The organism is Kitasatospora sp. NPDC041988, assembly GCF_055588525.1.
The window spans coordinates 24542-81801 of sequence record NZ_JBVJCO010000025.1 but is presented as its reverse complement, the minus strand read 5'-3'; the positions used below and the strand labels follow the sequence as shown (position 1 = coordinate 81801).

General features: G+C 71.7%; 46 protein-coding genes, 4 tRNA genes and 1 pseudogene (1 of these 51 cut by a window edge). 16 read left to right on the top strand and 35 right to left on the bottom strand.

Features of this window, described 5'->3' with window-relative positions; all coding sequences use genetic code 11:
- The 12 genes from ACZ6NC_RS24205 to ACZ6NC_RS24150 form a co-directional block, all read right to left on the bottom strand.
- A protein-coding gene (locus tag ACZ6NC_RS24205) for a DNA-directed RNA polymerase subunit beta' (RefSeq protein WP_465548940.1) crosses the window boundary here: on the bottom strand, positions 1–3660 show its 5' portion. 231 nt of this gene lie to the left of the window's left edge; the window shows 3660 of its 3891 coding nt (coding positions 1–3660); its start codon is at positions 3658–3660; its stop codon lies beyond the left edge, outside the window.
- 102 nt (positions 3661–3762) lie between these two features.
- The gene (gene rpoB / locus ACZ6NC_RS24200) at positions 3763–7239 is read right to left on the bottom strand and encodes a DNA-directed RNA polymerase subunit beta (RefSeq protein ID WP_465735860.1); all 3477 of its coding nucleotides are present in this window, start codon (positions 7237–7239) and stop codon (positions 3763–3765) included.
- Between the two features lie 738 nt (positions 7240–7977).
- Positions 7978–8358 carry a 50S ribosomal protein L7/L12 gene (gene rplL / locus ACZ6NC_RS24195; protein ID WP_465735859.1) on the bottom strand — a complete coding sequence of 127 codons (381 nt, stop codon included), beginning with the start codon at positions 8356–8358 and terminating at the stop codon, positions 7978–7980.
- Between the two features lie 90 nt (positions 8359–8448).
- A complete protein-coding gene (gene rplJ / locus ACZ6NC_RS24190; RefSeq protein ID WP_148644361.1) occupies positions 8449–9012 on the bottom strand; it encodes a 50S ribosomal protein L10 in 564 nt (187 codons plus the stop codon).
- 375 nt (positions 9013–9387) lie between these two features.
- Positions 9388–10248, bottom strand: a complete 861-nt coding sequence (locus ACZ6NC_RS24185) for an SCO4651 family lipoprotein (RefSeq protein ID WP_465735858.1) — start codon at positions 10246–10248, stop codon at positions 9388–9390.
- A gap of 165 nt (positions 10249–10413) precedes the next feature.
- Positions 10414–11238, bottom strand: coding sequence for an SCO4651 family lipoprotein (locus ACZ6NC_RS24180; RefSeq protein ID WP_465735857.1), 825 nt, complete (start codon positions 11236–11238; stop codon positions 10414–10416).
- Between the two features lie 97 nt (positions 11239–11335).
- Entirely contained in the window at positions 11336–12121 is a 786-nt protein-coding gene (locus ACZ6NC_RS24175) for an SCO4651 family lipoprotein (protein WP_465735856.1), read from the bottom strand.
- Positions 12122–12379: 258 nt separating this feature from the next.
- A complete protein-coding gene (gene rplA / locus ACZ6NC_RS24170; protein WP_396321495.1) occupies positions 12380–13102 on the bottom strand; it encodes a 50S ribosomal protein L1 in 723 nt (240 codons plus the stop codon).
- Positions 13103–13178: 76 nt separating this feature from the next.
- The gene (rplK, locus tag ACZ6NC_RS24165) at positions 13179–13613 is read right to left on the bottom strand and encodes a 50S ribosomal protein L11 (RefSeq protein WP_376155943.1); all 435 of its coding nucleotides are present in this window, start codon (positions 13611–13613) and stop codon (positions 13179–13181) included.
- 162 nt (positions 13614–13775) lie between these two features.
- Positions 13776–14693: a transcription termination/antitermination protein NusG gene (gene nusG / locus ACZ6NC_RS24160; RefSeq protein WP_465735855.1), complete on the bottom strand. Its 918-nt coding sequence runs from the start codon at positions 14691–14693 to the stop codon at positions 13776–13778.
- Positions 14694–14905: 212 nt separating this feature from the next.
- On the bottom strand, positions 14906–15253 hold the full coding sequence (secE, locus tag ACZ6NC_RS24155) for a preprotein translocase subunit SecE (RefSeq protein WP_465735854.1): 348 nt from the start codon (positions 15251–15253) through the stop codon (positions 14906–14908).
- A 149-nt stretch (positions 15254–15402) separates the two neighbouring features.
- Positions 15403–15475, bottom strand: a tRNA-Trp gene (locus tag ACZ6NC_RS24150).
- A gap of 378 nt (positions 15476–15853) precedes the next feature.
- On the opposite strand from ACZ6NC_RS24150, the gene ACZ6NC_RS24145 reads away from it, so the two are divergent.
- Positions 15854–17101 carry a pyridoxal phosphate-dependent aminotransferase gene (locus ACZ6NC_RS24145; RefSeq protein WP_465735853.1) on the top strand — a complete coding sequence of 416 codons (1248 nt, stop codon included), beginning with the start codon at positions 15854–15856 and terminating at the stop codon, positions 17099–17101.
- 95 nt (positions 17102–17196) lie between these two features.
- The gene (locus tag ACZ6NC_RS24140) at positions 17197–18231 is read left to right on the top strand and encodes an adenosine deaminase (RefSeq protein WP_465735852.1); all 1035 of its coding nucleotides are present in this window, start codon (positions 17197–17199) and stop codon (positions 18229–18231) included.
- Here ACZ6NC_RS24140 and ACZ6NC_RS24135 read toward each other — a convergent pair.
- From ACZ6NC_RS24135 to ACZ6NC_RS24110, 6 genes are all read right to left on the bottom strand, one after another.
- Positions 18228–19271, bottom strand: coding sequence for a UDP-N-acetylmuramate dehydrogenase (locus ACZ6NC_RS24135; RefSeq protein ID WP_465735902.1), 1044 nt, complete (start codon positions 19269–19271; stop codon positions 18228–18230). The genes ACZ6NC_RS24140 and ACZ6NC_RS24135 overlap by 4 nt on opposite strands.
- Before the next feature lie 58 nt (positions 19272–19329).
- A complete protein-coding gene (locus ACZ6NC_RS24130) occupies positions 19330–19752 on the bottom strand; it encodes a MaoC family dehydratase (RefSeq protein ID WP_405360177.1) in 423 nt (140 codons plus the stop codon).
- Between the two features lie 4 nt (positions 19753–19756).
- A complete protein-coding gene (locus tag ACZ6NC_RS24125) occupies positions 19757–20215 on the bottom strand; it encodes a MaoC family dehydratase N-terminal domain-containing protein (RefSeq protein ID WP_148644350.1) in 459 nt (152 codons plus the stop codon).
- Between the two features lie 115 nt (positions 20216–20330).
- Positions 20331–20495, bottom strand: coding sequence for a 50S ribosomal protein L33 (gene rpmG / locus ACZ6NC_RS24120; protein ID WP_006604855.1), 165 nt, complete (start codon positions 20493–20495; stop codon positions 20331–20333).
- A gap of 83 nt (positions 20496–20578) precedes the next feature.
- Positions 20579–20651, bottom strand: a tRNA-Met gene (locus ACZ6NC_RS24115).
- 43 nt (positions 20652–20694) lie between these two features.
- Positions 20695–20767: transfer RNA gene (locus ACZ6NC_RS24110), tRNA-Thr, on the bottom strand.
- A 253-nt stretch (positions 20768–21020) separates the two neighbouring features.
- Here ACZ6NC_RS24110 and ACZ6NC_RS24105 point away from each other — a divergent pair.
- Complete coding sequence (locus ACZ6NC_RS24105) at positions 21021–22292, top strand: amidohydrolase family protein (RefSeq protein ID WP_465735851.1); 1272 nt, start codon at positions 21021–21023, stop codon at positions 22290–22292.
- 230 nt (positions 22293–22522) lie between these two features.
- Here the strand turns inward: ACZ6NC_RS24105 and ACZ6NC_RS24100 are convergent, their stop codons facing one another.
- From ACZ6NC_RS24100 to ACZ6NC_RS24070, 7 genes are all read right to left on the bottom strand, one after another.
- Positions 22523–23197, bottom strand: coding sequence for a response regulator (locus tag ACZ6NC_RS24100; protein ID WP_465735850.1), 675 nt, complete (start codon positions 23195–23197; stop codon positions 22523–22525).
- Positions 23190–25877, bottom strand: a complete 2688-nt coding sequence (locus tag ACZ6NC_RS24095; RefSeq protein WP_465735849.1) for an ATP-binding protein — start codon at positions 25875–25877, stop codon at positions 23190–23192. Before ACZ6NC_RS24095 ends, ACZ6NC_RS24100 begins: the two co-directional genes overlap by 8 nt.
- Before the next feature lie 131 nt (positions 25878–26008).
- Positions 26009–26656 (bottom strand): K(+)-transporting ATPase subunit C, encoded by a 648-nt coding sequence (kdpC, locus tag ACZ6NC_RS24090; RefSeq protein ID WP_465735848.1) that lies wholly within the window; start codon positions 26654–26656, stop codon positions 26009–26011.
- A 23-nt stretch (positions 26657–26679) separates the two neighbouring features.
- Positions 26680–28797 (bottom strand): potassium-transporting ATPase subunit KdpB, encoded by a 2118-nt coding sequence (gene kdpB, locus ACZ6NC_RS24085; protein WP_465735847.1) that lies wholly within the window; start codon positions 28795–28797, stop codon positions 26680–26682.
- A complete protein-coding gene (kdpA, locus tag ACZ6NC_RS24080; protein ID WP_465735846.1) occupies positions 28797–30458 on the bottom strand; it encodes a potassium-transporting ATPase subunit KdpA in 1662 nt (553 codons plus the stop codon). The genes kdpB and kdpA overlap by 1 nt, the downstream gene beginning before the upstream one ends.
- A gap of 75 nt (positions 30459–30533) precedes the next feature.
- A complete protein-coding gene (kdpF, locus tag ACZ6NC_RS24075; RefSeq protein WP_045305809.1) occupies positions 30534–30623 on the bottom strand; it encodes a K(+)-transporting ATPase subunit F in 90 nt (29 codons plus the stop codon).
- Positions 30624–30957: 334 nt separating this feature from the next.
- Positions 30958–32952 carry an APC family permease gene (locus ACZ6NC_RS24070; protein ID WP_465735901.1) on the bottom strand — a complete coding sequence of 665 codons (1995 nt, stop codon included), beginning with the start codon at positions 32950–32952 and terminating at the stop codon, positions 30958–30960.
- A 584-nt stretch (positions 32953–33536) separates the two neighbouring features.
- Between ACZ6NC_RS24070 and ACZ6NC_RS24065 the strand changes: the two genes are divergently transcribed.
- Positions 33537–34202 carry an HAD family hydrolase gene (locus ACZ6NC_RS24065; protein ID WP_465735845.1) on the top strand — a complete coding sequence of 222 codons (666 nt, stop codon included), beginning with the start codon at positions 33537–33539 and terminating at the stop codon, positions 34200–34202.
- An 81-nt stretch (positions 34203–34283) separates the two neighbouring features.
- On the opposite strand, the gene ACZ6NC_RS24060 is transcribed toward ACZ6NC_RS24065, so the two are convergent.
- Positions 34284–34364: transfer RNA gene (locus ACZ6NC_RS24060), tRNA-Tyr, on the bottom strand.
- Positions 34365–34580: 216 nt separating this feature from the next.
- Here ACZ6NC_RS24060 and ACZ6NC_RS24055 point away from each other — a divergent pair.
- Complete coding sequence (locus ACZ6NC_RS24055) at positions 34581–35069, top strand: YajQ family cyclic di-GMP-binding protein (protein ID WP_465735844.1); 489 nt, start codon at positions 34581–34583, stop codon at positions 35067–35069.
- A 67-nt stretch (positions 35070–35136) separates the two neighbouring features.
- On the opposite strand, the gene ACZ6NC_RS24050 is transcribed toward ACZ6NC_RS24055, so the two are convergent.
- Positions 35137–35754: a hypothetical protein gene (locus ACZ6NC_RS24050; RefSeq protein ID WP_465735843.1), complete on the bottom strand. Its 618-nt coding sequence runs from the start codon at positions 35752–35754 to the stop codon at positions 35137–35139.
- Positions 35755–35895: 141 nt separating this feature from the next.
- Complete coding sequence (locus tag ACZ6NC_RS24045; protein WP_465735842.1) at positions 35896–36387, bottom strand: hypothetical protein; 492 nt, start codon at positions 36385–36387, stop codon at positions 35896–35898.
- 194 nt (positions 36388–36581) lie between these two features.
- Here ACZ6NC_RS24045 and ACZ6NC_RS24040 point away from each other — a divergent pair, with 194 nt between their 5' ends.
- The 5 genes from ACZ6NC_RS24040 to mug all read left to right on the top strand — a co-directional run bounded on the left by ACZ6NC_RS24040 (position 36582) and on the right by mug (position 42210).
- Positions 36582–37631 carry an MFS transporter gene (locus tag ACZ6NC_RS24040; RefSeq protein ID WP_465735841.1) on the top strand — a complete coding sequence of 350 codons (1050 nt, stop codon included), beginning with the start codon at positions 36582–36584 and terminating at the stop codon, positions 37629–37631.
- A gap of 229 nt (positions 37632–37860) precedes the next feature.
- The gene (locus tag ACZ6NC_RS24035) at positions 37861–39213 is read left to right on the top strand and encodes a M20/M25/M40 family metallo-hydrolase (protein ID WP_465735840.1); all 1353 of its coding nucleotides are present in this window, start codon (positions 37861–37863) and stop codon (positions 39211–39213) included.
- A 96-nt stretch (positions 39214–39309) separates the two neighbouring features.
- Positions 39310–40428: an aminopeptidase P family protein gene (locus ACZ6NC_RS24030; RefSeq protein WP_465735839.1), complete on the top strand. Its 1119-nt coding sequence runs from the start codon at positions 39310–39312 to the stop codon at positions 40426–40428.
- A gap of 107 nt (positions 40429–40535) precedes the next feature.
- Positions 40536–41585 (top strand): phosphatase PAP2 family protein, encoded by a 1050-nt coding sequence (locus ACZ6NC_RS24025; protein WP_465735838.1) that lies wholly within the window; start codon positions 40536–40538, stop codon positions 41583–41585.
- A 55-nt stretch (positions 41586–41640) separates the two neighbouring features.
- Positions 41641–42210 carry a G/U mismatch-specific DNA glycosylase gene (mug, locus tag ACZ6NC_RS24020; protein ID WP_465735837.1) on the top strand — a complete coding sequence of 190 codons (570 nt, stop codon included), beginning with the start codon at positions 41641–41643 and terminating at the stop codon, positions 42208–42210.
- A 34-nt stretch (positions 42211–42244) separates the two neighbouring features.
- On the opposite strand, the gene ACZ6NC_RS24015 is transcribed toward mug, so the two are convergent.
- Complete coding sequence (locus ACZ6NC_RS24015; protein WP_465735900.1) at positions 42245–42880, bottom strand: response regulator; 636 nt, start codon at positions 42878–42880, stop codon at positions 42245–42247.
- Positions 42881–42957: 77 nt separating this feature from the next.
- Positions 42958–44232 (bottom strand): sensor histidine kinase, encoded by a 1275-nt coding sequence (locus ACZ6NC_RS24010; protein ID WP_465735836.1) that lies wholly within the window; start codon positions 44230–44232, stop codon positions 42958–42960.
- 296 nt (positions 44233–44528) lie between these two features.
- Between ACZ6NC_RS24010 and ACZ6NC_RS24005 the strand changes: the two genes are divergently transcribed.
- The gene (locus ACZ6NC_RS24005) at positions 44529–46430 is read left to right on the top strand and encodes an FtsX-like permease family protein (RefSeq protein ID WP_465735835.1); all 1902 of its coding nucleotides are present in this window, start codon (positions 44529–44531) and stop codon (positions 46428–46430) included.
- 25 nt (positions 46431–46455) lie between these two features.
- A pseudogene (locus ACZ6NC_RS24000) lies at positions 46456–46717 on the top strand (NADP-dependent oxidoreductase); the annotation flags it as partial.
- Positions 46718–46738: 21 nt separating this feature from the next.
- On the opposite strand, the gene ACZ6NC_RS23995 reads toward ACZ6NC_RS24000, so the two are convergent.
- Together ACZ6NC_RS23995 and ACZ6NC_RS23990 are read right to left on the bottom strand one after the other, a co-directional pair.
- Positions 46739–47140 carry a YccF domain-containing protein gene (locus ACZ6NC_RS23995; protein WP_465735834.1) on the bottom strand — a complete coding sequence of 134 codons (402 nt, stop codon included), beginning with the start codon at positions 47138–47140 and terminating at the stop codon, positions 46739–46741.
- A 130-nt stretch (positions 47141–47270) separates the two neighbouring features.
- On the bottom strand, positions 47271–47573 hold the full coding sequence (locus ACZ6NC_RS23990) for a hypothetical protein (protein ID WP_465735833.1): 303 nt from the start codon (positions 47571–47573) through the stop codon (positions 47271–47273).
- Positions 47574–48027: 454 nt separating this feature from the next.
- Here ACZ6NC_RS23990 and fxsT point away from each other — a divergent pair, with 454 nt between their 5' ends.
- From fxsT to ACZ6NC_RS23975, 3 genes are all read left to right on the top strand, one after another.
- Positions 48028–50805: an FxSxx-COOH system tetratricopeptide repeat protein gene (gene fxsT, locus ACZ6NC_RS23985; RefSeq protein ID WP_465735832.1), complete on the top strand. Its 2778-nt coding sequence runs from the start codon at positions 48028–48030 to the stop codon at positions 50803–50805.
- A gap of 201 nt (positions 50806–51006) precedes the next feature.
- Entirely contained in the window at positions 51007–51927 is a 921-nt protein-coding gene (locus ACZ6NC_RS23980) for an ATP-grasp domain-containing protein (protein ID WP_465735831.1), read from the top strand.
- Positions 51928–52083: 156 nt separating this feature from the next.
- Positions 52084–53229 carry a cytochrome P450 gene (locus tag ACZ6NC_RS23975; RefSeq protein ID WP_465735830.1) on the top strand — a complete coding sequence of 382 codons (1146 nt, stop codon included), beginning with the start codon at positions 52084–52086 and terminating at the stop codon, positions 53227–53229.
- A 44-nt stretch (positions 53230–53273) separates the two neighbouring features.
- Here the strand turns inward: ACZ6NC_RS23975 and ACZ6NC_RS23970 are convergent, their stop codons facing one another.
- The 3 genes from ACZ6NC_RS23970 to ctaD form a co-directional block, all read right to left on the bottom strand.
- On the bottom strand, positions 53274–54224 hold the full coding sequence (locus ACZ6NC_RS23970; protein ID WP_465735829.1) for a M56 family metallopeptidase: 951 nt from the start codon (positions 54222–54224) through the stop codon (positions 53274–53276).
- A gap of 16 nt (positions 54225–54240) precedes the next feature.
- Positions 54241–54666 (bottom strand): BlaI/MecI/CopY family transcriptional regulator, encoded by a 426-nt coding sequence (locus ACZ6NC_RS23965; protein WP_465735828.1) that lies wholly within the window; start codon positions 54664–54666, stop codon positions 54241–54243.
- 91 nt (positions 54667–54757) lie between these two features.
- Positions 54758–56788: an aa3-type cytochrome oxidase subunit I gene (gene ctaD / locus ACZ6NC_RS23960; protein ID WP_465735827.1), complete on the bottom strand. Its 2031-nt coding sequence runs from the start codon at positions 56786–56788 to the stop codon at positions 54758–54760.
- On the opposite strand from ctaD, the gene ACZ6NC_RS23955 reads away from it, so the two are divergent.
- The gene (locus ACZ6NC_RS23955) at positions 56713–57183 is read left to right on the top strand and encodes a DUF7144 family membrane protein (protein ID WP_465735826.1); all 471 of its coding nucleotides are present in this window, start codon (positions 56713–56715) and stop codon (positions 57181–57183) included. The two genes, ctaD and ACZ6NC_RS23955, sit on opposite strands and share 76 nt — an antisense overlap.
- Positions 57184–57260: the final 77 nt, after the last annotated feature.

Below are 57260 nucleotides of genomic sequence, written 5' to 3'. Positions count from 1 at the left end.
GGCGTGGATCGCCGCGTCGGTGAGGACCCGGGTCGTCTCCTGGAAGGAGGCGGCCGACAGCCAGGACTCGGTGGCCAGCGAGGCCTTGGTGATACCCATCAGCTGCGGACGGCCGGAGGCGGGGTGACCGCCCTCGGAGACCACGCGACGGTTCTCGGTCTCGAAGCGCCCGCGCTCGACGAGCTCGCCCGGGAGCAGCTCGGCGTCGCCCGACTCGATGATCGTCACGCGGCGGAGCATCTGCCGGATGATGATCTCGATGTGCTTGTCGTGGATCGACACACCCTGCGAGTTGTAGACCTTCTGGACCTCGGCGACCAGGTGGATCTGGACGGCACGCTGGCCCATGATCCGCAGCACGTCGTGCGGGTTGGTGGCACCCATGGTCAGCTTCTGGCCGACCTCGACCGCCTCGCCCTCGCTGACGAGCAGCTTCACACGCTTCGAGACCGGGTAGGCGATCTCGTCGGTGCCGTCGTCCGGCGTGACGACCAGCTTGCGGGTCTTCTCGGTGTCCTCGATGCGGACCCGGCCCTGCGCCTCCGAGATCGGGGCCACACCCTTGGGGGTACGGGCCTCGAAGAGCTCGACGACACGGGGCAGACCCTGGGTGATGTCGTCACCGGCCACACCACCGGTGTGGAAGGTACGCATGGTCAGCTGGGTACCGGGCTCACCGATGGACTGGGCGGCGATGATGCCGACCGCCTCACCGATGTCGACCAGCTTGCCGGTGGCCAGCGAGCGCCCGTAGCACATGGCGCAGGTGCCGACGGCCGACTCACAGGTCAGGATCGAGCGGGTCTTGACCTCGCCGATGCCGTGGCGGATCAGCTCGTCGATCAGCACGTCACCGAGGTCGGTGTTGGCGGTGGCAAGGAGCTTGCCGTCCACCGTGATGTCCTCGGCGAGCATGCGGGCGTAGACGCTGGTCTCGACGTCGTCCGTCTTGCGCAGGACGCCGTTCTCGACCGTGCCGATCGCCAGCTTGAGGCCGCGCTCGGTGCCGCAGTCCTCCTCGCGGATGATGACGTCCTGCGAGACGTCGACCAGACGACGGGTGAGGTAGCCCGAGTCGGCGGTACGCAGGGCGGTGTCGGCCAGACCCTTACGGGCACCGTGGGTCGAGATGAAGTACTCGAGAACGGTGAGGCCCTCACGGAACGACGCCTTGATGGGACGGGGAATCGTCTCGTTCTTGGCGTTGGACACCAGACCACGCATACCGGCGATCTGACGCATCTGCATCATGTTTCCACGAGCACCCGAGTCGACCATCATGAAGATGGGGTTCGTCTTCGGGAAGTTCGCGTTCATGGCCTCGGCGACCTCGTTGGTCGCCTGGGTCCAGATGCCGATGAGCTCCTGCTTGCGCTCGTCGTTGGTGATCAGGCCGCGCTCGTACTGACGCTGGACCTTCTCCGCCTTCGCCTCGTAGCCCTCGAGGATCTGGGGCTTGGTCGGCGGGACGACGACGTCGGAGATCGAGACGGTGACACCCGAGCGGGTGGCCCAGTGGAAGCCGGCCGCCTTCAGGTTGTCCAGGGTCGCCGCGACGACGACCTTGGGGTAGCGCTCCGCCAGGTCGTTGACGATCGCGGAGAGCTGCTTCTTGCCCACCTCGTAGTCGACGAACGGGTAGTCCTCGGGCAGCAGCTCGTTGAAGAGCGCGCGGCCCAGGGTGGTCTTCAGGCGGAAGGACTCGCCCTCGAACCAGCTCGACTGACCGTCCTCGTCGACCGGCGGGGTCCAGCCACGGGGCGGGACGGTGCCGATCGGCAGACGGACGTCGATGACGGCCTGGACGTCCAGCTCCTTGGCGTCGAACGCCATGACGGCCTCGGCGGTGGAGGAGAAGGAACGGCCACCGCCCTTCACCTCCTCACGGTCCGAGGTGAGGAAGAACAGGCCGAGCACCATGTCCTGGGTCGGCATGGTGACGGGGCGACCGTCGGCCGGCTTCAGGATGTTGTTCGAGGACAGCATCAGGATGCGGGCCTCGGCCTGCGCCTCCGCGGAGAGCGGCAGGTGGACGGCCATCTGGTCACCGTCGAAGTCCGCGTTGAACGCGGTGCAGACGAGCGGGTGGATCTGGATGGCCTTGCCCTCGACCAGCTGAGGCTCGAAGGCCTGGATGCCGAGGCGGTGCAGGGTGGGTGCACGGTTCAGCAGCACCGGGTGCTCGGCGATGACCTCTTCGAGGACGTCCCACACGACCGGGCGAGCGCGCTCGACCATGCGCTTGGCCGACTTGATGTTCTGCGCGTGGTTCAGGTCGACCAGGCGCTTCATCACGAACGGCTTGAAGAGCTCCAGCGCCATGGCCTTGGGCAGACCACACTGGTGCAGCTTGAGCTGCGGGCCGACGACGATGACCGAACGGGCCGAGTAGTCGACTCGCTTGCCGAGCAGGTTCTGGCGGAAACGACCCTGCTTGCCCTTCAGCATGTCGCTGAGGGACTTCAGCGGACGGTTGCCGGGGCCCGTGACCGGGCGACCACGACGGCCGTTGTCGAACAGGGCGTCGACGGCCTCCTGCAGCATGCGCTTCTCGTTGTTCACGATGATCTCGGGAGCACCGAGGTCGAGAAGCCGCTTCAGGCGGTTGTTGCGGTTGATGACGCGGCGGTACAGGTCGTTCAGGTCGGAGGTCGCGAAGCGGCCACCGTCCAGCTGCACCATCGGACGCAGGTCCGGCGGGATGACCGGGACGCAGTCCAGCACCATGCCGTTGGGCTTGTTGGTGGTCTGCAGGAACGCGGAGACGACCTTGAGGCGCTTCAGCGCACGGGTCTTCTTCTGGCCCTTGCCGGTGCGGATGATCTCGCGCAGGCGCTCGGACTCCTCCGCCAGGTCGAAGGTCTCGAGGCGGTCCTTGAGGGCCGCCGCGCCCATCGAGCCGGAGAAGTAGGTGCCGAAGCGGTCGCGCAGCTCGCGGTAGAGCAGCTCGTCGCCCTCGAGGTCCTGGACCTTGAGGTTCTTGAAGCGGGCCCACACCTCGTCGAGGCGGTCGAGCTCGCGCTGCGCACGGTCGCGCAGCTGCTTCATCTCGCGCTCGGCACCCTCGCGCACCTTGCGGCGCACGTCGGCCTTGGCGCCCTCGGCCTCCAGCTCGGCCAGGTCGGTCTCGGCCTTCTTGGCACGGGCCTCGAGGTCGGAGTCGCGGCGGTTCTCGATCTGCTGGCGCTCGACCGAGACGTGCGCCTCCAGGGACGGCAGGTCGCGCTGGCGGCGCTCGTCGTCGACCCAGGTGATCATGTAGGCGGCGAAGTAGATGACCTTCTCGAGGTCCTTCGGCGCCAGGTCGAGCAGGTAGCCCAGGCGGGACGGGACACCCTTGAAGTACCAGATGTGGGTGACCGGGGCGGCCAGCTCGATGTGGCCCATCCGCTCACGGCGCACCTTGGCGCGGGTCACCTCGACGCCGCAGCGCTCACAGATGATGCCCTTGAAGCGGACGCGCTTGTACTTGCCGCAGTAGCACTCCCAGTCCCGGGTCGGACCGAAGATCTTCTCGCAGAAGAGTCCGTCCTTTTCGGGCTTCAGGGTGCGGTAGTTGATGGTCTCCGGCTTCTTGACCTCGCCGTGCGACCACTGGCGGATGTCGTCGGCGGTGGCCAGGCCGATGCGGAGCTCGTCGAAGAAGTTGACGTCAAGCACTGGTCGTCAAGCCCTCTTTCGTAAGTCGAGAGTCGTTCATGTGGTCTGAGGGGGGCCTGGGGGCGGGCCGGCTCTCAGTGGTAAGAGCCGGCCCAGCCTCCGTCAGACCTCTTCGACGCTGCTCGGCTCGCGCCGGGACAGGTCGATGCCGAGCTCCTCGGCGGCGCGGAACACGTCCTCGTCGGAGTCCCGCATCTCGATGGACTGGCCGTCCGAGGACAGCACCTCCACGTTGAGGCAGAGCGACTGCATTTCCTTGATGAGCACCTTGAAGGACTCGGGAATGCCGGGCTCGGGGATGTTCTCGCCCTTGACGATGGCCTCGTAGACCTTCACGCGGCCGAGAACGTCGTCGGACTTGATGGTGAGCAGCTCCTGCAGCGCGTAGGCCGCGCCGTACGCCTCAAGGGCCCACACCTCCATCTCACCGAAGCGCTGACCACCGAACTGCGCCTTACCACCGAGCGGCTGCTGGGTGATCATCGAGTACGGGCCGGTCGAACGGGCGTGCAGCTTGTCGTCGACCAGGTGGTGCAGCTTGAGGATGTACATGTAGCCGACCGAGACCGGCATCGGGAACGGCTCGCCGGAGCGGCCGTCGAACAGGCGGGCCTTGCCGGTGGAGTTCACCAGGCGCTCACCGTCACGGGTGAGGGTGGTGTTGTCCAGCAGACCGGTGATCTCGTCCTCGCGGGCGCCGTCGAAGACCGGGGTGGCGAGGTTGGTGCCGCCCTCGACCGTGTCGGCGCCGATCGCCTGCAGGCGCTGGGCCCACTCGTCGGCGAGGCCGGAGACGTCCCAGCCCTGCTTGGCGAGCCACCCGAGGTGAATCTCCAGGACCTGCCCGGGGTTCATTCGGGACGGGACGCCCAGCGGGTTGAGGATGATGTCGACCGGGGTGCCGTCCTCCAGGAACGGCATGTCCTCGACCGGCAGGATCTTGGAGATGACACCCTTGTTGCCGTGGCGGCCGGCGAGCTTGTCACCGTTGGTGATCTTGCGCTTCTGGGCCACGTAGACGCGGACCAGCTGGTTCACGCCCGGGGGCAGCTCGTCGCCCTCTTCACGGTCGAAGACGCGGACGCCGATGACCTTGCCGGACTCACCGTGCGGCACCTTCAGCGAGGTGTCGCGGACCTCACGGGCCTTCTCGCCGAAGATCGCGCGGAGCAGGCGCTCCTCCGGGGTCAGCTCGGTCTCACCCTTGGGCGTGACCTTGCCGACCAGGATGTCGCCGGTGACGACGTCGGCGCCGATGCGGATGATTCCGCGCTCGTCGAGGTCGGCGAGGACCTCCTCGGAGACGTTCGGGATGTCCCGGGTGATCTCCTCGGGGCCGAGCTTGGTGTCACGGGCGTCGACCTCGTGCTCCTCGATGTGGATCGAGGAGAGGACGTCGTCCTGGACGAGGCGCTGCGACAGGATGATCGCGTCCTCGTAGTTGTGACCCTCCCACGACATGAACGCCACGAGCAGGTTCTTGCCGAGGGCCATCTCGCCCTCGTCGGTGCAAGGACCGTCGGCCAGCACCTGGCCGGCCTCGACCCGGGCGCCCTCGTCCACGAGCACCTTCTGGTTGAAGGCGGTGCCCTGGTTGGAGCGGGTGAACTTGGCAGCGCGGTACGTGGTGTACGTGCCGTCGTCGTTGGCCACGGTGACGTAGTCGGCCGAGACCTCCTGGACGACACCGGCCTTCTCGGCGGTGATGACGTCCGCGGCGTCGACGGCGCAGCGGTACTCCATGCCGGTACCGACCAGCGGAGCCTCGCTCTTCAGCAGCGGCACCGCCTGGCGCATCATGTTCGAGCCCATGAGCGCGCGGTTGGCGTCGTCGTGCTCGAGGAACGGGATCATGGCGGTCGCGACCGACACCATCTGGCGCGGCGAGACGTCCATGTAGTCGATCTCGGTGCCCGGGATGTAGTCGATCTCGCCACCACGGCGGCGGACCAGGACACGCGGCTCCGCGAAGGTCAGCTCCGCCGTCAGCGGGGCGTTGGCCTGCGCGATGACGTAGCGGTCCTCCTCGTCGGCCGTGAGGTAGTCGACCTGCTCGGTGACGACACCCTCGATGACCTTGCGGTACGGGGTCTCGATGAAGCCGAACGCGTTGACCCGGCCGTACGAGGCCAGCGACCCGATCAGACCGATGTTCGGGCCTTCGGGGGTCTCGATCGGACACATGCGGCCGTAGTGCGAGGGGTGCACGTCACGGACCTCGAAGCCGGCGCGCTCACGGGAGAGACCGCCGGGGCCGAGCGCGGACAGACGACGCTTGTGGGTCAGGCCCGACAGCGGGTTCGTCTGGTCCATGAACTGCGACAGCTGGCTGGTGCCGAAGAACTCCTTGATGGAGGCGACGACCGGCCGGATGTTGATCAGGGTCTGCGGCGTGATCGCCTCGACGTCCTGGGTGGTCATGCGCTCGCGCACGACGCGCTCCATACGAGCCAGACCCGTACGGACCTGGTTCTGGATGAGCTCGCCGACGTTGCGCAGACGACGGTTGCCGAAGTGGTCGATGTCGTCGACCTCGACCACGATGTCGCGGCCCTCGTCGTCACGCCACTCGGTCTCGCCCGCGTGCAGCTTCACCAGGTACTTGATCGCACCGATGATGTCGGGCTCGGTGAGCACGCCGGAGTCCAGCGACTCGGCGTTGCCCAGCTTGCGGTTGACCTTGTAACGGCCGACCTTCGCGAGGTCATAGCGCTTCGGGTTGAAGTAGAGGTTCTCCAACAGCGTCTGCGCGGCCTCACGCGTGGGCGGCTCGCCCGGGCGCAGCTTGCGGTAGATGTCCAGCAGCGCGTCGTCCTGGCCCTGGGTGTGGTCCTTCTCCAGGGTGGCGCGCATCGACTCGTACTCGCCGAACTCCTCGAGAATCATCTCGTTGGTCCAGCCGAGCGCCTTGAGCAGCACGGTGACGGACTGCTTGCGCTTGCGGTCGATGCGGACGCCGACCATGTCGCGCTTGTCGATCTCCATCTCCAGCCAGGCACCACGCGAGGGGATGACCTTGCAGGAGTAGATGTCCTTGTCGGACACCTTGTCCAGGGTGGAGTCGAAGTACACACCCGGGGAGCGGACCAGCTGCGAGACGACGACACGCTCGGTGCCGTTGATCACGAACGTGCCCTTGTGGGTCATGAGCGGGAAGTCGCCCATGAAGACCGTCTGAGACTTGATCTCACCGGTCTCGTTGTTGGTGAACTCGGCCGTGACGAAGAGCGGAGCCGCGAACGTGAAGTCGCGGTCCTTGCACTCGTCAATGGAGTTCTTCGGCGGCTCGAAACGGTGGTCGCGGAAGGTCAGCGACATCGACCCACTGAAGTCCTCGATCGGGGAGATCTCTTCGAAGATCTCCTCCAGACCGGACTTCGTGGGGACGTCCTGACCACTCTCCAGGGCCGCCTCGACCCGGGACTTCCAGGCCGCGTTGCCGAGCAGCCAGTCAAAGCTCTCGGTCTGCAGGGCCAGGAGGTTCGGGACCTCGAGGGGCTCCTTGATCTTCGCGAACGAAACGCGGAGCGGGGCGGTGGATGCGGCGGAATTGTTCGAGGCGTTGCGCGGCGCGGCCAAGAGGGGGGTCCTTCCGAGGGCTCGGAGCTCACTGCGCGCGTACCGGCCGGGCCTGGAAAGGCTTGGTCCCACCTCCCTCGCCACTGGCCTCTGCCGGGGGTGAAACCCGAGGTCAGAGCCGTTTTGCGGAGGCGGTGCCAGACCCCTTCAGGGCAACGCAAACTCCGGGCGACGAGTCACGGAGCAGCTAACAGGCAGCGCAAAGGGACAGTGTAGCCAAACGGCACACTGCTGTCCAGCTCTGATTCGGAAACCGAATCGGAGACTCCTCCCGGTAGCCGGCGGACGCGAACGCCCACCGGGTACTGCACCGGCCCGGGCACTCCCGGGCCTCCACCACTCACGTGGAGTCACTTCCCGCCGGAGGCGCTGGTTATGCATCCAGCAACAAACCAACCGGGCGGACTCGCGCCTTGAGAATCGCGCGCCGCGCCTGGTTCGTCAAGGGCCCGCCTCCGGCGCGGACCTCGACCCGTCTATCGCTGCGGACCCGCCCGGCGTTACAGAAGCCGTGGTGAGAGCCACTCTCGATGACAGCGATCACCATACCCGCCCGCACCGACACTGCCGAGTGCCCTCTCGGCCACACCGGTGGATCCCCGCCGCCGGGCCCGCCCGGGGCCGGGTACGCGAAAAGGCCGGGCCGACCACCCGCAAGGGTGATCGGCCCGGCCTCAGGCAGCCTCAGCCCGCAGAGGGGCGTGGAGGCACCTCCCGGCCGTCATGGCCGGGGAGGAGTCACTTGACGGTGACCTTGGCGCCAGCGGCCTCGAGGGCAGCCTTGGCCTTCTCGGCAACGTCCTTGGCAACCTTCTCCAGGACCTTGGCACCAGCGGTGTCAACGAGGTCCTTGGCCTCCTTCAGGCCGAGGGAGGTCAGGGTGCGCACCTCCTTGATGACCTGGATCTTCTTGTCGCCGGCACCGTCGAGGATGACGTCGAACTCGTCCTGCTCCTCAGCGGCCTCGACCGGGGCAGCGCCACCGGCGGCGGCAACGGCGACCGGAGCGGCAGCGGTGACGTCGAACTTCTCCTCGAAGGCCTTCACGAAGGCAGCGAGCTCGATGAGGGTGAGCTCCTCGAACTGCGCGAGCAGCTCGTCCTGGGTCAGCTTCGCCATGATTGGCGTCCTTCCACTAATTCGGCAGGTGGTGCCGTATGTACGGGTTGGCGGGCGTACGGGCCCGCAGCGAGGCGTGAGCCTGCCGAATTACTCGGCGGCCTCGTCCTCGGCGGCGGGAGCCGGCGTACCGGCACCGCCCTGCTCGACCTTGTCGCGCAGCGCGTCCACAGTGCGGACGAGCTTCGACGGCAGGGCCTGGAAGAGCGCAGCAGCCTGGGACTGCTTGGCCTTCAGGGCGCCGGCCAGCTTGGCGAGCAGCACCTCGCGGGACTCGAGGTCCGCGAGCTTCTTGATGTCATCGGCGGACAGCGCCTTGCCGTCAAGGACACCGCCCTTGATGACGAGAGCGGGGTTCTCCTTGGCGAAGTCACGCAGAGCCTTCGCCGACTCCACCGGGTCACCGGTGACGAAGGCGACAGCCGTCGGACCGTTGAACTGGTCGTCGAGCTCCGTGATCCCGGCCTCGTTGGCAGCGATCTTGGTCAGCGTGTTCTTCACCACGGCGTACTGGGCGTTGTCACCCAGCGAGCGACGCAGGGTCTTGACCTGCTTCACCGTCAGACCGCGGTACTCGGTCAGTACGGCCGCGTTCGAGGCGCGGAACTTGTCCGCGATCTCGGCGACGGCAGCAGCCTTGTCGGGCCTAGCCATAGGCTTACGCCTCCTTCCGTGATGTCGAAGTCCGGCCGACCGCGAAAGTCGACCATTCTCACCTCGGACCGACCGGACGGAAGGAAAGCTCCTGCAGAAAAGCAGATGAGCCCCGGTGCGCAGGCGCACGGGGCTCAGTACGACCTCGACAGGCCCACGTGCGAACACGCGAGACCCGGAAGTCCAAGCTCCAAACAATCCTGCGCGGGCTGCCTGCGCTGAAAGCGCAGATCCTTCGGTCACCCACTCCCTTGCGGGGGCACGGCGACAACCAGCGGTCTTTGGCTTCGGCAACAGTAGCCCGGCCCCGCCGTCCGGGGCAAATCGCCCAGGGCCACCGCCCGCGGAAGCGACGGGCGGGACGGACGGGACGGGTCAGCGGGCCAGCGGGGAGACGTTGCGGGTGCCCGCGTCGACGGTGTCCGCCTCGGCCGGGGCCTGGGCCGAGAGGGTGCCGGCGAACTCGGAGTAGAGCACCGAGTCGTCCGCCCGGCCGCTCTCCCCGGTGCCGGTGCGCTGGAGCTTCACCAGCTGATCCTTGTCGTTCAGCCAGAGGTCCAGGGTCAGCGAGGCCGAGCCGCCGGGGGCGAGCGCGGCGCGCAGGCCGTCCCGGCGGGCCTGGCTCAGCTGGGTCTGCGCGGCCGCGTACCGCTCGGCGTCGGTGGTGACCCGGTAGTGCTCGACCGTCGAGTCCTCGAACTTCTCCTCGCCGACGTACTGCGCCGCCACCCCGTCCGCGGTAGCGGCGGCCAGCGCCTCGACCGGGTTGAGCAGGTCGATCAGTCCGGCGTACGGGATCTCGCGATGGCCGTCCGGGCCCGGCGCGCCGTTGAACCGCTCCCAGTGCCGGCCGCCGAGCCGGGCCGCGGTGGCGGCGTCACCGCCCTGGTAGGCCACGGTGTCCACGACGATCAGCTGCTCGGCCTCGGCCGGGGTGGAACGTTTGACCTGGAGGGCGGTCTTCGGCAGCCAGAACAGCGGGCCGGAGCCGGCGTCCGGCCCGAGCCGGTAGCTGACCTTGGCCCGGCGCGCGGTCTGCATGGCCAGCTGGGCGGAGAGCAGGACGCCGTGCGGCGACCGGTCGGTCGGCTTGGCCGGGCCGGTCGGGGAGGCACTGGTCGGCGTCGGCGTGCCGGAGGGCGTCGGCGTCGTGCCGCCGCCCCCGCCGCACGCCGTCAGCCCGCCCGCCAGCAGCGCGGCGGCCACCACTGCCGCCAGCCGCTGCCGCACCGCCATGGCCCGCTCCCCTTCCGTCCCTGTTGCGCCTGTTCCGAGCCACCTTGCCACCAACAGCCCGGCCTGCCGGTGGCGCCCCCCTCGTCCGGTCCGGTGAACCCGGCCCGCTCCGCGACGGGTCGGGGCCGGCGCCGGTGTCAGGGGCAGGCGGAGAGCCCTGTGGGCTCAGCCGCCGAAGAGCTTGGAGAAGTCGGAGCTCTTGCCGACGTCGCCGAAGGCCGGCGCCTCGATCTTGGGCGCGGCGCCCAGGCCCGAGTACTTCACCGTGACGGCCTGCTGCTCACCGTTCTTGTTGCCGTAGCCCTTGAGCTGGACGAGCTCCTGGGCGCCGTTGATCCAGAAGTCGACGGTCATCGTGTTGCCGCCCGCGGCAAGGGTCTGCTGGACGGCGGTGCGCTGGTCGTTGCCGAGCGCGCTCATCGCCTCGGTCAGCTTGGCGACGTCCTCGACCGCGCGGTAGTGCGTGGTCTCGACCCCGCCGACGGCCTCGGCCCCGACCTTGGTCGGCTTGCCGACCTGGGCCGCCACCGTGAGCTGGAGCACCGGGTTGCTCAGCTGGGTCACGGTCAGGAACATCCCGGCCATCGGGCCCACGCCCGGGTCCTGGGGGGTGACCTTGGCCCAGTGCTTGCCGCCCAGGGCGACCGCCACGTCGGGACCGCCGCCGAGGAAGATGTCGTCGCCGACCACCCGCGTCTTGGTGGACGCCTTGCCCTTGCCCGCCACGTCGACATCGGTTCTCTGGCTCCACTGCGCCGTGCCGGTCATGGAGTTGTCGGGCAGGGCCAGCTCGATGTTGCCGTTGGCGGCCTTCTGCATCACCACGGCCGAGGCGGCCAGCGCGGCCTTGGGTTCGAGGCCGGAGGACTTGCCGGCGGCCGGGCCCTCCGCGGACTTGGTGTCCGTCTTGCCGTCACCGCCGCAGGCCGTCAGTCCTCCGACCATGACGGCGGCTGTGACGACGACGGAAGCGAGGCGCAGAGCACGCATGAAGAAACCCCCAATGAGGCCCGATTGTCAGGTAATACGCAGCGGACTCTAACGGATCGTCAAAGTCCGCCTCGCAACGGCCACCCCCTGGAACGTCTCAGCCCGTCGCAGCAGGGGTCTCCGCACCCGGCCCGAGGTCGGAGAGGTCGGTCGTGGTGACCACCGTTCCGGCGCTGCCCTGGACGGTGGCGCGGAGCCGGAGCAGCCGGTCGCCCGGGGCGACCCAGAAGTCGTAGCCGATCGCCGTGACCCCGTGCTGCCGGTAGTACGCGAGCATCACCGCGAGCCGGTCGGCGGAGAACCCCTGGTCGGCGGAGAAGAAGTCGGCCACCGGCGCGGAGCCCCGGTAGTGCGCCACCGTGGCGCCGGCCAGCTGCTCGCCGCCGAGCGAGGTGAACTTCCCGGCCAGGGCCATCGAATGCGCCGGGCCGCCGGGGTTGGCGACCAGCCCGCTCACCCAGCCGCCCGCGTACGCCGCGCCCGGTGCCCGCGGGTCCAGCGACTCGGCGTCGGCCCGCTCGGCCCGCTTCGCCGGCGCCCCGTCGTACGCGAGGTCGAGCACGCCGTCCCGGGCCTGGAGGCGGGCGGTGCCCAGCTCGTCGGTGACGGTCAGCTCGACCGCGTCGCGGGCGCCCCAGGAGACGGTGCCGGAGGCGGTGCGCCGCCCAGCCGGACCCTCCTCGGCCACCTGGACGCGCGTGCCACCGGAGTCGTCCAGGTTCTGTGCGGCCGAGAGCAGCACCTGCTTGGGCGGCCGGACGGTCGCGGGCCCGCCGGCCGGCGTGCGGTCCCCCGAGACGGCCATCAGGCTGCAGGCGGTGAGGCAGCCGGCGAGCAGCAGCAGGGCCGCCCCCCAGACGGCGGGGCGAAGGGCGGGCGGCACGGCACACTCCGACGGTCACACGGTTAAGTCACATGATCTGACCGGCTGAGCGTACGACGAGCCGCGCCGCTCGTCCTCCCCGCCCGGGTCTCGATCCGGACACGACGACCGCCCGGAGAACGACCGCCCGCAGGGAACAGCCGGGGAGAGCGCCGGCCGGACACGACGACGGGCCCGTACCCCCGGTGAAGGGGGTACGGGCCCGTCGTACGGACTACTGCTGCGCCCAGGACGCGGCTACCGGTGTGAGCTCGGGGCTCAGACGGCGGCCGGGTCCTCCTCGACCAGGAGGTTGCGGGTGCGGTTCGGGTCCACCAGGATGCCGGGGCCGATCGTGGTGGAGATCGCGGTCTTCTTGATGTAGCGACCCTTGGCGGCGGACGGCTTGGCGCGGAGCACCTCGTCCAGCGCGGCGGCGTAGTTCTCGACCAGCTGCTCGTCGGTGAAGGAAGCCTTACCGATGATGAAGTGCAGGTTCGAGTGCTTGTCGACGCGGAACTCGATCTTGCCGCCCTTGATGTCGTTGACAGCCTTGGCGACATCGGGGGTGACGGTGCCGGTCTTCGGGTTCGGCATCAGACCACGGGGACCGAGCACGCGGCCGAGGCGGCCGACCTTGCCCATGAGGTCCGGGGTGGCGACGACGGCGTCGAAGTCCAGCTTGCCCTTGGCGACCTCGTCGATGAGCTCGTCGGCACCGACGATGTCGGCGCCCGCAGCACGCGCGGCCTCGGCACGCTCGCCGGTCGCGAAGACCAGGACCCGAGCGGTCTTACCGGTGCCGTGCGGGAGGATCACGGTGCTGCGGACCATCTGGTCGGCCTTGCGCGGGTCGACGCCCAGACGCATGGCGACCTCGACGGTGCCGTCGAACTTGCTGGTGCTGGTCGCCTTGGCGAGGCGGATGGCCTCGAGGGGGGCGTAGAGGCGGTCGCGGTCGACCTGAGCGTCCGCGGCCTTCAGAGCCTTGCTGCGCTTCACTGCTGCTCCTGAGTGGGGAATGGAGTCGTGGTATGTACGGGCCGCGCAGGCCCTACCACATGGACGAGAAGGGTGATCAGCCCTCGACCGTGATGCCCATCGACCGGGCGGTGCCGGCGATGATCTTGGACGCGGCGTCCAGGTCGTTGGCGTTCAGGTCGGGGAGCTTGACCGTGGCGATCTCGCGGACCTGGGCGGCCGTGAGCTTGGCAACCTTGGTCTTGTGCGGCTCGGCGGAGCCCTTCTCCACGCCCGCGGCCTTCAGGATGAGGCGCGCGGCCGGCGGCGTCTTCGTGATGAAGGTGAAGGAACGGTCGTCGTAGACCGTGATCTCCACCGGCACGATCATGCCGCGCTGCGACTCGGTCGCAGCGTTGTAGGCCTTGCAGAACTCCATGATGTTGACGCCGTGCTGGCCCAGCGCGGGGCCGACCGGCGGCGCCGGGTTGGCCGCACCGGCGTTGATCTGGAGCTTGATAAGCCCCGTGACCTTCTTCTTCTTGGGAGGCATTTCTCTCCGGGTCCTTCCGAGAGGTGATTGCTGGTGCATGCCGAACCGGGGCGACACCCGGCCGCCAGCACACACATCGGACCAGGCTAACGCGGATGCGCCGCTGGACCAAAACGACTTCGGGGCGGAGCCGCAGCCCCGCCCCGAAGCCGAAGCTCGTTGCTAGTTCTTCTGGATCTGGTCGAAGGAGAGCTCGACCGGGGTCTCCCGGCCGAAGATCTCGACCAGGCCCTTGACCTTCTTCGAGTCCGGGTTGATCTCGTTGATGGTCGCCTGCAGGGTGGCGAACGGGCCGTCGGTGACGGTGACCGAGTCGCCGACCTCGAAGTCGAGCACCTGGATCTCGCTCGGCTTGACCGGCGAGGGCTTGCCGGCCTCCTTGGCCGCCTGGCGCTCGACGTCGGGGGCGAGCATCTTGACGACCTCGTCCAGGGTCAGCGGGTACGGGTCGTAGGCGTTGCCGACGAAGCCGGTGACACCGGGGGTGTTGCGCACGACGCCCCAGGACTCCGGGGTGAGGTCCATGCGCACCAGGACGTAGCCGGGGAGCTTGTTCTGGCGGATGGTCTTGCGGTCGCCGTTCTTGATCTGGACGACCTCCTCCTGCGGCACCTCGGCCTGGAAGATGTACTCCTCGACGTTGAGCGAGACCGCGCGCTGCTCCAGGTTCTGCTTCACCCGGTTCTCGTAGCCCGCGTAGGTGTGGATCACGTACCACTCGCCGGGCATGAAGCGCAGGTCCTCGCGGAACTTGGCGACCGGGTCGACCTCGACCTCGACGGCGGCCTCGTCCTCGGCCTCGTCGGCAGCCTCGTCGGCCTCGTCCGCGGTCTCCTCGGCCGGCTCGGCCTCCTCGGCGGCGAGCTCCTCGTCGGCCTCCACGTGCAGCGCGGCCTCCTCGGCCGGCTCGCCGGCCTCGGCCTCGTCGTACGCCTCGGCCTCGTCCTCGTCGCTGTCCGCGGCGTCCACGATCTGCTCGGCCGACTCGGCTTCGTCAGCCAGCTCGGCCGCGTCCAGCTCGGCGGCGACATCCGCCTCGCGGACGGTCTCGTCGGCGTCGTACAGGGGGGACTCAGACACGGTGGCTGCTTCTTTCCTGGAGATGGTGAAGGTGGCGCGCTCCGGGACCGCTCCGGCGCCGCTACCGCTCACGCGGGCGCCAGGAGATACCTCGGAGACTTCAACAGTACCGAGTCAACGGTAGCGGCCTCGTACGTCCGGCGCCGACAGCTCGACCCGGACCGAAGAATCGGCCCGGGTCGGGAAGCTGTTTCGAAGGTGGGGCGGCTCGGTCAGCCGAAGACCCAGAGGCTGAGCTTCGAGAAGCCGTAGTCGAGGCCGGCCACGAAAGCCATCACGACCACGACGAACACGACCACGACGGTGGTGTAGTTGACCAGCTCGCTGCGGGTGGGCCAGACGACCTTGCGCAGCTCGGCGATGATCTGGCGGTAGAACAGGGCCAGCCGGGCGAAGACGCCCTTCTTGGCCCGCTTGCCGGACTTCTTGTCGCCAGAGCGGCCTGCCCGCTTGCGGTCGCGGCGCGACTCGCCCTCGGCCGGCGTGGTCTCGTCAGCGCCGTCGGCACCCTCGGGGTTGCCGCTCTCAGGCGTTGCGGTGGAGCCCGTGGTCTCCGTCACTCGTCCTCACCTGAATCCGGGTCCTGCCGAGCATCACCTGCGTACCCGATCGGGCACGAGCGGCCGGCTAAAGCGGTGCTGTTCGGTGCCCTCTCCGCATCAAGCCCGTTCGCTCTGTGGAGCGAACGGGCTGAATACGGATCAAGCAGCAGGGCAAGAGGGACTTGAACCCCCAACCGCCGGTTTTGGAGACCGGTGCTCTACCAATTGAGCTATTGCCCTACGGTGCCTTACGGCTCCTGTAGCGACCACCAACCTACCGCATCTCCCCCCGCTGTATGCACAGGCGAGGAAGTCTTGGCTTCTCGGTGGCCGTCGAGCAGTGAGTGTACGTGGTCGAGAGGGGTTTGGTCGAACCTCTTCTGCGACCACCTGTGCCGACCCGCCGCCATGCCTGGCAATCGGACGAGCCCGTACAGGTGACTCCTCCACCCCGCAGACGGGGCGGCTTCTCACTCGGCTCCGCAGAGCGTCGTGACGGCCAAGCCCTGACCGCTGTCCTTGGACAGGTCGCTGACGTTACTACGGCGCTCCGAGATCAAAGAGACATATGGTGAAACCCCCATGCCCGGTCCGTCCCGGTTCTGCGACCATGCAGGCATGAGCGCTTCCACCCCGCAGCCCGACAGTTCCGTCCGCCCCGCCGACCGACGGGTCTCCGCCCGGATCGGCGCGATCGCCGAATCCGCGACCCTCGCCGTGGACGCCAAGGCCAAGGCCCTCAAGGCGGCCGGCCGGCCGGTGATCGGCTTCGGCGCCGGCGAGCCGGACTTCCCCACCCCGGACTACATCGTCGAGGCGGCCGTCGAGGCCTGCCGCGACCCGAAGAACCACCGATACACCCCGGCGGGCGGTCTGCCCGAGCTGAAGGCCGCGATCGTCGCCAAGACGCTGCGCGACTCCGGCTACGCGGTGGACGCCTCCCAGGTCCTGGTGACCAACGGCGGCAAGCAGGCGATCTACGAGGCCTTCGCCGCGATCCTCGACCCGGGCGACGAGGTCATCGTCCCGGCCCCGTACTGGACCACCTACCCGGAGTCGATCCAGCTGGCCGGCGGCGTCCCGGTGGAGGTCGTGTCCGACGAGACCACCGGCTACAAGGTCTCGGTCGAGCAGCTGGAGGCCGCCCGCACCGAGAACACCAAGGTCGTTCTCTTCGTCTCGCCGTCCAACCCGACCGGCGCGGTGTACACCGAGGCCGAGGCCCGGGCCATCGGCGAGTGGGCGCTGCAGCACGGCCTCTGGGTGCTGACCGACGAGATCTACGAGCACCTGGTCTACGGCGACGCGAAGTTCACCTCGCTGCCGGCCCTGCTGCCCGAGCTGGCCGACAAGACCATCGTGGTCAACGGTGTCGCCAAGACCTACGCGATGACCGGCTGGCGGGTGGGCTGGGTGATCGGCCCCAAGGACGTCGTCAAGGCCGCGACCAACCTGCAGTCGCACGCCACCTCGAACGTCTCCAACGTCGCGCAGCGCGCCGCGATCGCCGCCGTCAGCGGCGACCTCTCCGCGGTGCACGAGATGCGCACCGCCTTCGACCGGCGCCGCAAGACCATCGTGAAGATGCTCAACGAGATCGAGGGCGTCGTCTGCCCCGAGCCCGAGGGCGCGTTCTACGTCTACCCGTCCGTCAAGGGCCTGCTGGGCAAGGAGATCCGTGGCAAGCGCCCGCAGACCTCCGGCGAGCTGGCCGCGCTGATCCTGGACGAGGCCGAGGTCGCGGTCGTCCCCGGCGAGGCCTTCGGCACCCCGGGCTACCTGCGCCTGTCGTACGCGCTGGGCGACGCCGACCTGGTCGAGGGCGTCGGCCGGATGCAGAAGCTGCTCGGCGAGGCGACCGCCTGACGGCAGCCGCCCGACGCGACCGCCCCCTTTCACCCCTTCGGGGGAGGCGAAGGGGGCGGTTCCCGTATCCGGGTCCGATACGGCAGTATCGGCGGATGGAACGCCTGTTGAATCCGCGAGACGTCAGGGACCTCCCCAAGGCCCATCTGCACCTGCACTTCACCGGCTCGATGCGCCCCGCCACCCTGCTGGAACTGGCCGACAAGCACGGCGTCCGCCTGCCGGAGGCACTCAGCTCCGGCGAGCCGCCCCGGCTGCGGGCCACCGACGAACGCGGCTGGTTCCGCTTCCAGCGCCTCTACGACACCGCCCGGTCCGTCCTGCGGGACGAGTCCGACATCCGCCGGCTGGTCCTGGAGACCGCCGAGGACGAGCGCCGGGACGGCTCGCGCTGGCTGGAGATCCAGGTCGACCCGACCTCGTACGCGCCCCGGCTCGGCGGCCTGATCCCCGCGCTGGAGCTGATCCTGGACGCCGTCCGGCACGCCGCCGAGGCCACCGGCGTCGGCATCCGGGTCCTGGTGGCGGCCAACCGGATGAAGTCCCCGATGGACGCCCGGACGCTGGCCCGGCTCGCCGTCCGGTACGCCGACCAGGGCGTGGTCGGCTTCGGCCTCTCCAACGACGAGCGGCGCGGGCTCGCCCGGGACTTCGACCGGGCCTTCGACATCGCCCGCGCGGGCGGCCTGCTGGCCGCCCCGCACGGCGGCGAGCTGGCCGGCCCGGAGTCCGTCCGGGACTGCCTGGACGACCTCGGCGCCGGCCGGATCGGCCACGGCGTCCGGGCCGCCGAGGACCCTCGGCTGATGCAGCGGCTTGCCGACCGTCAGGTCACCTGCGAGGTCTGCCCCTCGTCCAACGTCTCGCTGGGCGTCTACGAACGGGCCGAGGACGTCCCGCTGCGCCGGCTGTTCGACGCCGGCGTGCCGCTGGCGCTGGGCGCCGACGACCCGCTGCTGTTCGGCAGCCGGCTGGCCGCCCAGTACGACCTGGCCCGCGACGTGCTCGGCTTCGACGACGCCGAACTCGCCGAGCTGGCCCGCCAGTCGGTGCGCGGCTCGCGCGCGCCGGAGAACACCCAGAAGGAGCTGCTGGCGGACATCGACGCCTGGCTGGTGGACGGGCCCTAGAGCTTGACGCCCACCATGACCGGCTCGTTGACCAGCTCGACGCCGAACGCCGCCCGGACGCCGTCGCGGATCTCCCGGGCCAGCGCCAGCAGGTCGTCGGCGGTGGCCGCGCCGCGGTTGGTCAGGGCCAGGGTGTGCTTGGTGGAGAGGGTCGCCGGGCCGCTGCCGTAGCCCTTGCCGAAACCGGCCTTGTCGATCAGCCAGGCCGCCGAGGTCTTGGTGCAGCCGTCCGGCGCCGGGTAGGCGGGGGCGGTGAGGTCGCGCTCGGCGGCCAGCGCGAGGAAGGCGTCGTACTGCTCGGCGGTCAGCACCGGGTTGGTGAAGAAGGAGCCCGCCGACCAGGTGTCGTGGTCCGCCGGGTCGAGCACCATGCCCTTGCCGCCGCGCAGCCGCAGCACGGCCTCGTAGGCCTTGCGCAGCGCGACCGGCTCGCCCTGCTCGACGCCCAGGTGCTTGGCGGTCTCGGCGTAGCGGACCGGGGTGGAGAGCCCGCCGTTGTCCGCCAGGGCGAAGCGGACCCGCAGCACGACGTAGCGGTCCGGGTCGGCCTTGAAGCGGCTGTGCCGGTAGGAGAACTCGCATGCGTCGCCGGAGAGCGTCACGACCTCGTCGGCCCGGCGGTCGTAGGCGACCACCTCGGTGACGGACTGCGCCACCTCCTGGCCGTACGCGCCGACGTTCTGGACGGGCGTGGCCCCGGCCGAGCCGGGGATGCCGGCCAGGAACTCGATGCCGGCCAGGCCGTGCTCCACCGTCCGGGCCACCGCCTCGGCCCAGACCTCGCCGGCGGCCAGCTCCAGGGTGGTGCCGTCCAGCGCGAAGCCGGTGGTGGCGATGCGCAGCACCGTCCCGGCGAAGCCGGCGTCGCCGATCACCAGGTTGGAGCCGCCGCCGAGGACCAGCAGCGGCTCTCCGCCGGCGTCGGCCTCCCGGACGGCGGCGACCACCTCGTCGTCGGTGGTCGCGGTCACCAGGCGGCGGGCCGGACCGCCGAGGCGGAGCGTGGTCAGCGGGGCGAGGGGGGCGTCGAGTTCTACCAGCACGCCCCCAGCGTACGGGGGAAAGGGTTGCGCGCAGGCAACCCTTCCCGCCGTGCGCTCAGGCCAGCCGGACGACGGCGCGGGACATGCCCAGCACCTTCTGGCCTCCGTAGGTCGCCACCAGGTCGACCTGGACCTTGCGGTCGTCCAGCAGCTTGGCCACCTTGCCGGTGACCTCGATCACAGAGCCGACCCCGTCGTTGGGCACCGGCACCGGACGGGTGAACCGCACGCCGTACTCGACCACCGCACCCGGGTCGCCGACCCAGTCGGTGACCACCCGGATCGCCTCGGCCATGGTGAACATGCCGTGCGCGATGACGTCCGGCAGGCCCACCTCCTTGGCGAACTTCTCGTTCCAGTGGATCGGGTTGAAGTCACCGGAGGCGCCCGCGTACTGCACCAGTGTGGCGCGCGTCACCGGGAAGGACTGCGCGGGCAGCTCGGTGCCGGCCGCGACCTCGTCGAAGCTGATCGCCATGGCGTTACTCCCCCGCCTCGTCGGCGGCCCGGGCCACCAGGGTCATGACCGACGTCACCACGTGCTCGCCGCTCGCGTCCGACACCTCGCCGCGCACCGTGAGCACGTCGTTGCCCGCGAGCGACTTGATGTTGTCGATGGTCACCGCGACCGAGAGGCGGTCGCCGGCCCGCACCGGGCGGGTGTAGGCGAACTTCTGGTCGCCGTGCACCACCCGGCTGTAGTCCAGGCCCAGCTCCGGGTCCTGGACCACCTGGGCGGCGGCCCGGAACGTCAGCACGAACGGGAAGGTCGGCGGGGCGATGACGTCCTGGTGGCCGAGCGCCTTGGCGGCCTCCGGGTCGGTGTACGCCGGGTTGGCGTCACCCACGGCGACCGCGAACTCGCGGATCTTCTCCCGGCCGACCTCGTACGGCTCGGTGGGCGGGTACGTCCGCCCGATGAAGGAGGGGTCGAGTGCCACGGGCAACTCCTCGAAAGTCCGGTGGATGACAAAAAAGACTCCGGGCCGCACCCAGAGAGGGTGCGGCCCGGAGTCGAAGACCTGAATCACACAGGCCCGGCGCCCTGCAGCAGGGTCAGCGGGTCTCGCGGTGCGCGGTGTGCGAGTTGCAGCGGGGGCAGTGCTTCTTCATCTCAAGACGGTCCGGGTCGTTACGCCGGTTCTTCTTGGTGATGTAGTTCCGCTCCTTGCACTCCACGCAGGCCAGCGTGATCTTCGGGCGGACGTCGGTGGCAGCCACGGGAGTGCCTTCCTTGGACAATGAATAAGAACACAACAAGAGTAGCCGACCGGGAGTGCGATCTCCCGACCGACTACGCGGGGTAGCGGTGACCGGACTTGAACCGGTGACACAGCGATTATGAGCCGCTTGCTCTACCAACTGAGCTACACCGCCACAGTGATCCGGAGCACAGCCGAAGCTGACTCCTTTTCACCAGAGCCCCCATGCGGAATCGAACCGCAGACCTTCTCCTTACCATGGAGACGCTCTACCGACTGAGCTATAGGGGCGAACGAGGAAGAGATTACACGTTCCGCGCCCAGAGGTGAAATCCGTATCCCGACGCGAAGACCGCAGGTCGGCGGCGTGCACGGATGAGCGATCGAAGGCCGGGCGTTCGATCGGCCCTCCGGCGGCGCGGCCCGACCCGATACGACTATTGCCCGCATCCCGGCGCCCCGCACCCGCGCGCCATAGGCTCGTCGCTCATTGATCGGGACGGGCCGGGCAACTCGACGGGCCAGCGCGAGAAGGAGCCGGGCGATGGACAGCGCAGCCGCCGACGGGCCGCACTCCGGGCCCGGCCCGGCGGCCAACCCGCTCGGGCACGGCCCCGTCCTGCTGCTCGCCGGCGCCCGGCTCGCCGACGGCCGGGTGGTGGACGTACGGATCAGCGGCGACCGGATCCAGGCCGTCGGCACCGCCGGCAGCCTCGGCCCGCTGCCCGCCCTGCCAGGCGCCCCCACCGCCACCACCGGCGCCCGGATCGACCTCAAGGGCTACCTGCTGCTGCCGGCCCCCGCCGAGGCGCACGCCCACTACGACGTCGCCTTCGCCGCCGCCCTGCCCGCCCCGCCGCCGGAGACCCCCGCCGACCTCACCCGGCGGGTCACCGAGGCCGCGCTCACCTCGCTCGGCTACGGCGCCACCGCCCAGCGCACCCACGTCCGGATCGGCGACGTGCACGGGCTGCGCAGGCTGGAGGCCGTGCTCACCGCCCGGCAGGCGCTGCGCGGGCTCGCCGAGCTCCAGGCCGTCGCCATGCCCCGGCTGCTCACCGGCCGGGCCGGGGCCGACGGCCGGGCCCAGCTGCGCGACGCGCTCAAGCTGGGCGCCACGGCGGCCGGCGGCTGCCCCGAACTGGACCCGGACCCGGCGGGGTACGTCCAGGTGCTGCTGGAGGCTGCCCGGGAGGCGGACTGCCCGGTCGACCTGCACACCACCGGCGCCGACCCGGCGCAGCTGGCCCGGCTGGCGAGTGCGCTGGCCCCGCTGCGGCCGCGGGTGGTGCTCGGCCCGTGCGGGTCGCTGGCGCCGGGCGCCTCGGCGGTGCTGGCCACCAGCGGCGTCCGGGTGGTCTGTCTGCCGCAGAACGGCTGCTGCGCCGGGCTGGAGGGCCGGGCGGCCGGCCTGCGGCCGGGGCTGCTGCGTGAGCTGACGGACGCCCGGGTGCCGCTCGCGGCGGGCAGCGGCGCGCTGCGCGACCCGGCCAACCCGGTAGGGCGGGCGGATCCGCTGGAGGCCGCGTACCTGCTGGCGGCGGGCGGGGTACTGGCCCCGGAGGCGGCGTACGACGCGGTCGCCAACCAGGCCCGGGCGGCGCTGGGGCTGCCGCCGGTCCGGGTGGACGCCGGGTTCCCGGCGGAGCTGCTCGCGGTGCGCGGGGACAGCCTGGCGGGGGCGCTCGCGGGCGGGCACAGCCGGCTGGTGGTGCACAGCGGACGGGTGGTCAGCCGGACCAGCGCCGTCCGGGAGTTCGCCGACACGGTGGTGCTGGCGCTGCCCCGGCAGTCGGGGAGCGCGGGCGGGGGCTGACAAGGACGGTGATTTGGGGGCGCGCGGCTTTGACCGCGCGCCCCTCCCCCACCTTCCGGCCGCCGAGGCGGCGGAGCAGCCCCAGGCATCCCCCACAAGGAGCGGGGCCGCCCTCTCACCGCTGACGCTACGCCCGCGGACGGTCCGCCCCGGCCGGCCTTGACGCCCTCCTGTCGCCCACCGGGCGTCTCCTGACGGCCTTTTGACGCCTTGCCCCCGGCGACGGACCGTCAGGGCTCGTACCGGTAGCCGATGCCGGGCTCGGTGATCAGGTGACGCGGCCGGGCCGGATCGCGCTCCAGCTTGCGACGCAGCCCGGCCAGGTAGACCCGCAGGTAGTTGCCGTGCCCCTCCTGCGCCGGGCCCCAGACCTCGCGCAGGATCTGCCGCCCGGGCACCAGCCGGCCCGGGTTGGCGAGCAGCAGGGCGAGGATCCGCCACTCGGTCGGGGTGAGCCGCACCGGGCCGGCCGGGCCGGTCACGGTGGTCGCGGTGAGGTCCACGGTGTGGTCGCCGATCACCGGCGCGGCCGGCGCGGGGGCGCCCGGCAGCCGGCGCAGCACGGCGCGCAGCCGGGCCAGCAGCTCCTCCATCAGGAACGGCTTGGTGAGGTAGTCGTCCGCCCCGGCGTCGAGCGCGTCCACCTTGTCGGCGGCGCCCGAGCGGCCGGAGAGCACGATGATCGGCACGGCGCTGCGGCTGCGCAGGCCCCGGATCACGTCCATGCCGTCCAGGTCGGGCAGGCCGAGGTCGAGCAGGACGGCGTCGGGCGCGGTGTGCGCGGCGCGGTCCAGGGCCTCGCCGCCGCTGGCGGCCGTCCGGACGGCGTACCGGCGGGCGCTGAGGTTGATCCGCAGGGTGCGCAGCAGCGCCGGTTCGTCGTCGACGATCAGAATCTCACTCATGCGCCCGCCTCGCTTCGCTCGGTGGCCGCTTCGCGAGACGCGCGCCACCCCATGATTCGCTCGCTCCGCTCACTGATGCGGGCGCCTCCCCCGGACGGTCGTCGTGAACGGTCTGCGCGGCGGGCAGGGCGAGCAGCATCGTCGTCCCGCCGCCGGGGGTGTCCTCGACCTCCAGGCTGCCGCCCATGGCCTCGGCGAGGCCGCGGGAGAGCGCGAGGCCGAGGCCGACGCCGGTGGTGTTGTCGGTGTCGCCGAGGCGTTGGAAGGGCAGGAAGACGCGGTCGCGGTCCTCGGGGGCGATGCCGGGTCCGCGGTCGATGACGCGGATCTCGACCCGGCCCTGGTGGTGGCTGGCGGCGACCAGGACGGGGGCGCCGGGGGCGTTGTGCCGCAGCGCGTTGGTGATGACGTTGGCCAGGACGCGTTCCAGCAGCGGCGGGTCGACCAGCACCGCCGGCACCGTGTCCAGGTCGAGCGGCTGGACCGGCGCGTACGGGTCGGGGAGGGTGTCCAGCGCCCGGGGCAGGATCTCGTCGAGGTGGGTCTCGGCGAGGTGGAGGGTGAGCGCGCCGGCCTGGAGGCGGCTCATGTCGAGGAGGTTGTCCACCAGTCGGGTGAGCTTGACGAGGGACTCGTCGGCGGTGGCGAGCAGCTCGGCCTGGTCCTCGGGCGAGAACTCGACGTCCGGGCTGCGCAGCGAGCCGACCGAGGCGAGGGCGGCGGCCAGCGGGGTGCGCAGGTCGTGGCTGACGGCGGCGAGCAGGGCGGTGCGCATCCGGTCGGCGGCCTTGATCGGCTCGACCTCGGCGGCGACCACGGCGAGCCGGTCGCGCTCCAGGGCGGCGGCGACGTGCGCGGCGAAGGCGGTGAGCACGCGCTGGTCGGCGGCGGGCAGCCGGCGGCCGGTGAGGACGAGCACCGCGTCGGCGCCGACCGGGATCTCGGTGCTCTCCGCCGGCTCGCCGGACCGGCCGTCGTTCTTCTGACCGGGCCTGCCGTCGCCGGTCCGGCCGTCGTCGGTCCGGCCGTCGTCGTCGCAGCGGGCCAGGACCTCGCCGCCGGTGCGTTCCAGCAGGGCGACGGAGTCCATGCCGAAGGCCGTCCGGGACTTCTCCAGCAGCGCGGGCAGCGCGTCGGCGCCGCGCAGCACGCTGCCGGCCAGGGTGGACAGGGTCTCGGCCTCGGCGGTGGCCCGGGCGGCCCGGGCGGTGAGCCGGCCGGCGTGGTCGACCACGGTGGAGACGGCCAGGGCCACGGCGGCGAAGACGACCAGCGCGACGATGTTGTTGGTCTCGCCGATGGTCAGGGTGTGGACGGGCGGGATGAAGAAGTAGTTCAGCAGCAGCGAGGCGACGACCGAGGCCAGCAGGGCGGAGGTGGCACCGCCGAGCAGCGCGACGATCACCACGCCGAGCTGGAAGATCAGCGCGTCGGTGGTGAGGTTGACGGTGTCGTGCGCCTGCGAGAGCAGGGCGGTGAGCAGCCAGGGCAGCACCAGCCCGGCGAGGTAGCCGGCGATGGTGCGGCGCTTGGAGTGGCGGCGGCCGAGCGAGGGCAGCCGGCCGCGGCCGGTGAACTCGTGGGTGACCATGTGGACGTCGATGTCCTCGGAGGCGTCCACGGTGGTCTCACCGATGCCGGGGCCGGTGAGGAAGCGGGCGATCCGGCCGCGCCGGCTGGTGCCCAGCACCAGCTGCGTGGCGTCATGCGCCCGGGCGAAGGCGAGCAGCGCGGTGGGGATGTCGTCGCCGACCACCACGTGGTAGCTGCCGCCGAGAGTCTCGACCAGCTGCCGCTGCTGGGCGAGCGCGCCGGCGGAGGCGCCGGCCAGGCCGTCGCTGCGGGTGACGTGGACGGCGAGCAGGTCGCCGCCGGCGGTGCGGTCGGAGATCCGGGCCGCGCGGCGGATCAGGGTCTCGCCCTCGGGGCCGCCGGTGAGGGCGACCACGACGCGTTCGCGGGTCTCCCAGACGCGGTCGATGTTGTGGCTGGCCCGGTAGTCGCGCAGCCCCTCGTCGACCCGCCCGGCCACCCAGAGCAGGGCGAGCTCGCGCAGAGCCGTCAAGTTGCCGACCCGGAAGTAGTTGGAGAGCGCGGCGTCCACCTTCTCCGCCCTGTAGACGTTGCCGTGGGCCATCCGGCGCCGCAGCGCCTGGGGGGCCATGTCGACCAGCTCGATCTGATCGGCCCGGCGGACCACCTCGTCCGGGACGGTCTCGCGCTGGGGGACGCCGGTGATCTTCTGGACGACGTCGTTCAACGACTCCAGATGCTGGACGTTGACGGTGGTGATGACGTCGATCCCGGCGTCGAGCAGCTCCTCGACGTCCTGCCAGCGCTTCGCGTGGCGGCCGCCGGGGATGTTGGTGTGCGCCAGCTCGTCCACCAGCACGACCGTGGGCTTTCGCCGCAGCACCGCGTCGAGGTCCATCTCGTCGAACTCGGCGTCGCGGTAGGAGCGGGTGAGCCGGGGAACGGTCTCCAGGCCGGTGAGCATGGACTCGGTGTGACGGCGCCCGTGGCACTCGATGAAGCCGACCACGACGTCCGCGCCGCGCTCCTGTCTGCGCCGGGCCTCGTCCAGCATCCGGTAGGTCTTGCCGACACCGGGGGCGGAGCCGAGGTACACCCTCAGCCGGCCACGGCGGGGGCCGGTGCCGGGAGTGAGGTCGCGGGCCATGGGCGCTGCTCTTTCGTCTTCTTCGTACGAGGGTCGGGGCGTACGTCGGCCGACCCGGGCGCGGGGTGGTACCCCGGCCCGGGTCGGCCCGTCTCACTCGTCCAGCCGGTCGGCCGTCACTTCTGCGGCCGTCACTTCTGCTCGCTGAGCGCCTTGTTGAGCAGGACGACGTTGACGCCCTCCTGCCCGAGGAAGCCGAGCGAGCGGCCCTCGGTGTACTTCTCGATCAGCTTGTCCAGCGTCTCGGGCGAGACGTTGCCGCGGGTCTTGGCGATCCGGGCGGCCTGCTCCTTGGCGTAGGCGACCGAGATGTGCGGGTCGAGGCCGGATCCGGAGGCGGTGACCGCGTCCACCGGGACGCTCGCCGGGTCGACGCCGTCGAACTCGGCGACGGCCTTGCGGCGGTCCTCGACGGTCTTGGCGAGGTCCTCGCTGTTCGGGCCCTGGTTGGAGGCGCCGGAGCTCTTCGGATCGTGGGCGCCGGGGCGGGGCTGGAACCACTGCGGGTCCGGCTTGGCCTCCTCGTTCTCGTCGTCCCCCGTTGTCGAACCAGAAGGGTTCGCCTTCGGCAGGTTGTAGTTCTGGCCCAGCAGGCTGGAGCCGATCTCCTTGCCGTCGGCGGTCTTCACGATCGAGCCGTTGGCCTTGTCCCTGAGGACCGCCTGGCCGAGGCCGGTGACCAGCAGCGGGTAGGCGAGACCGAGGATCACCGTCATCACCAGCAGCATCCGCAGCGCGGTGAAGTGCGTGCGCACGGTGGTGGGCAGGGGCTTGGACATGATGCGTTCCTCCTTTCCGTGGGTCAGCTCAGGCCGGGGATGAACTGGACGACGAGGTCGATCAGCTTGATCCCGACGAAGGGGACGACCAGCCCGCCGAACCCGTAGACCCCGATGTTCCTGCGCAGCAGCGAACTGGCGTCGGACGGGCGGTACTTGACGCCGCGCAGGGCGAGCGGGATGAGGCCGACGATGACCAGGGCGTTGAAGATGATCGCCGAGGTGATCGCGGACTGGGGGCTGTGCAGGCCCATGATGTTGAGCTTGTCCAGGCCCGGGTAGACCGCCGCGAACATCGCCGGGATGATCGCGAAGTACTTCGCGACGTCGTTGGCGATCGAGAAGGTGGTCAGCGCGCCGCGGGTGATCAGGAGCTGCTTGCCGATCTCGACGATCTCGATCAGCTTGGTCGGGTTGGAGTCCAGGTCGACCATGTTGCCGGCCTCCTTGGCCGCCATGGTCCCGGTGTTCATCGCGACACCGACGTCGGCCTGGGCCAGAGCCGGAGCGTCGTTGGTGCCGTCACCGGTCATCGCGACCAGCTTGCCCCCCTCCTGCTCCTTCTTGATCAGGGCCATCTTGTCCTCGGGGGTGGCCTCGGCGAGGAAGTCGTCCACGCCCGCCTCCTCCGCGATCGCCTTGGCGGTCAGCGGGTTGTCGCCCGTGATCATGATGGTCTTGATGCCCATCCGGCGCAGCTCGTCGAACCGCTCCCGCATGCCCTCCTTGACCACGTCCTTGAGGTGGATCACGCCGAGGGCCTTCGGGGCCGCACCGCCGATCCGGGAGGCGACGAGCAGGGGGGTGCCACCGGCGGCGGAGATGCCGTCGACCAGCTCGGCGATGTCCTTGCCGACCGTGCCGCCGTTCTCGGTGACCCAGTTGGTGACCGAACCCGCCGCGCCCTTGCGCACCGAGTGGACGCCGTCGGCCTCGTCCAGGTCGACGCCGGACATCCGGGTCTGCGCGGTGAACGGCACCCAGGTGGCGTGCGTCAACTCGCCCTGGGCGCGGGCCCGCAGACCGTACTCCGTCTTGGCGAGGACGACGATCGAGCGGCCCTCCGGCGTCTCGTCCGCGAGGGACGAGAGCTGCGCCGCATCCGCCAGCTCGTCGACCGTGACGCCCTTGGCCGGCTGGAACTCGGCGGCCTGGCGGTTGCCGAGGGTGATGGTGCCGGTCTTGTCGAGCAGCAGGGTGTTGACGTCGCCGGCGGCCTCGACGGCCCGGCCGGACATCGCCAGCACGTTGCGCTGGACCAGCCGGTCCATGCCGGCGATGCCGATCGCCGAGAGCAGCGCGCCGATCGTGGTCGGGATGAGCGCCACGATCAGCGCGACCAGCACGATCATCGACTGCGGTGCGCCCGCGAACGTCGCCATCGGCTGCAGCGTCACCACCGCGACCAGGAAGACGATGGTCAGCGACGCCAGCAGGATGTTGAGCGCGATCTCGTTCGGCGTCTTCTGCCGGGCCGCGCCCTCGACCAGGGCGATCATCCGGTCGATGAACGACTTGCCGGGCTCCGAGGCGATCTTCACCACGATCCGGTCGGAGAGCACCTTCGTCCCGCCGGTCACGGCCGACCGGTCGCCACCGGACTCGCGGATCACCGGCGCGGACTCGCCCGTGATCGCCGACTCGTCGACGGAGGCGACGCCCTCGACCACGTCACCGTCGCCGGGGATGATCTGCCCGGCCTCGACCACCACGTGGTCGCCCAGGCGCAGCGCCGTCCCGGAGACCTCCTCCTCGGCCTGGCTCTTCGGCCAGTCGAGCAGCCGGCGGGCCATGGTGTCGGACTTGGTCTTGCGCAGGGTGTCCGCCTGCGCCTTGCCACGGCCCTCGGCGACCGCCTCGGCCAGGTTGGCGAAGACGGTGGTCAGCCAGAGCCAGACGGTGATCGACCAGGCGAACACCGACGGGTCGGCTATCGCGGCGACGGTGGTGACCACCGAGCCGACCTCGACCACGAACATCACCGGGTTCTTGACCATCACCCGGGGGTCGAGCTTCTTCACCGCGTCAGGCAGCGACGAGACGATCAGCTTCGGGTCCAGCAGGCCGCCGGAGACTCTGTGCGGTGCCACGGCGGGCGCCTCCGGCTGCGGGACCGGCTTCTCGGTAAGGGTGGACGACATCAGGAGAGACCTTCCGCGATCGGCCCGAGGGCCAGGGCCGGGAAGTAGGTGAGGCCGACGACGATCAGGACGACGCCCGACAGCAGGCCCACGAACAGCGGCTTGTGGGTGGGCAGGGTGCCCGGGGTGGCGGGGACGGGCTGCTGCTGCGCGAGCGAGCCGGCCAGCGCCAGGACGAACACCATCGGCAGGAACCGGCCGAACACCATCGCCAGACCGATCGCCGTGTCGTACCAGTCGGTGTTCACCGTGATACCGGCGAACGCCGAGCCGTTGTTGTTCGCGCCCGAGGTGAACGCGTACAGCACCTCGGAGAAGCCGTGCGCACCGGAGTTGAGCATCCCGGCCCGCTCGCCGGGCAGCGCCATCGCCACACCCGTGCCGATCAGCACGATCGTCGGCGTGGTCAGGATGTACAGGGAGGCGAACTTCATCTCCCGCCCGCCGAGCTTCTTGCCCAGGTACTCCGGGGTGCGTCCGACCATCAGACCGGCCACGAAGACCGCCACGATCGCCAGCACCAGCATCCCGTACAGGCCCGAACCGGTGCCGCCGGGCGCGATCTCGCCCAGCATCATGTTGAACATCGTCAGCCCGCCGCCGAACGGCGAGTACGAGTCGTGGAAGGAGTTCACCGCACCCGTCGACGTCAGCGTCGTCGAGGCGGCGAACAGACCCGAGGCCGCGATGCCGAACCGCTGCTCCTTGCCCTCCATCGCCCCACCGGCCGCCTGCAGGGCCGAACCGCCGTGCTGCGCCTCGAAGAAGGTGATCAGCGCGACCGAGGCCACCCAGAACAGGCCCATCACCGCAACGATCGCGTAGCCCTGGCGGTGGTCCCCGACCATCCTGCCGAAGGCCCGCGGCAGCGCGAACGGGATCAGCAGGATCAGGAAGATCTCCAGCCAGTTGCTGAGGCCGGTCGGGTTCTCGAACGGGTGCGCCGAGTTGGCGTTGAAGAAGCCGCCGCCGTTGGTCCCCAGGACCTTGATGACCTCCTGCGAGGCCACCGGCCCACCCGGGATCGCCTGCGCGTCCCCGCCCAGCGTGGCCACCTCGTGGAAACCGTGGAAGTTCTGCACCACGCCGGTCGCGATCAGGGCGACGGCGAAGACGATCGAGATCGGCAGCAGCAGGCGCAGGGTGATCCGGGTCAGGTCCACCCAGAAGTTGCCCAGCCGGTCCGTCCGGTTCCGCGTGAACCCGCGGATGAACGCGGCCACGACCGCGATGCCCACGGCGGCGGAGACGAAGTTCTGCACCGCCAGGCCCGCCATCTGCACCAGGTGCCCCATCGCGGACTCACCGCTGTAGGACTGCCAGTTGGTGTTGGCGACGAACGAGATCGCCGTGTTCCACGCCTGGTGGCCGGGCATCTGCTCGACCCCGAGGTTCAACAGCAGGTAGCCCTGGAGACGGATCAGGCCGTAGAGGAAGAGCACCGAGACGGCCGAGAAGGCCAGCACCGAACGCAGGTACGCCGGCCAACGCTGATCGGCGTCACCGTCCACACCGATCACCTTGTAGAGGCCGCGCTCGGCTCTCAGGTGCTTGGAAGTGGTGAGGATACGGGCGATGTAGTCGCCCAGGGGGCGGTAGCACAAGACCAGGGCGCCGATGAGCGCGAGGACCTGCAGCCAGCCCGCGAGAGTGGAGCTCATGCCCCCACCTCGCCGTGCTCGGTGGTGGCCTCGCCGGGCGCAGCACCAATGATTCGCTCGCTACGCTCGCTCATGTCAGAACTTCTCCGGGTAGATCAGCGCCACGACGAGGTACCCGACGAGGGCGACGGCCACGATGAGACCTGCGATGTTCTCCGCGGTCACAGCTTCTCCACCCCCCGCGCGATCAGGGCGATGACGGCGAACACGGCGACCGTGACACCGACGTAGATGAGATCCGACATGGGCTCCACCACAGTGGTTCAGAGGTGGCCGCGGTCGGCCCTCGACGGGCCCGGTGCGGCACCGGCGGCGGGCCGGCAGAGCCAGCCAAGCGCTCTTACGGGGCGTTACCGGCCACCTTGACGCCCTCCATACGGCGCCCGTTCGATTGTTGACGAGGTCCATACGGGGGCGGGCCCCGTACGGGCTTCTCCCCTGTGCGACTACGCGAAGGGCCCCGGACAGCAGTGCTGTCCGGGGCCCGGTCGGCTGCCCGTCAGGCGTTCTCGGGCGCCGGCAGCTTCTCGTACTCCGACCTCGCCGCCGGCTCACCGCGGCGGACCGCGCCCGGGGCTCGGCGCGACGGGTGATAGGCCTTGCTGGAGGAGGTGAGCTGCCACGGCACGCTGATCACCATCACGCCGGAGGTGAACAGCAGCCGGCTCTTCAGCCAGAACGCCGACTGGTTGTGCAACAGGTGCTCCCACCAGTGCCCGACCACGTACTCGGGGATGAAGACCGCCACCGCCTCCCGCGGGCTGCTGCGGCGGTACTCACGGACGTACTGGACGACCGGCTTGGTGATCTCCCGGTACGGCGAGTCCAGCACCTTGAGCGGCACCTGGACGTCCAGCTCCTCCCACTGCCGCCCCAGCTCCTGGGTGGCGTCGTTCTCCACCGCGACGGTCAGCGCCTCCAGCGAGTCCGGCCGGAACGCCTGCGCGTAGCCGAGTGCCCGCAGGGTGGGCTTGTGCAGCTTGGAGACCAGCACGATCCCGTGCACCTTGGACGGCCGCACCGACTCCTCGCGGGGGTCGTCGACCGCCAGCTCCTCGGCCACGCTGTCGTAGTGCCGGCGGATGCCGCGCATCATCACCCAGAGCACGATCGCCGCGACCACGGCCAGCCAGGCGCCCTGGGTGAACTTGGTGAGCAGCACGATCACCAGCACCAGCGCGGTGGTGACCGCGCCGAAGGCGTTGATCACCCGGGAGCGCTGCGCCGAGCCCCGGACGGCCGGGTCGGTCTCGCTGCCCAGCACCCGGTTCCAGTGCTTCACCATGCCGATCTGGGAGAGCGTGAAGGAGGTGAAGACGCCCAGGATGTAGAGGTGGATCAGGCTGGTGACGTCCGCGTCGTACAGCCAGAGCAGCCCGCCGGCCACCACCGCGAGCGCGATGATGCCGTTGGAGAAGGCGAGGCGGTCGCCGCGGGTGTGCATCTGCCGGGGCAGGTAGCGGTGTTCGGCCAGGATCGAGGCCAGCAGCGGGAAGCCGTTGAACGCGGTGTTGGCCGCCAGGATCAGTACCAGCGCGGTGACGGCCTGGATGAAGTAGAAGAGGAAGCTCTGGTCCCCGCCGAAGATCGCGGCCGCCAGCTGGGCGATCACGGTCTGCTGCGGCGCGGTGTGGCAGTCCCCGGGGAAGCCGGTGAGCTGGCAGGCGTCGTCGGTGATGTGCACCTTGGCCATCAGGGCCAGCGCGGTGATGCCGACGAACATGACCACGGCCGTGGTGCCCATCACGGCCATCGTGGCAGCGGCGTTCCTCGACTTGGGCGCCCGGAACGCCGGCACGCCGTTGGAGATCGCCTCGACGCCGGTCAGCGCCGTACAGCCGGAGGCGAACGCCCGCAGGCCCAGCATCAGAAGGCCGAGCCCGGCCAGGGTGTCCTTCCCGTCCACCGGCAGGACCCCGTACGAGGCACTGGCCGCCACCGGGGTGTCCCCGAAGACCGCCTTGATCAGGCCGGTGACCACCATCAGCACGATGCCGCCGATGAACAGGTACGTCGGAGCCGCGAACGCCTTGCCGGACTCCCGGACCCCGCGCAGGTTCATCGCCGCGAGCAGGACGACGAAGCCGACCGCCAGCTCGACCCGGTAGTCGGCCAGCGAGGGCAGCGCCGAGATGATGTTGTCGACGCCGGAGGCCACCGACACCGCGACCGTCATCACGTAGTCGACCAGCAGCGACGCCGCCACCACCAGGCCGGAGTTGGCACCCAGGTTGCGGGACACCACCTCGTACGAGCCGCCGCCGCTCGGGTAGGCGTGCACGACCTGGCGGTACGACATCACCACGACCGCCATCAGCGCGACCACACCGGCCGCGACCCACGGGGTCAGGTACAGGAAGGCGGTGCCACCGACGGTGAGCACCAGCAGGATCTCCTGGGTCGCGTAGGCGACCGAGGAGAGCGGGTCGGAAGCGAAGATCGGCAGCGCCAGCCGCTTGGGGAGCAGCGTCTCGCCCAGCTCTTCGCTGCGCATGGCCTTGCCGATCACTAGGCGCTTGAGCGCCTGGGGCACGTTGAACACATGGGCGAGCGTAAGGGCCTGAAACAGGCTGGCAATAAGCCTCGGCGGAGTGTCCCGCGGGCCCGGCACGCCCATTGGGCGGGGTGTTCCCGCAGGTCGAAGCCGCTATGCGCGGAGCGTTCCGGGCCGGTCGGGGGCGTTTCGAGCGCGTTAAGCCCCCCCGTTAAGACATCGTCAAGATATGACGATCGGGTGGGATATTTAGGACATATGCCTGCAATCCACCTCCGCTCTCCCTGCGCATTCGCGACACCCCGACGGGCGCCCTTGACGCCCACCGACGGGCGCGGGGACGAGCTGGACGAGGACGGGGAGGAGGTGGACGGGGGCGGGCGGACCGTTGTCCCGGCGGGCGCCGGTTGGGAAGACGATCAGCTCGTACGGAGGACTCCCGGCGCATGCTGACGCGTCCGGGACTGCTCAGCGGGGAGGCTGAAAGGCCCCGCCCACCCCCTGGGGAACACTTTGCTGCCTTCCAGACGTAATTGCAAGAAATGCGCAATAACGCGCGCACTCCCCTACACTACTCTCCGCACATGAACCGTCACCCTGAGCCGCTCCTCCTCGTCGACCTCGATCACACCCTGGTCGAACGCGACGGCGGCGCGGACGCCTGGACCCCCGCCTTCTGCACCACCCACGGCCTCCCCGCCGAAGCTGCCCCCACCGTCTTCGCCCTCTACCGCGCCGACCGCTCCCCCGCCGGCTTCGCCCGGATCGCCGCCCGCTACGGCCTCCCGCACTCCGGCCGGATCCTCTGGGACACGCACGTCGCCAACGAAGCCGCCCGCACCCACCTGATCCCCGGCGTCCCCGAGGCCCTCGCCACCCTCCGCGAGGCCGGCTGGACCATCGGCGTCGTCACCAACGGCAGCACCGACATCCAGCGCGCCAAACTCGCCCGCACCGGCCTGCTCCCCACCGTCGACACCGTCTGCGTCTCCGAGGAGGCCGGTGCCCGCAAACCCGCCCCCGAGATCTTCCGCCTCGCCGCCGCCCGCCTCGGCCGCATCCTCACCCCCGCCGACTGGATGGTCGGCAACAACCCCGCCACCGACATCTGCGGCGCCCACGCCGCCGGCCTCCGCTCCATCTGGATCACCCCCGCCCCCGCGCCACCACTCCCCCCGTCCCACCCCGCCCCCACTCACACCGCCCCCGACACCCCCACCGCCGTCACCCTCCTCCTCACCACCCCCTGACCCCAGCCGGGCCCCACGCGCCCGGAAAACAGAACCGGCCCGAACAGCGTTTCCGCTGTTCGGGCCGGTCTGGTAATCCAGTGGCTGGTGCAGGGTTCGAACCTGCGTAGCTTGCGCGACAGATTTACAGTCTGCTCCCTTTGGCCGCTCGGGCAACCAGCCAGGATTGGTGTCTCGCGGGGGCTTGCCCCGTTCGACTTCGTAAACGATACCTGATGCCGGGGGGTGGTTCGCCACTCGATTGGTCACGTGATGATCAAGGGGTGCGGCGTGGCTGTCGGGGGCGGGGGCGGGGTGGGGCTGGATAGGCTGGGGCGGCGGGCGTCCGGTGGGGCGGGCCGTGTCAGTGAAGCCAGAGCATCAAGGAGACCAACACCCATGGCCGACTCCAGTTTCGACATCGTCTCGAAGGTCGAGTGGCAGGAGGTCGACAACGCGATCAACCAGACCTCCCGTGAGATCGCCACCCGCTTCGACTTCAAGAACGTCGGCGCCGAGATCAACCGCTCCGGCGAGACGATCGAGATGAAGGCCAACGGCGAGGAGCGGGTGAAGGCCGTGCTGGACGTGCTGCAGAGCAAGTTCATCAAGCGCGGCCTGTCGCTGAAGGCTCTGGACGCCAAGGAGCCGCAGCTGTCCGGCAAGGAGTACAAGATCTTCGCGGACGTGAAGGAGGGCATCTCCCAGGACGATGCCAAGAAGGTCGCGAAGATCATCCGCGACGAGGGCCCCAAGGGCGTGAAGGCCCAGGTGCAGGGTGACGAGCTGCGGGTCAGCTCGAAGAGCCGTGACGACCTGCAGACCGTGCAGGCCCTGCTCAAGGGCAAGGACCTCGACTTCGCGATCCAGTTCGTGAACTACCGCTGACCCCTGTGGGGTGTGCGGTGAGGCCCCGGTCCCGGGTTCGGGACCGGGGCCTCTCGCATCGGCGGGGTCAGCCCGCGGCGGGCCGGGGGTGGACGGCGGCGAGGCGGGCCGCGGCCGCGGTGTCCGCGAGGGACTGGGCCTGCGCCTTGAGGGAGGCGAGCTGTTCCGAGCGGTTCGGTGCACCGGCGCCGGGGAGCGTCGGCGGGGCCGGGGCGGTCACCGGCGGTGCCGGCAGCTGGCCGAGCAGGCCCTGCAGGACGGCCTGTAGCGAACTGACCAACTGCTGCACGACGCCGAGGTCGGGGAGCGAGGACGTCAGGGACGAGAGCAGTCCGGTGACCGTGCCGACGAGGTCGCCGACCGTCCCGAGGAGCGCGGTCGGGTCGGGGGTGGTGGGCAGCGCCGGGGCGGCCGGCAGGGCGGGGATGTCGGGCGCCGGTGCGGCGACCGGGGGGACCGTGACGGGCAGCAGCACGTCGGCCGGGCGCGCGGCGACCGCCGGGACCGCGGAGACCCCCGGGATAGCCGACAGGGCCGACAGGGCCGACAGGGCCGGGACGGCGGCGGGGGCGGGGGAGGTTCGGGGGGCCGCGGCTTCGTTGCCGGCGGTGGTGGCGGACGCCGTGGCGACCGGGGTCAGCGCAAGGGCTGCGGTCAGCGCGACGGCCATCCAGGTGGCACGCATGGGTGTTGCTTCCTCTCGATGCGAAACAGGCGAAATCGCCTGTTTCACACGGTGGGGCAGGCCAGTTGGCCCAGCCACCGCACGTACGCCGAACGGGCCGGAGGGTGGGCGACACGCGGGGACACGCCGGAAAGGAGCGGCTCAGCCGGCCGTCGCCCAGCGGGCGGTGCTGGAGTGGGCGGGCAGGCCGACGGCCTCGAACTCGTCGGTGCAGCCGCCCTCCACGCGGGCGCCGATCCGGCGCAGGGCGCGGGATATCGGGCTGCCCTCGGGTGGGAAGGGCTCGAACTCGCTACTGGCGAGCGGGCCGAGGTCGAGGTGGCCGTCGGCCCAGACGGCGGCGCGCTGGATGCCGGTGCCGCCGAAGTAGTCGGCCTCGACGCAGGCGATCGGACCGGCCTTGGACCAGGCGGCGATGCGGAGCCCGAGCCCGTCCGGGAACCATGTGAAGCCGGCGCTGCCGCCCGACGCCCCCATGCCGCCGCCGAGTTGGAGCGCGGACAGGAAGGCGGGCGTGGCCGGGATCAGGGCCAGCCCCTGGGCCAGCGGACTGACGTGGGCGGCCGGCACCTCGGCGGCGGCCACCGCGAGCAGCTCCGCCGGGCCGATCAGCGCCTGAAGTTCGTATGGCATTCAGTCATCCTGAACCACGGCACTGACACTCCGCCCGGGATTTACGATTCCGTGCCTGGAAGGGCCGGAAGGGACCCGCCCGGGGAGGGCGGCTCCGACTCGACGCCGTAGAGCAGGGTGAGGACGGTCACGTCCACCGCATCCTCCGCCGTGCTCCGCTCCTCTACCATCAACTCGTCGAATATTTCGGCGAGTTGACTGCGAAGCCGGACCAGCCGGGCCGGGCCGAGCCGGAGCGAGAAGTCGGCGAACAGGCTGGGCGGGCCCGCCGAACCGTCCTTGGGGGCACTGAAGTCGACCCGGCCGGCCCGCGTGTGGGCGCGGAACTCGCCTACAGCGGGCCGGTCCGGCTGCTGGCGGTGCGGTCGGTGGTCCCGCCCGAGCAGCTGCGGCAGGCGCTCGCCCAGGACGAGGCGCGGATGAGCGACGCCGGGCTGGTCGGGCCGCCGCTGGCCGGGTACCTGTTCGGAGCCGGGAGGGCGGTGCCCTTCCTCGGCACGGTGGTCGCCTCGCTGCTCTCGCTCGCCGCCGCCCTGGCGGTGCGGTTCCCGAGCCGGGCGGAGGCCACCGCCACGGGACAGCAGCCGGAGACCGCACCCGAAGGCCGTCAGCCGGAGTCCGCGAACGGGCGGCCGAAGACCGGCGGCGCCCTGGCCGGCTTCCGCCACCTCGCCGCCGACCCGCTGCTGCGGCCCGCCCTCGCCGTCATCTTCGTGACCAACCTGGCGGGCGCCGCGATGCTGCTTCCGGTGATCGTCCAGCTGCGCGGCCACGGCACCTCCAGCGGCGGGATCGGCCTGGCGCTGGCCGGTGAGGCGGTGGGGGCACTGGCCGGCGCGCTCCTGGTGAGCCGGCTGCACCGGCTGGCCGGGCCCGGCGCACTGCTGCTGGCGGTGGCCTGGCTCTGCGTCCCCGTGACGCTGGCGCCGCTGCTGCCGGGCGGGGCCGTCACCGTCTTCGCCGCGCTGTTCGTGGTGGGGCTGGGGACGCCGACGCTGCGGGTGATGATCGACCTCCTGGTGTTCCGCCAGGTCCCGGACGAGCTGCGCGGGCGGGTGGTCGCCGCGACCATGACGCTCCTCGCCGTCGGCATGCCGGCCGGGATGCTCGGCAGCGGGCTGCTGCTGGACCACTTCTCCCCCACCGCCGCACTGGCCACGGTCGCCGCGCTGCTCGCCGCCGCCCTGCTGCCCGCGACGGCCGGCCGGACGCTGCGCCGCTCCGCCTGGCCGGCCACGGTCTGACGGCGGCGCGCCGGTCACGTGGCCGGCGCGCGGGGCCGCACTCCGCCCCATCGGCCGCCACAGAGCCCCCCGCGTAAGCCAAACCTCCGACACGCGCCCCTGACGACCGCTCACCCGCGCGGGTGCATGCCGCATGCGACGCACTGGGCAACCGGGTGAACTGGCCGGGTACGGCCCACTCCCGGGATCTCCCGGCGCGGGCGCACAGGGCCGCACCCGAGGAGGACGCATGACCGACGAACTCGCCCGCCGGATCGCCGGCCTGATGCCCCGGGCCAAGGCGGACCTCGCCGAACTGGTCGCCATCCCGTCCGTCGCCGACCCCCGCCAGTACCCGCCGGAGAAGTGCCGGGACGCCGCCGAGTGGGTCGCCGCCGCCTTCACCGACGCCGGGCTGCGCGACGTCCACCTGGAGGAGACCCCGGACGGCAGCCACGCCGTGATCGGCCACCGCCCGCCCCCGCCCGGCGCGCCGACCGTCCTCCTCTACTGCCACTACGACGTCCAACCGCCGCTCGACGACGCCGCCTGGACGTCCCCGCCGTTCCGGCTGACCGAGCGCGACGGACGCTGGTACGGGCGGGGCACCGCCGACTGCAAGGGCAACATCGTCATGCACCTCACCGCGCTGCGGGCACTCGGCGAGGACATCCCGGTCGGCATCAAGTTCGTCGCCGAGGGCTCGGAGGAGCAGGGCACGGGCGGCCTGGAGGCGTACGTGCCCCCGCACGCCGGCGAACTGCACGCCGACGCCCTGCTGATCTGCGACACCGGCAACGCGGCCGTCGGCCTGCCCACCGCCACCACCTCGCTGCGCGGCCTCGCCAACCTCGTGGTCACCGTCTCGACGCTCACCGGCAACATGCACTCCGGCATGTTCGGCGGCCCGGCCCCCGACGCGCTGGCGGCCCTGATCCGCGCCCTGGACTCGCTGCGCGACGCCGACGGCGGCACCCGGATCAACGGGCTTGACTGCGAAGGAAGCTGGAGCGGAGTCGGCTACGACGAGCAGCAGTTCCGCACCGACGCCGGCGTGCTGGACGGCGTCCGGCTGACCGGCTCCGGCAGCGTCGCCGACCGGCTCTGGGCGCGGCCCGCCGTCACCGTGCTCGGCATCGACTGCCCGCCGGTGGTCGGCTCGGCCGCCGCCATCCCGGCCACCGCCCGCGCCCGGGTCAGCCTGCGGGTGCCGCCCGGCACCGACGCGCAGGCCGCGCAGGACGCGCTCACCGCCCATCTGAAGGCGGCCGTGCCGTGGAGCGCGCAGGTCGGCGTCGAGCCGGAGAGCGTCGGGGCGCCGTTCCGGGCCACCACCGGCGGGCCCGCGTACGCCGCGCTCGACAAGGCCATGCAGGAGGTCTACGGCAAGCCGATGTCCTTCCTCGGGCAGGGCGGCTCGATCCCGCTCTGCAACGTCCTCGCCCGGACCTACCCCGACGCGGAGATCATCCTGATGGGTGTCGAGGAGCCGCGCTGCCTCATCCACGCGCCCGACGAGAGCGTCGACCCGGGCGAGATCGAGCACATGGCCAACGTCGAGGCGCTCTTCCTCCGGCACTACGCCAACGACCCCCGGGCGTGATAGAGCGTCAGTACCCGGCAGGCCCTGCACCCAGCAGGCCCTGCACCCAGCAGACTCCGGCCGAGCGCTGTCGACACAGGAAGGCGGGCGATCCCCGTGCCACGACCGTTCACCACCGAGGACTACACCGCCCGGCTCGCCCGGGCCACCGCCGACGCGTCCGCCGCCGGGCTCACCGGCCTGGTCGTCGCGCCCGGCCCCGACCTGGTCTACCTCAGCGGCTACCAGCCCACCGCGATCACCGAGCGACTGACCGCCCTCGTCCTCTCCGCCGGACGCGAACCCGCCCTGATCGTCCCCAAGCTGGAACGCCCGGACGCCGAGAAGGCGGCCGGCGCCCCCGCCCTGCAACTGATCGACTGGACCGACGGCGAGGACCCGTACGCCACCGCCGTCCCGCTGCTGGACCGGGCCGGGCGGTACGGCATCTCCGACAACGCCTGGGCGATGCACCTGCTCGGTCTCCAGGCCGCCCTGCCCGGCACCGGCTGGACCTCGCTCACCGAGGCACTGCCGATGCTGCGGGCGGTCAAGGGCACCGACGAGCTGGAGCGCCTGGCCGCGGCCGGCGGCGCCGCCGACGCCGCGTACCGGGGAATCCTGGAGGTGGAGTTCGCCGGCCGGCGGGAGACCGACGTGGCCGCCGACCTCAGCGCGCTGCTCATCCAGTACGGGCACAGCCAGGTCGACTTCACCGTGGTCGGCTCCGGCCCCAACGGCGCCAACCCGCACCACGAGGCCGGCGACCGGGTCATCCGGCCCGGCGACACCGTCGTGCTGGACTTCGGCGGCCTCAAGGACGGCTACGGCTCCGACACCACCCGGACCGTGCACGTCGGCACCGACGTCCCGGCCGAGGTGCAGAAGGTGCACGACATCGTCCGGCGCGCGCAGCAGGCCGCGTTCGAGGCCGTCCGGCCCGGGGTGAGCTGCCAGGAGATCGACCGGATCGCCCGGCGGGTGATCGCCGACGCCGGCTACGGCGAGTACTTCATCCACCGCACCGGCCACGGCATCGGCATCACCACGCACGAGCCGCCGTACCTGGTCGAGGGCGAGGAGCGGCCGCTCGTCCCCGGCATGTGCTTCTCGATCGAGCCCGGCATCTACCTGCCCGGCCGGTTCGGGGTGCGGATCGAGGACATCGTGACGGTGACCGAGCAGGGCGGGCGGAGGCTCAACAACACGCCGCACGAGCTGGGCATCGTGTCGTAGCCACCCCCTCCGGCGGCCGGGCCCGGCTGGGCTTTCTGAGTCTTTTCTGTGCGACGGGCCGTTCGCGTGAAGAGTTCTCCAAGAATGCCTTGCTAGCTTCGACCGGCATGACCAAACTGCTCCGCCCGGCGCCGCTCCCACCCACGCGGCCCGGGCGGCTGCGTCCGGTGACCCGGCCGCAGCCCGGTGCGCGCGCCAGCGCCCTGGCCCGGCTCCGGCTGCTGGCGTGGCCGCTCTACCTCCTCGCCCTGCTCTGGTACCTGCGGACGTACGGGCTGCCGTACTCCAACGACGTGGTGTTCTGCTGGCTGATCGGCGCGCTGCTGGCCGCGGCCGTGCACAGCGGCCACGGCCGGCGCGGCTTCCTGCTCGTCCTACGGGACTGGGTCCCGGTGATGGCCGCCGTCTGGGCGTACTCGCTGCTGCGCGGCTACGGCGCGCACACCCCGTGGGCCCCGCACTGGCGGCCGCAGTTGCGCGCCGACGAGCTGCTCGGCCTCGGTGAGACCTGGACCGTCCGCCTCCAGCACGGGCTCTACACCCCCGGCTCGCCGCACTGGTACGACTACGCGGCGGTCACCGTCTACATGTCCCACTTCTTCATGATCTTCGTGGTCCTCGCCGTGCTCTGGCGGCGCCACCACGACCGGTTCCGGCAGCTGCTCGGCTGCTACCTCGCGCTGACCTTCGCCGGCTTCGCGACGTACCTCCTCTTCCCCGCCGACCCGCCGTGGCTCACCGCCCAGGAGGGGCACATGCCGGCGCTCACCCGGGTGGTGTCGGACGTCCTCACCGGGAGCGGGCTCCAGCGGGCCGGGTCGATCTTCGAGAACGGCAGCCGGTTCGCCAACGACGTCGCCGCGATGCCCTCGCTGCACTCCGCCTACCCGGCGATGCTGCTCTTCTTCTTCTGGCCGACGGCCGCCCGCCGGCTGCGGGTGCTGCTCGTCGCGTACCCGCTCGCGATGGCGTTCACCCTGGTGTACGGGGCGGAGCACTTCATCGTCGACATCTTCGCGGGCTGGGCGTACGCGGCGGCGGTGGTGTTCGGCGCACGGTGGCTGCGGGCGCGGCGTCGGGCCCGGCGGAAGGAGCGGTTGCGGGGCGAGCCGACGGCGGCGCCCGAGGCGGCCTCCGGGGTGTCGCTCCGTCCCTGATCGGCCAGGACGGGACGAGGGGTGCGGAAGCGGGTCGGGAGCCGGCCCGTCACCCATGGGCCAGACTGGGGCGGTGCCGACTCCGCTGAAGCCCACCGCCGAACAGCTGCTCGCCGCCCGCGACACCACCATCCCGGACGTCGCCGCCCCCGGACTGCGGGTGCTGTTCTGCGGGATCAACCCCGGGCTCTGGTCCGGCGCCACCGGCCACCACTTCGCGCGCCCCGGCAACCGCTTCTGGCCCGCCCTGCACCGCTCCGGCTTCACGCCGCACCAACTCCGCCCGGACGAGCAGGCCGAACTGCTCGACCTCGGTCTCGGCATCACCAACGTCGCCCCGCGCGCCACCGCCAAGGCGGACGAACTCACCGCCGACGAACTGCGCGAGGGCGGCGCCGCACTCACCGACCGGGTACTGCGGCTGCGCCCGCGCGTCCTGGCCGTGCTCGGCATCGGCGCCTACCGGACGGCCTTCGGGCGGCGGACGGCTGCCGTCGGGCGCCAGGAGGAGGGCATCGGGGAGACCGAGGTCTGGGTGCTGCCCAACCCGAGCGGCCTCAACGCCCACTACACACTGGACGGGCTGGCGGAGGAGTTCGGGCGGCTGCGGGAGGCGGTGCGGTAGCCGCGCCGGCCTGCGCAGCAGCCGCAGGGGGGGCTCAGGCCCGCAGGAACTCCAGGACGGCCAGCACCCGGCGGTGGGTCTCCTCGGCCGGGGGCAGGTCCAGCTTCATCAGGATGTTGCCGATGTGCTTGCCCACCGCCGCCTCCGACACCACCAGCTCGCGGCAGATCGCCGCGTTGGACCGGCCCTGCGCCATCAGCGCCAGCACCTCGCGCTCGCGCGGGGTGAGCCGCTCCACCGGGTCCCGGCGGCGGCGCAGCAGCTGCCGCACCACCTCCGGGTCGACCACCGTGCCGCCGGCCGCCACCGTGCCGACCGCGGCCACGAACTCCTCCACCTGGCCGATCCGGTCCTTCAGCAGGTAGCCCACGCCCGAGCCGTCCCCGGAGTCCAACAGCTCGGCGGCGTACGAGCGTTGCACGTACTGGCTGAGCACGAGCACCGGCAGCCCCGGGCGCCGTTCGCGCAGCGCCACGGCGGCACGCAGGCCCTCGTCGGTCTGGCCCGGCGGCATCCGGACGTCGGTGATGACGATGTCCGGCGCGTGCTCGGCGACGGCCTCGCGCAGCGCCTCGGCGTCGCCGACGGCGGCCACCACCCGGTGGCCGAACCTGCCCAGCAGGCCGATCAGGCCCTCGCGCAGCAGCACACCGTCCTCGGCGAGGACGATGTCCAGAGGGGCGGCCCCGGGCTGACCGGGGCGGCTCGCGGACTGACCGGGGTGGTCCCCGGGCTGACCGGGGCGGCTCACGGGCTGATCGGGGTGCACGGGATCTCCACACGCAGCAGGGTCGGCCCGCCGGGCGGGCTGCTCACCGCCAGTGTGCCGCCCACGACGGCGACCCGGTCGGCCAGGCCCGTCAGCCCGCTGCCGGCCGCCGGATCGGCACCGCCGCGGCCGTCGTCCGCGACCTCGACCGTCAACCGGCCGTCCACGTACCGGCCGTCGACGCGGGCCCGGCCGGCGCCGCTGTGCTTGGCGATGTTGGCGAGGGCCTCGGAGACGGCGAAGTAGCCGGCCGACTCGACCGGGGCCGGCAGCCGTCCGGGCAGCTCGAAGCAGGTGGCGACGGGGACGGGCGAGCGGTCGGCGGCGTCCGCGCAGGCGTCCGGCAGACCGCGGTCGGTGAGCACCTGGGGGTGGATACCGTTGATCAACTCGCGCAGCTCGGCCAGGACTTCGCCCGCCTGGCGGTGCGCCTCGGCCAGCCGGGCGGAGAGCTCGCCGCCCGGCTCCGCGTCCAGCCGGGCCAGGCCGAGCGTCATCGTCAGCGCGACCAGGCGCTGCTGGGCACCGTCGTGCAGATCGCGCTCGATCCGGCGTCGCTCCGCCTCGAAGGCGTCCACCAACCGGGCGCGGGAGCTGACCAGTTCGCCGATCCGCCGCTCCTGCCCTCCGGGCCCGGCCACCAGCCGGACCAGCGCCGCCCGGCCCGCCGCCACCGCGGTCAACGGGTACGCGAGCAGCGGCAGCAGCAACGCCCCACCCACCCCGAACAGGGCGGCGACGGGCAGGGAGTGGACCTGCCACAGCTTCAGCACGTTCACCTGCTCACCGTCCAGGAGCAGCAGCGGCAGCGCGGCGAGCAGGTACCCGGGCACGGCGAGGGCGCAGCCGACCACCACCAGGTCGATCGGCCAGAGCACGAACGCGGCGAGCACGGTGAGGCCCAGCTCGCGCCAGGTCGCCTGCTCCCGGTAGCGCAGGCGCAGCCAGGCCGGGAGGCCGGGGCGGTCCGGCACCAGGTGCGGGTCGGGGACGTCCGTGCCGTCCAGCAACCGCAACAGCCGCCGCTCCCACGCCGCGTACGGCACCCCGACCAGCGCCAGCGCCGCCAGCAGCGGCAATCCGACCAGCAGCACCGCCAACGCCCCGGCGACCACCCCGGCCACCAGCAGCCCGGCACCGAGCAACAGCCCGGCCACCCCGCTCACCAGCAGATACGCCGCCGCCCGCCACGGCGTCCCCGACCGCAGAAACCCCGGCCGCGCCGGCTCCCGCCACAACTCCCGCCGGTCCATCGCCCCCGCCCTCCGCTCCCGGTGCGCCGTCGCGGCCCACCCTAGGCACCGGCCGGGCGCGGTGTCGGTAGGGCCCGGGCTACCTTCCGGGGCGATTGCCGCTGCACAGGAAGTCGGACCCGCCGACTTCCCACGTCGCGGCCACCCCGCGGCCACCCCGCGACAAACCCCGCGGCGCCCCCGCGGCCACCCCGTGAAGCCCCCGTGACGCCCCCTACGGGTAGGGCGGGCCCTACCTCCCCGAGTAGCCCCCGGCCTGCTGACCGGCACCGGGGCGGGCCGGTTGGCTGGACGGCATGAGAATGGTGCGGATCGCGCTCAAGTCCCTGAAGGCACGCTGGGTTTCACTGCTCGGAGCATTCATCGCCCTCGCCCTCGGCGTCGCGATGACGGCGGTGATGCTGCTCGGGCTGGCCGCCGCCGTCGGCGCGCCCGGCGGGGAGGAACTGGTGTCACTCGTCGCGGCGCTCGGCACGGCCGGCGGGGTGAGCGCGTTCGTCTCGGCGTTCGTCGTCGCGTCCACCTTCTCGTACACGGTCGCGCAGCGCCGCCGCGAACTGGGCCTGCTCCGGCTGGCCGGCGCGACCCGGGCGCAGGTGCGGCGGACGGTGCTCGCCGAGGCGCTGGTCCTCGGCGCCGCCGCCTCCGCGACCGGCTGCGTACTCGGACGGCTCGGCGCGCCCACCCTCCTCCGGTGGCTCGCGGACGTCGGCATGGCCCCGGCCGGCTTCAGGCTCGCAGACGGGACGTGGCCGCTGCACGGCGCCTTCTGGACCGGCCTGCTGGTCGCCCTCGGCGGCGTCGCGGTGGCGGCCCGCCGGGCCGGCCGGGTCGGCCCGCTGGACGCCCTGCGCGCCGCCGACCTCGACTCCGGGGCGATGACCGCCGGCCGTCTGTTCTGGGGCCTCGGGCTGCTCCTCACGGCCGCGGCCCTGACCGGTACGGCGCTCGCCGGCGACCCCGCCGACCTGCTGCACCGCAAGACCTACACCACCCAGCCGATGCTGCTGATCTCCGCCTGCGGCCTGCTCGCCCCGCTCCTCGCCCGCCCGCTGGTGCACGTGCTCACCTGGCTCCCGGCCCGGTTCACCTCGTACGCCGGCCGGCTGGTGCGCGGGAACGCCGCGGCGGCCGTCCGCCGGACGGGGGCGGTGGCCGCGCCGGTGCTGGTGTCGGTGGCGCTCACCGGCTCGCTGGCCGGGGCGCTGGACACGGTGAGCGCCGCCCGGTCCGCCGAGGCCGCCGCCCGGACCGCCGCCGATCTGGTGGTGGTCCCCGCGTCCCGGCCCGGCCCGCTCGCCGAGGCGCTGCGCGCCGTACCCGGCACCGCCGCCGTCTCCGCCACCGCACCCACCACGCTCGCGCTGGTCGAGCCGGACGGCAATGCGGTCGAGTCCGAGGCCCGGATGGCCGATCCGGCCGGACTGGCCGCGCTCGCCCGGCTCCCCGTCCGGTCCGGCTCGCCCGCCGAGTTGGGCGACGACACCATCGTGCTCCCCGCCGAGTGGGGCCGGACGGCCGGCGAGCCGGTCCCGGTGATCCGGGCCGACGGCAGCCGCACCACGCTGCGGGTGGCCGCCGTCCTGCGCGACGGCCTCGGCGACAACGGCCTCTACGTGACCGCCCGCAACGCCCCCGGCGCACGGGTCGACCGGATCGAGGTGCGCCTGGCCCCCGGCACGGACCCCACCGGCCGGGCCACCGCCACCGCACGCGTCCGCGAGGCCGCCCGGCCGTACGGCGCCACGGTGTTCACGCGGGACGACTGGCTCACCGCCACCGCCCCCGCCAACGCCCGGATCGCCTGGCTGCGGACCGTCCTGGTGCTCGGACTCGCCCTCGTCTACACCGGGATCGCGCTCGCCAACACCCTGCTGATGGCCACCGCCGACCGCCGCCGCGAACTGGCCCTGCTCCGGCTGGCGGGCGCCACCCGGGCCCAGGTGGTGCGGCTGGTGACCGCCGAGTCGGTGCTGGTGGCGGCGGTCGGTTCGCTCCTCGGCTGCGTGGTGGCCGGCGTCCAACTGGGTGCCATGCGCGCCGGGTTGGCGCTGCTCGGGGCGCCGGCGCCGTGGACGCTGCCGTGGCGGCCGGTGGGCCTGGTGGCCGGGGGCTGCGTCCTGGTCGCGGCCGCCTGCGCCGCCCCGGCCGCCGCCTGGGCCCTGCGGCACCGGCCGGTCACGGCGGCCGCGCGCTGACCGCCTCGCCCCGCGCTCCCCTCAGGCCGCCGCCCAGTCCAACCATCTCCAGGGCCCGCCCGCCGCACCGCGCAACCCTGTACGACGTGGTCGGCAAGAGCCTGCGCCTGGAGGGTTTCCTCGTCCGCAACCACCTCGACGCCCGCCCGGAGCTGTACGACTTCCTGCCGCACCTGCGCTCGGGCGCCGTCGTCCCGGACGAGAACGTCATCCGGGGCTTCGAGAAAGTCGTGGACGCCTTCCTCGGCATGCTCCGCGGCGGCAGCACCGGCAAGATGATCGTCCAGCGACCGACGCGCCCTGACGGCTCAGCGCCCGCCGAACTTCTCGTCCGTGGACACGACCTCACGCCCCAGCGGCATCAGCGAGATCGGGATCATCTTCAGGTTGGCCCACCCGAACGGGATCCCGATGATCGACAGGAACAGCGGGATGCTCGTCACCAGGTGCATCAGCGCCAGCCACCACCCCGCGAACACCAGCCAGATCACGTTCCCCACGCACGACGGCGCCCCGGCGTCCGGCTTCTCCACCGTCGTCCGCCCGAACGGCCAGATCACGAAGCCGGCGATACGAAACGCGGCAATGCCGAAGGGGATCGTCACGATGAGCACGCAACAGATGACCCCCGCGATCACGTAGCCGATCGCCATCCAGATTCCGCAGAAGATCAACCAGATGGCGTTCAGGACGAACTCGATCACCTTCATGGTCGGCACCCTCTCACGGCCGACGGTCGGCCCCTACGACCCATCGTCCCCGCCGGGAGGCGTGTCTACGCAGCACGAGGGCGCCGCGCCGTCCCCCGCGTCCGCGCGCGGACGCGGGGGGGTCGGGAGGCTACTCGTCCGACGGCACGTCGTCCGCCGGGGCGGACGCGGCGGACGGCGGCTCGTCGTCCGCCGCGCCGCCATGCCCTCGGCGGGCGGACGGGAAGGCCGCCAGGAGCGAGGTGGCGACGGCCAGGCCGAAGTTTCCGGCGTCCACCGCGGTGGCGCCGAAGAGCGCCATGCCCAGGCCGGCCGCCGAGCCGGCCAGGGCCAGCGCGGTGAGCCGGACCGGTCCGCCGCGGAACTGCCGCGCGGGGGATCGCCGCGGCGGCCGGCGCGGGCCGCGCTCCGACGAGGGCTTGTACATGGTCACGGGTGTCCCTCTCCTCCCGGAGCAGCGGGTCGGCGCATCGACCGAAACGCTGTTCTCCGACACCGCGGAATATCGAGTTCCATTTCGATTTCCCACGGCACGACCCGACGGTTTCCGCGGGAAGTCCGGAACGGAAGTCACGACGGGAAGTCCCGTGGCATCCCTGCGGTTTCCGGGCTTCGCCCGCTTCTCCAGAAGAGCAGCCGCAGGGGTGTCCCGCCATGAGTGGAGCCGGGAATGCGCCAGGTCCGGGCAGATTGCCATCCTCGCGTGGACAGCACGTCGACGAGTTGGGACAGACCGTGTCCCAAAATGGCGCGGGCCGCGTATGCTGGCGGACACCTCGGGACACTATCGGACAGGCATGGGGGGCTGTGCGATCTCGATGAACCAGGACTCCGGGGATCACATCGATCCCTCTTCCGCCGCGAGCAAAGAAGATCTTGCCCGGTTCATGAGAATGCTGCGGGCGCGGGCGGACAGCCCCTCGTACCGGGACTTGGAAAAGCGCGCGATGCTCCTCGGTCGGGGGCGGTCGCTGCCCCGGACCACCATGGGGGAGGTGCTGGCGGGGCGGCGGTTTCCCAGCAAGGCGTTCCTGCTGACCTTCGTGGAGCTCTGCGGTGCCAACCCCGGGGCCGACCACTCCTGGGAGAGCGCCTGGAACCGTCTCGCGGTGCGCTACAAGGTGGACACGCCGGCCGAGCAGGACGCGACCGGACAGGTGGACACCCGCCTGGAGCAGACCCGGCAGGAGCTCCGGGCGGCCCGCCTGCGCGTGCGGGAGCTGGAGGAGCAGCTGGCGGGGCTGCGCTCCGGGCTCGGCCGGCAGGCGGTGACCTGGACGGAGGTGGCCGACGAGCTGGAGCAGCGGGGCGAGCGGCGGCTCGCGGAGAAGGCGGCGGCCGTGGTCGCCGGCCTGCGGAGCCTGCTGCCGGACACCGGCGAGCCGGCGGCCCGGGAGGAGAGGTACGGGCGGGCGGCCTCCGCGCCGCCCGAGGACCGCCTCCTGGCACACACACCCCGGCCCGCCCCCACCGAGACCGGCACCGAGACCGGCACCGCGGCCACCGCCCCCACCGAGACCGGGACCGACACCACGACCATCCACCCGCAGCCGCCGACCGGGCGGGTGTCCGGGAGCCTGCCCGCGGTGTGGAACGTCGAGCCGCGCAACCCCGAGTTCACCGGCCGCGACGCCGTCCTGGCCGACCTACGGCGGCGGCTCCACGCGCGCAATGCCGGCGCCGTCCAGGCGCTGCGCGGGGTCGGCGGGGTGGGCAAGACGCAGATCGCCATCGAGTACGCCTGCCGGTTCGCCGCCGACTACGACGTGGTCTGGTGGATCGCGGCCGAGGACCCGGCGCTGATCGGCGAGCAGGTGGCCGGGCTGGCGGCGGAGCTGAGTCTGACGGAGCCCGGCACCGACACGGCGACCGCCGTGGCGGTGCTGAAGTCGTGTCTGCGCGGCCGGGACCGCTGGCTGCTGATCTTCGACAACGCCGACGACCGCGCCGGGGTGTCCGAGTGGCTGCCGGGCGGGCCGGGGCACGTGCTGATCACGTCCCGGGCGGGCGGCTGGGAGCGGATCGCCACCACCGTCCTGGTCGACGTGATGGCGCGGACGGAGTCGGTGGCCCTGCTGCGCACGCACCGCCCCGAGCTGAGCCCGGAGGAGGCGGACCAGTTGGCGGCGGCGCTCGCGGACCTCCCGCTCGCGCTCGCGCAGGCCGGCGGTTTCCTCGCCGAGACCGCCACCCGGGTGAGCGACTACCTCGCCCTGCTGGACGCCCATGCCACGGCGGTCCTGGGCGAGGGGGCCACCGGCGACTATCCGAGACCGCTCGCGGCGGCGATCGGCCTGAGCGCCCAGCAGCTCGCACAGCTGGACCCGATCGGCCTGGCCGCGGTGCGGCTGTGCGCCTTTCTCGCCCCCGAGTCCGTCCCGGTTCACTGGCTGCTCACCGAAGGGTGGACCGAGGCGGACGCCGCCGGGCCGCTGGGTGCGCTGGCGCAGGCCGCGACCGATCCGGTGGCGCTTCGCCGGGGTGTCGGCGCGGCGGTCCGGCTGGGGTTGGCGACCAGCACCCACGACGGTGTCCGGCTGCATCGTCTGGTCCAGGTGGTGATCAGGGACCAGCTGGGAGCGGCCGCCGAGGAGGTCCGCTGCCGCGCGCGCACCCTCCTGGTCGCGGCCGGCCCCGGCGATCCGGAGGATCCGGCGACCTGGGCGGCGTGGGCCCGGGTCGTGCCGCATCTGCTCGCCGTCGATCCGGCGGTCGGGGCCGCCACGGATCTGCGCGCGCTCGCCTGCAACGCCGCCTGGTACATGATCGAGCGCGGTGACGCCGACGTGAGCGCCCGGCTGGCGGCCGACCTGTGCCGGCACTGGACGGCCGCGTCGGGGCCGGACGACCTGCACGTCCTGTGGGCCACCCGCTGTCTGGCCCGGGCCTGTCGCGAGCAGGGCCGCTACGAGGAGGCGCACCGGCTGTACCGGGACGCGTTGCGCCGGAGCCGGCGGGTCCTGGGCGACGACCACCCGCAGACCCTGCGGCTGGCGCACGGGTGTGCCATCAACCTGCGGATGCAGGGCCGGTACGAGCAGGCCCGGCAGCTCCAGGAGGACACCCTGGCCCGCTACCGCCGGGTCCTCGGCGACGACCACCCGCACGCCCTGCACTCGGCCAACCACCTGGCGGTGGACCTGAGCGCCCTGGGCCAGTTCGAGCACGCCCGCGAGCTGCACGAGGACACCCTGGCCCGCTACCGCCGGGTCCTCGGCGACGACCACCCCGACACCCTGCGCTCCGCCAACCACCTGGCGGTGGACCTGAGCGCCCTGGGCCAGTTCGAGCACGCCCGGCAGCTGCACGAGGACACCCTGGCCCGGTGCCGGCAGGTCTTCGGCGACGACAATCCGCACACGCTCAAGGCGGCGGACTCCTTCGGCATCACGCTGCGCAAGCTGGCACGACTGGACGACGCGCACCGTCTCCAGGAGGACACGCTGGTCCGCTACCGGCGCGTGCTCGGTGACGATCATCCGCACACGCTGCGGACGGCACACAATCTGTCCGAGACGCTGTACGAGCTCGGGCAGCTGGACCGTGCCCGGCTGCTCCAGGCGGACGTGCTGGACCGCTACCGGCGGGTGCTCGGCGACGAGCATCCGGACACCGCGCATTCGGCGGCGCATCTGGCGAAGATCCTCGCGGCCTCGGGCCGATGAGCTGGGCCATAGCACCCGATCGCTTCACCGTGCGGATTTCCGCCATTCTGTGACGACCTCTGGAAAACGCCGACCACGCCATTCTACGATTGTCCGACGCCGGTCAATATTCAACGGACCGGCCGGGCATGTCATTTGGTGAGCCGGTTCAGCTGGTAACTTACTGCCGCAAATGTCGCCACCGAGTCAAGGAAATGGCCGATGATCGATCCTAAGATCGCACTGGTGATGACCAAGCCGCGCCCCGGAATCAATATTGATCATGACATGCCCCTGCTGCTGCAGTCGCTCGCCGACGCGGGCGCGCAGGCCACCGCGACGGAATGGGACGATCCGAATGTGAACTGGGCGGAATTCGATCTCGCCGTGATCCGGTCCGCCTGGGACTACACCTGGCGCGCGACGGAATTCCTCTCCTGGGTGGACCGCTGCAGCAGCCTCACCCGGCTGGCCAACCCCCCGTCGATCGTGCAGTGGAGCTCGGACAAGAGCTACCTCGGCGCCCTCGCCACAGCCGGCGTCCCGGTCGTCCGGACCAGCTACCTGGCTCCCGGCGACGCCCCCGACCTCCCGGGCGACCACGAGTACGTGATCAAGCCCGTCGTGGGCGCCGGGGCCAGGTACGCGGCACGGTACCGGCCGGAGGAGCACGACAAGGCGCGCACCCAGGTGAACCGGATGCACGCCGAGGGCCTGACCGCGATGCTCCAGCCGTACATGAGCAGCATCGACACCACCGGCGAGCGCGCGCTGGTCTTCGTCCGCGGCCGCTTCCTGCACGCCATCCGCAAGAACGCCGTCCTGTCCCCGGGGATCCCCTACGACGAGCGCAAGGTCGCGCACCCGGGGCTGCGGCCGTGGTCACCGACGCCCGCCGACCTGGCGGTCGCCGAGCGCGCCCTGGCCGCGGTGCCGGGCACGGCGGACCTTTTGTACGCCCGCGTGGACCTCGTCGACGACGCGAACGGCGACCCGCTGGTGATGGAGCTCGAACTGGTGGAGCCGAACCTGTTCCTGGCCGCCCATCCGGCCTCGATGCCGGCCGTGGTCGACGCGATCATCGGGGCCGCCGCCGCACCGCGCAGCTCCTACGAGGGGCAGCCGGTCAGCGACCGGTTGTGAGCCGGCCTCAGGGCGCAGACAGCACCGGCCGCGCGCCGAAAGCAGGGGGGGACTTCCGTGAGCTCCGCAGTCGACGCATCCGGCATACCGGGGGACTCCCCGGCGGGCCCGGCCGCCGGGCGGGGACCAGTGCTGCCCTTCGCCTGCCCCTCCCCGTTGGCGGAGCCGCCGGAACTCGGCCCGCTCCGGGAGCAGGGAGGGCTGGCCCGGGTCCGCACCTCCACCGGTGACCTCGCCTGGCTGGTCACCGGCTACGCGGACGTCAAGGCGCTGGGCACCGATCGCCGGATCGGCAAGTCGCACCCGGATCCGGGCCGGGCCCCGCGCCTCTGGGACGCGGCCATCCTCGGGCCGGAGGAGAACCACGAGACAGCGGTCGCCGACCACCGGCGGTGGCGGCACACCCTCACCGACGGCTTCGCGGCCCGCCGGATCGAGCGGCTGCGCCCGCGGCTCCAGGCCTCCTTGGACCACCTGGTCGAAGCGCTGGCGGCCGCGGGCCCGCCGGCCGACCTCTGCGCGGGCCTCGCGAGACCCTTCGCGCTCGCCGCGATCTGCGACCTGATCGGCGTTCCGGAACCGGGCCGCCGGCAGTTCGCCGACTGGTCGGACCGGGTACGCGAGCGCGGTGCGGCCTCCGGGACGGCGGAGCGCCGGCAGGGGCTCAACCACTACCTGGACGGCCTGCTGGACCTGCGCCGCCGCCATCCGGCCGACGACCTGATCTCCGCGCTCGCCGCCCGCGAGGAGAGCCCCGAGAGTCTGCGCCGCCACGAGCTCCCCGACGCCCTGAGCGGCATCCTCCTCGCGGGCTACGAGACGGTCGCCTCGCGCATCCCCTACGGCGTGCTGTACCTGCTGGCGCACCACGAGGCGGGCGAGGCCGTGGCAGCCGACCCCGCCGCGGTGCCGGGGGCGGTCGAGGAGATCATGCGGCTCGCCGTGCCGGGCGGCAGTTGGATGCCACGGTACGCCCGCACCGACCTGGAGTACCGCGGGGCCCGGATCAGCGCGGGCGACCTCGTGGTCTTCTCCTTCCAGTCCGCCAACCGGGACGAGCGGGTCTTCCCCGATGCCGGGACGTTCGATCCGGGCCGCTCGCCGAACCCGCACCTGGCCTTCGGGCACGGGAAGTACTTCTGTCTGGGCGCCGGGCTGGCCCGGCTCGAACTCCAGCTGGTGCTGGAGTCCCTCGCCCGGCGCCTGCCCGGGCTCCGGCTCGGCTGCCGCACGGAGCAACTGCGGCTCAGCGAGGAGCGGGTGACGGGGGGCCTGCGGGAGCTGCCGGTCACCTGGGGCTGACCACACCGGGCCAGGCGGGCCCGCGCCGCACCCGACGGGCCCCGCTACAGCGGGGTGACCGCCTTCAGGACCAGAAGCAGCGCCACCGCCGCGTTGAGCGCGCAGAGGGCCGACGCCGCCGTGCCGATGGCGGCGACCATGGCGGCCAGGCCCGCCCGGCTGTGGGCCGGGGGCCAGTTGCGGGCGGACGGGACCGGGCCGAGGAGGGCGGCGACGCGGCGGGGGACGGGGCCGGGGGCGGCGAAGGCGGCGAACCCGGGGGCCGGCGGCCGATGGGAGGCGAGGGCGGCACGGGCGACGGCGCGGGCGGTGACCCTCCGGTCGCCCACCGCCTGGGCCGACTCCTCGTCGGCCCAGCGCTCCGCGCTGTACGCCACCGCGTGCTGCAGGGGGCGCAGGAACGGGTTGACGCAGCCCGCGAGTTGGGTGGCCAGCAGGTAGCGGTGGTGCCGGTGTGCCAGGTGGGCGCGCTCGTGGGCGAGCAGGGCGGCGCGTTCGTCGTCGGCCAGGCCGGCCAGCATGCCGGTGGAGACGACGACGCGTCCGGGCGAGCGGGAGGAGCCGGGCAGCGCGTAGGCGTACGGGACCGGGTCGGGGAGCAGGGCCACGTCGGCGGGGCCGTCCCCGGGCAGCTCGCGGCCGAGCGCGTGCCGGGCGCGGGCCCGGATCCGCAGGTGTCGGGCGGCGGTCCGGAGGAGGGCGAGGACGACGACCGTCAGCAGGCAGATCGCCGCCGTCCCGACCGTCTCGTGGTACGGCAGCGCCGCCCGCACCTCCGGGTCGGACCAGCTGTCCGGCAGCGGGTTGCCCGGGAGCTGGGCGGTGCCCACCACGCCGGTCAGGCCCAGGCAGACCGCGCTGCACAGTGCCATCACGGCGCTGATCGCGGTGAGCAGCCGGGCCGCGCCGCGCGGGTGCAGGTGCTGCTCGGCGAGGCGGGCGATCGGTACCGCGGTCAGCGGCAGGATGAGCGGGAGGAAGACGAAGACGCCCACGGTTCAGCTCTCGGGATCAGCTCTGGCAGTCGAGTGCGGACGGCTCGGCGCCGGCACTGTCCAGCAGTGTCCGCAGCAGTTCCTCGTCGTGCGGGAGCAGGGCGGTGACGAAGCTCGCCAGCACGGCGTCCCGGTCCGGCTCGCCGTCGAGCATCCGGCGCATCCGCAGCGCCGCCAGCCCGGCGGCGTCGGAGGAGGCCTGCCACAGGTAGGAGCGGCCGGAACGAGTCCGGGAGACGGCGTTCTTGGCGTGGAGGCGGGAGAGGATGGTCATCACGGTGGTGTACGCGAGGTCGCCGTCCAGCCGCTCCTGCACCCATCCGGCCGTGGCCGGGCCGGGCGCCCGCTGGAGCACCGCGATCACCTGTGCCTCCAGCTCGCCCTGGCCGCGGCGCCGGGCGCGCAGGTCCCCGGCCGCCGGGGTGTTGGTGTCCTCTGCCATGACGCTCATCTTAACGAGAAGGTAAAGAGCCCACGCCCGGGCCGGTGCCCCGACCGGCCCGGCCCCGCTCAGCCCAGCGGCCCGGCCCCGCTCAGCCCAGCGGCTCGCGCGCGTTCTGCCGCCGGTCCAGCTCGGCGATCACGGGGTGGTGCAGGTCGAAGGCCGGGGATTCGGACCGGATCCGCGGCAGGGTGACGAAGTTGTGCCGCGGCGGTGGGCAGGAGGTGGCCCACTCCAGCGACCGCCCGTACCCCCACGGGTCGTCCTCGGTCACCTTCTCGCCGTACCGGGCGGTGTGCCAGACGTTGTAGAGGAACGGCAGCGTGGAGATCCCCAGCAGGAAGGAGCCGATGCTGGAGACGGTGTTGAGCGTGGTGAACCCGTCGGAGGCCAGGTAGTCGGCGTACCGGCGCGGCATGCCCTCGGCGCCCAGCCAGTGCTGCACCAGGAAGGTGGCGTGGAAGCCGACGAAGAGCGTCCAGAAGTGGATCCGCCCGAGCCGCTCGTCGAGCATCCGTCCGGTGAACTTGGGCCACCAGAAGTGGAATCCGGCGAACATCGCGAACACCACCGTCCCGAACACCACGTAGTGGAAGTGGGCGACCACGAAGTACGAGTCGGAGACGTGGAAGTCGATCGGCGGCGCGGCCAGCAGGACGCCGGTCAGCCCGCCGAACAGGAAGGTGACCAGGAAGCCGACCGTCCAGAGCATCGGCGTCTCGAAGCTCAGCGAACCCCGCCACATGGTGCCGATCCAGTTGAAGAACTTCACCCCGGTCGGCACCGCGATCAGCATCGTCATGATCGAGAAGAACGGCAGCAGCACCTGCCCGGTGACGAACATGTGGTGGGCCCACACCGTGATCGACAGGCCGGTGATGGCGACCGTCGCCGCGATCAGGCCGGAGTAGCCGAAGACCGGTTTCCGGCTGAAGACCGGGATGATCTCGGTGATGATGCCGAAGAACGGCAACGCGATGATGTAGACCTCGGGGTGCCCGAAGAACCAGAACAGGTGCTGCCAGAGCAGCGCCCCGCCGTTCGCCGCGTCGAAGACGTGCGAGCCGAACTTGCGGTCCGACTCCAGGCAGAGCAGCACCGCCGCCAGCACCGGGAACGCGAACAGCACCAGCACGGCGGTGAGCAGGATGTTCCAGACGAAGATCGGCATCCGGAACAGCGTCATCCCGGGGGCACGGAGGCAGATGATCGTGGTGATGAAGTTGACCGAGCCGAGGATGGTGCCGAAGCCGGAGAGGGCCAGGCCCATGATCCACAGGTCGGCGCCGAGGCCCGGGCTGTGTTCGGCGCTGTTCAGCGGCGCGTAGGCGAACCAGCCGAAGTCGGCGGCGCCGTCGGGGGTGAGGAAGCCGAAGAGGGCGATCAGCGAGCCGAACAGGTAGAGCCAGTAGGCGAGCGCGTTGAGCCGGGGGAAGGCCACGTCGGGGGCGCCGATCTGCAGCGGCATGATCCAGTTGGCGAAGCCGGCGAACAGCGGGGTCGCGAACATCAGCAGCATGATCGTGCCGTGCATGGTGAAGAGCTGGTTGAACGACTCGTTGGTGAGCAGTTGCATCCCCGGCCGGGCCAGTTCGATCCGAATCAGCATCGCCATCAGGCCGCCGACCAGGAAGAACAGGAACGCGGTGGTGATGTAGAGGGTGCCGATCCGCTTGTGGTCGGTGGTGGTCAGCCAGCCCACCAAGGCCTGGCCGCGCCGGCGGCGGCCGGCCGCGAGCCAGCGCTCCAGCCGGGGCGTGCGTGACGGGTGCGGGGCCTGGTCCACGACGTCCTTCGGCAGAAGAGTCACGCAGCGCGCCTTCCGTGCTCGGGGCGGGCGGCGTCCGGGGCCGCCGAGGCGGCCGGACCGGGCCCGGACAGTGGTCGCCCCACCACTACCAGCTGCCGCCCACGCGCCCCGGTGGCCGCGCGGGCGCGTCACCCGAACAGGTGCGGCCGGGTTGCCCGCGCCTCCCGCGCGACGGACGGTCGAACCCGCACGCCCGTTCGGTCCGGTTCGGTCCGATTCGGCCCTGGAGGAGCCCCATGAGCAGCCCGTCGTCCGCCCCCGACCAGCCCCCGCCCTGGCGTTCCGGCACCGGGGCACCACCACCGCCGGCATCGGTCAACCGGTTCAGCGACTGGGCGCCCGGCCTGGTGATCTTCGCCGGTGTCCTGATGCTCATCAACGGCTTCATGGAGGTGATGCGGGGCATCATGGCGGTCGCCGACGACGACCTCTTCGTCACGACCCCGCGTTACGTCTTCCGGTTCGACCTCACCGGCTGGGGGTGGATCCACATCGTCATCGGCGCGCTGGTCGCGGTGGTCGGCGCCTTCGTCCTCAAGGGCGCCTCGTGGGCCCGGTACGCGGGTATCGTCCTCACCGCGGCGAGCGCCATCGAGAGCTTCCTGGCGATGCCGTACTACCCGCTCTGGTCGCTCGTCGTGATCGCGCTGGACGTCTTCATCATCTGGGCGCTGTGCGTCTACCGCCCCGAGGAGATCGCCTTCTGACCGCCCTGCCGGCCGGCCGCGGGGGGGGGGGGGGGGGGGGGGGGGGGGGGGGGGGGGGGGGGAGGGGGGGGGGGGCC

What these genes read in the sequence shown, in the direction of transcription:
- ACZ6NC_RS24010 (WP_465735836.1), bottom strand. Translation starts at nt 44,232, where the DNA reads ATGGACCGGCGGGAGTTGTGGCGGGAGCCGGCGCGGCCGGGGTTTCTG.
- fxsT (WP_465735832.1), top strand. Translation starts at nt 48,028, where the DNA reads ATGAGAATGCTGCGGGCGCGGGCGGACAGCCCCTCGTACCGGGACTTG.
- ACZ6NC_RS24180 (WP_465735857.1), bottom strand. Translation starts at nt 11,238, where the DNA reads ATGCGTGCTCTGCGCCTCGCTTCCGTCGTCGTCACAGCCGCCGTCATG.
- ACZ6NC_RS24025 (WP_465735838.1), top strand. Translation starts at nt 40,536, where the DNA reads ATGACCAAACTGCTCCGCCCGGCGCCGCTCCCACCCACGCGGCCCGGG.
- ACZ6NC_RS24045 (WP_465735842.1), bottom strand. Translation starts at nt 36,387, where the DNA reads ATGCCATACGAACTTCAGGCGCTGATCGGCCCGGCGGAGCTGCTCGCG.
- ACZ6NC_RS23980 (WP_465735831.1), top strand. Translation starts at nt 51,007, where the DNA reads ATGATCGATCCTAAGATCGCACTGGTGATGACCAAGCCGCGCCCCGGA.
- ACZ6NC_RS24140 (WP_465735852.1), top strand. Translation starts at nt 17,197, where the DNA reads ATGGAACGCCTGTTGAATCCGCGAGACGTCAGGGACCTCCCCAAGGCC.
- rplJ (WP_148644361.1), bottom strand. Translation starts at nt 9,012, where the DNA reads ATGGCTAGGCCCGACAAGGCTGCTGCCGTCGCCGAGATCGCGGACAAG.
- rplL (WP_465735859.1), bottom strand. Translation starts at nt 8,358, where the DNA reads ATGGCGAAGCTGACCCAGGACGAGCTGCTCGCGCAGTTCGAGGAGCTC.
- ACZ6NC_RS24065 (WP_465735845.1), top strand. Translation starts at nt 33,537, where the DNA reads ATGAACCGTCACCCTGAGCCGCTCCTCCTCGTCGACCTCGATCACACC.
- ACZ6NC_RS23965 (WP_465735828.1), bottom strand. Translation starts at nt 54,666, where the DNA reads ATGGCAGAGGACACCAACACCCCGGCGGCCGGGGACCTGCGCGCCCGG.
- ACZ6NC_RS24130 (WP_405360177.1), bottom strand. Translation starts at nt 19,752, where the DNA reads ATGGCGATCAGCTTCGACGAGGTCGCGGCCGGCACCGAGCTGCCCGCG.
- ACZ6NC_RS24055 (WP_465735844.1), top strand. Translation starts at nt 34,581, where the DNA reads ATGGCCGACTCCAGTTTCGACATCGTCTCGAAGGTCGAGTGGCAGGAG.
- ctaD (WP_465735827.1), bottom strand. Translation starts at nt 56,788, where the DNA reads ATGCCGGCGGTGGTGGTGCCCCGGTGCCGGAACGCCAGGGCGGGGGCT.
- ACZ6NC_RS24070 (WP_465735901.1), bottom strand. Translation starts at nt 32,952, where the DNA reads ATGCGCAGCGAAGAGCTGGGCGAGACGCTGCTCCCCAAGCGGCTGGCG.
- ACZ6NC_RS24035 (WP_465735840.1), top strand. Translation starts at nt 37,861, where the DNA reads ATGACCGACGAACTCGCCCGCCGGATCGCCGGCCTGATGCCCCGGGCC.
- ACZ6NC_RS24005 (WP_465735835.1), top strand. Translation starts at nt 44,529, where the DNA reads ATGAGAATGGTGCGGATCGCGCTCAAGTCCCTGAAGGCACGCTGGGTT.
- ACZ6NC_RS24145 (WP_465735853.1), top strand. Translation starts at nt 15,854, where the DNA reads ATGAGCGCTTCCACCCCGCAGCCCGACAGTTCCGTCCGCCCCGCCGAC.
- kdpC (WP_465735848.1), bottom strand. Translation starts at nt 26,656, where the DNA reads ATGTCCAAGCCCCTGCCCACCACCGTGCGCACGCACTTCACCGCGCTG.
- ACZ6NC_RS24050 (WP_465735843.1), bottom strand. Translation starts at nt 35,754, where the DNA reads ATGCGTGCCACCTGGATGGCCGTCGCGCTGACCGCAGCCCTTGCGCTG.
- kdpB (WP_465735847.1), bottom strand. Translation starts at nt 28,797, where the DNA reads ATGTCGTCCACCCTTACCGAGAAGCCGGTCCCGCAGCCGGAGGCGCCC.
- ACZ6NC_RS23955 (WP_465735826.1), top strand. Translation starts at nt 56,713, where the DNA reads ATGAGCAGCCCGTCGTCCGCCCCCGACCAGCCCCCGCCCTGGCGTTCC.
- ACZ6NC_RS24185 (WP_465735858.1), bottom strand. Translation starts at nt 10,248, where the DNA reads ATGGCGGTGCGGCAGCGGCTGGCGGCAGTGGTGGCCGCCGCGCTGCTG.
- kdpA (WP_465735846.1), bottom strand. Translation starts at nt 30,458, where the DNA reads ATGAGCTCCACTCTCGCGGGCTGGCTGCAGGTCCTCGCGCTCATCGGC.
- ACZ6NC_RS24095 (WP_465735849.1), bottom strand. Translation starts at nt 25,877, where the DNA reads ATGGCCCGCGACCTCACTCCCGGCACCGGCCCCCGCCGTGGCCGGCTG.
- mug (WP_465735837.1), top strand. Translation starts at nt 41,641, where the DNA reads ATGGGCCAGACTGGGGCGGTGCCGACTCCGCTGAAGCCCACCGCCGAA.
- rplK (WP_376155943.1), bottom strand. Translation starts at nt 13,613, where the DNA reads ATGCCTCCCAAGAAGAAGAAGGTCACGGGGCTTATCAAGCTCCAGATC.
- ACZ6NC_RS24105 (WP_465735851.1), top strand. Translation starts at nt 21,021, where the DNA reads ATGGACAGCGCAGCCGCCGACGGGCCGCACTCCGGGCCCGGCCCGGCG.
- ACZ6NC_RS24100 (WP_465735850.1), bottom strand. Translation starts at nt 23,197, where the DNA reads ATGAGTGAGATTCTGATCGTCGACGACGAACCGGCGCTGCTGCGCACC.
- ACZ6NC_RS23995 (WP_465735834.1), bottom strand. Translation starts at nt 47,140, where the DNA reads ATGAAGGTGATCGAGTTCGTCCTGAACGCCATCTGGTTGATCTTCTGC.